The sequence below is a fragment of the Methylocaldum szegediense genome (assembly GCF_949769195.1).
Classification (GTDB): Bacteria; Pseudomonadota; Gammaproteobacteria; order Methylococcales; family Methylococcaceae; genus Methylocaldum; species Methylocaldum szegediense.
Map to the genome: position 1 here is coordinate 1,038,086 of NZ_OX458333.1, position 57,671 is coordinate 1,095,756.

Annotated in this window: 49 protein-coding genes (2 of these 49 running past the window's edge); 33 read left to right on the forward strand and 16 right to left on the reverse strand. The window is 56.2% G+C overall.

The genetic code is table 11. The features are described 5' to 3' along the window. Positions 1-1,206 carry the 3' portion of a hypothetical protein gene (locus tag QEN43_RS04400; protein ID WP_026612111.1) on the forward strand. Its footprint begins 93 nt before the window's first position, so the window shows 1,206 of its 1,299 coding nt (coding positions 94-1,299); its start codon lies beyond the left edge, outside the window; its stop codon occupies positions 1,204-1,206. A 126-nt stretch (positions 1,207-1,332) separates the two neighbouring features. On the opposite strand, the gene amrA is transcribed toward QEN43_RS04400, so the two are convergent. Together amrA and amrB are read right to left on the reverse strand one after the other, a co-directional pair. After that, complete coding sequence (gene amrA / locus QEN43_RS04405; RefSeq protein ID WP_026612112.1) at positions 1,333-1,923, reverse strand: AmmeMemoRadiSam system protein A; 591 nt, start codon at positions 1,921-1,923, stop codon at positions 1,333-1,335. Further along, positions 1,910-2,695, reverse strand: coding sequence for an AmmeMemoRadiSam system protein B (amrB, locus tag QEN43_RS04410; RefSeq protein ID WP_317963737.1), 786 nt, complete (start codon positions 2,693-2,695; stop codon positions 1,910-1,912). The genes amrA and amrB overlap by 14 nt, the downstream gene beginning before the upstream one ends. A gap of 108 nt (positions 2,696-2,803) precedes the next feature. On the opposite strand from amrB, the gene amrS reads away from it, so the two are divergent. Then, entirely contained in the window at positions 2,804-3,913 is a 1,110-nt protein-coding gene (gene amrS, locus QEN43_RS04415) for an AmmeMemoRadiSam system radical SAM enzyme (protein ID WP_026612114.1), read from the forward strand. Between the two features lie 24 nt (positions 3,914-3,937). Here the strand turns inward: amrS and nadB are convergent, their stop codons facing one another. Further along, complete coding sequence (gene nadB / locus QEN43_RS04420) at positions 3,938-5,533, reverse strand: L-aspartate oxidase (protein ID WP_026612115.1); 1,596 nt, start codon at positions 5,531-5,533, stop codon at positions 3,938-3,940. Between the two features lie 388 nt (positions 5,534-5,921). On the opposite strand from nadB, the gene rpoE reads away from it, so the two are divergent. The 13 genes from rpoE (at position 5,922) to QEN43_RS04480 (ending at position 17,025) form a co-directional block, all read left to right on the forward strand. Next, positions 5,922-6,494 (forward strand): RNA polymerase sigma factor RpoE, encoded by a 573-nt coding sequence (gene rpoE / locus QEN43_RS04425; RefSeq protein WP_026612116.1) that lies wholly within the window; start codon positions 5,922-5,924, stop codon positions 6,492-6,494. 11 nt (positions 6,495-6,505) lie between these two features. Next, positions 6,506-7,024, forward strand: coding sequence for a sigma-E factor negative regulatory protein (locus tag QEN43_RS04430; RefSeq protein WP_051332081.1), 519 nt, complete (start codon positions 6,506-6,508; stop codon positions 7,022-7,024). A gap of 49 nt (positions 7,025-7,073) precedes the next feature. Then, complete coding sequence (locus tag QEN43_RS04435; RefSeq protein WP_026612117.1) at positions 7,074-8,045, forward strand: MucB/RseB C-terminal domain-containing protein; 972 nt, start codon at positions 7,074-7,076, stop codon at positions 8,043-8,045. A 5-nt stretch (positions 8,046-8,050) separates the two neighbouring features. Continuing rightward, complete coding sequence (locus QEN43_RS21680; protein ID WP_026612118.1) at positions 8,051-8,491, forward strand: SoxR reducing system RseC family protein; 441 nt, start codon at positions 8,051-8,053, stop codon at positions 8,489-8,491. A 72-nt stretch (positions 8,492-8,563) separates the two neighbouring features. After that, positions 8,564-9,955: a DegQ family serine endoprotease gene (locus QEN43_RS04440; protein ID WP_235726747.1), complete on the forward strand. Its 1,392-nt coding sequence runs from the start codon at positions 8,564-8,566 to the stop codon at positions 9,953-9,955. 4 nt (positions 9,956-9,959) lie between these two features. Next, complete coding sequence (gene lepA / locus QEN43_RS04445; protein WP_026612120.1) at positions 9,960-11,765, forward strand: translation elongation factor 4; 1,806 nt, start codon at positions 9,960-9,962, stop codon at positions 11,763-11,765. A gap of 28 nt (positions 11,766-11,793) precedes the next feature. Then, entirely contained in the window at positions 11,794-12,567 is a 774-nt protein-coding gene (gene lepB, locus QEN43_RS04450; RefSeq protein WP_026612121.1) for a signal peptidase I, read from the forward strand. 44 nt (positions 12,568-12,611) lie between these two features. Continuing rightward, positions 12,612-12,989, forward strand: a complete 378-nt coding sequence (locus tag QEN43_RS04455) for a DUF4845 domain-containing protein (RefSeq protein WP_026612122.1) — start codon at positions 12,612-12,614, stop codon at positions 12,987-12,989. Between the two features lie 148 nt (positions 12,990-13,137). Beyond that, on the forward strand, positions 13,138-13,827 hold the full coding sequence (gene rnc, locus QEN43_RS04460) for a ribonuclease III (RefSeq protein ID WP_036270003.1): 690 nt from the start codon (positions 13,138-13,140) through the stop codon (positions 13,825-13,827). Then, positions 13,824-14,705, forward strand: coding sequence for a GTPase Era (era, locus tag QEN43_RS04465; RefSeq protein ID WP_026612124.1), 882 nt, complete (start codon positions 13,824-13,826; stop codon positions 14,703-14,705). Before rnc ends, era begins: the two co-directional genes overlap by 4 nt. After that, positions 14,695-15,450 carry a DNA repair protein RecO gene (gene recO / locus QEN43_RS04470; protein ID WP_051332083.1) on the forward strand — a complete coding sequence of 252 codons (756 nt, stop codon included), beginning with the start codon at positions 14,695-14,697 and terminating at the stop codon, positions 15,448-15,450. The genes era and recO overlap by 11 nt, the downstream gene beginning before the upstream one ends. Then, positions 15,447-16,199, forward strand: coding sequence for a pyridoxine 5'-phosphate synthase (gene pdxJ, locus QEN43_RS04475; protein WP_026612126.1), 753 nt, complete (start codon positions 15,447-15,449; stop codon positions 16,197-16,199). The genes recO and pdxJ overlap by 4 nt, the downstream gene beginning before the upstream one ends. 157 nt (positions 16,200-16,356) lie before the next feature. Next, positions 16,357-17,025 carry a hypothetical protein gene (locus QEN43_RS04480; RefSeq protein WP_026612127.1) on the forward strand — a complete coding sequence of 223 codons (669 nt, stop codon included), beginning with the start codon at positions 16,357-16,359 and terminating at the stop codon, positions 17,023-17,025. A 36-nt stretch (positions 17,026-17,061) separates the two neighbouring features. Here QEN43_RS04480 and QEN43_RS04485 read toward each other — a convergent pair whose 3' ends face one another. After that, positions 17,062-17,439 (reverse strand): hypothetical protein, encoded by a 378-nt coding sequence (locus tag QEN43_RS04485; RefSeq protein ID WP_317963738.1) that lies wholly within the window; start codon positions 17,437-17,439, stop codon positions 17,062-17,064. Between QEN43_RS04485 and QEN43_RS21685 the strand changes: the two genes are divergently transcribed. Beyond that, positions 17,350-17,676, forward strand: coding sequence for a methyltransferase family protein (locus QEN43_RS21685; RefSeq protein WP_084162409.1), 327 nt, complete (start codon positions 17,350-17,352; stop codon positions 17,674-17,676). The two genes, QEN43_RS04485 and QEN43_RS21685, sit on opposite strands and share 90 nt — an antisense overlap. Here the strand turns inward: QEN43_RS21685 and QEN43_RS04490 are convergent. Continuing rightward, positions 17,577-17,837, reverse strand: coding sequence for a hypothetical protein (locus tag QEN43_RS04490; protein ID WP_162144299.1), 261 nt, complete (start codon positions 17,835-17,837; stop codon positions 17,577-17,579). The two genes, QEN43_RS21685 and QEN43_RS04490, sit on opposite strands and share 100 nt — an antisense overlap. 152 nt (positions 17,838-17,989) lie before the next feature. Here QEN43_RS04490 and dusA point away from each other — a divergent pair, with 152 nt between their 5' ends. The 3 genes from dusA to hemH all read left to right on the forward strand — a co-directional run bounded on the left by dusA (position 17,990) and on the right by hemH (position 20,581). After that, a complete protein-coding gene (gene dusA, locus QEN43_RS04495; protein ID WP_235726718.1) occupies positions 17,990-18,925 on the forward strand; it encodes a tRNA dihydrouridine(20/20a) synthase DusA in 936 nt (311 codons plus the stop codon). Positions 18,926-18,999: 74 nt separating this feature from the next. Then, positions 19,000-19,554: a GTP cyclohydrolase I FolE gene (gene folE / locus QEN43_RS04500; RefSeq protein WP_202901203.1), complete on the forward strand. Its 555-nt coding sequence runs from the start codon at positions 19,000-19,002 to the stop codon at positions 19,552-19,554. 19 nt (positions 19,555-19,573) lie between these two features. Continuing rightward, a complete protein-coding gene (gene hemH, locus QEN43_RS04505; RefSeq protein WP_051332085.1) occupies positions 19,574-20,581 on the forward strand; it encodes a ferrochelatase in 1,008 nt (335 codons plus the stop codon). On the opposite strand, the gene QEN43_RS04510 is transcribed toward hemH, so the two are convergent. After that, complete coding sequence (locus QEN43_RS04510) at positions 20,578-21,483, reverse strand: HDOD domain-containing protein (RefSeq protein ID WP_317963739.1); 906 nt, start codon at positions 21,481-21,483, stop codon at positions 20,578-20,580. The genes hemH and QEN43_RS04510 overlap by 4 nt on opposite strands. 135 nt (positions 21,484-21,618) lie before the next feature. Between QEN43_RS04510 and QEN43_RS04515 the strand changes: the two genes are divergently transcribed. Next, complete coding sequence (locus QEN43_RS04515) at positions 21,619-23,457, forward strand: putative bifunctional diguanylate cyclase/phosphodiesterase (protein WP_026612130.1); 1,839 nt, start codon at positions 21,619-21,621, stop codon at positions 23,455-23,457. A 148-nt stretch (positions 23,458-23,605) separates the two neighbouring features. Continuing rightward, positions 23,606-25,855: a penicillin-binding protein 1B gene (gene mrcB / locus QEN43_RS04520; RefSeq protein WP_235726719.1), complete on the forward strand. Its 2,250-nt coding sequence runs from the start codon at positions 23,606-23,608 to the stop codon at positions 25,853-25,855. Between the two features lie 235 nt (positions 25,856-26,090). On the opposite strand, the gene QEN43_RS04525 is transcribed toward mrcB, so the two are convergent. The 6 genes from QEN43_RS04525 to adk form a co-directional block, all read right to left on the reverse strand. Next, positions 26,091-29,036 (reverse strand): FimV/HubP family polar landmark protein, encoded by a 2,946-nt coding sequence (locus tag QEN43_RS04525; protein ID WP_084162411.1) that lies wholly within the window; start codon positions 29,034-29,036, stop codon positions 26,091-26,093. Between the two features lie 108 nt (positions 29,037-29,144). Then, the gene (locus QEN43_RS04530) at positions 29,145-30,167 is read right to left on the reverse strand and encodes an aspartate-semialdehyde dehydrogenase (protein ID WP_317963740.1); all 1,023 of its coding nucleotides are present in this window, start codon (positions 30,165-30,167) and stop codon (positions 29,145-29,147) included. Positions 30,168-30,185: 18 nt separating this feature from the next. Continuing rightward, entirely contained in the window at positions 30,186-31,274 is a 1,089-nt protein-coding gene (gene leuB / locus QEN43_RS04535) for a 3-isopropylmalate dehydrogenase (protein ID WP_317963741.1), read from the reverse strand. 33 nt (positions 31,275-31,307) lie between these two features. Beyond that, positions 31,308-31,949 (reverse strand): 3-isopropylmalate dehydratase small subunit, encoded by a 642-nt coding sequence (gene leuD / locus QEN43_RS04540; protein WP_026612135.1) that lies wholly within the window; start codon positions 31,947-31,949, stop codon positions 31,308-31,310. Then, entirely contained in the window at positions 31,946-33,514 is a 1,569-nt protein-coding gene (gene leuC / locus QEN43_RS04545; protein WP_084162413.1) for a 3-isopropylmalate dehydratase large subunit, read from the reverse strand. The genes leuD and leuC overlap by 4 nt, the downstream gene beginning before the upstream one ends. A gap of 94 nt (positions 33,515-33,608) precedes the next feature. Further along, entirely contained in the window at positions 33,609-34,253 is a 645-nt protein-coding gene (adk, locus tag QEN43_RS04550; RefSeq protein WP_026612136.1) for an adenylate kinase, read from the reverse strand. A 209-nt stretch (positions 34,254-34,462) separates the two neighbouring features. On the opposite strand from adk, the gene QEN43_RS04555 reads away from it, so the two are divergent. Next, positions 34,463-34,834, forward strand: coding sequence for a YidH family protein (locus QEN43_RS04555; protein WP_026612137.1), 372 nt, complete (start codon positions 34,463-34,465; stop codon positions 34,832-34,834). 75 nt (positions 34,835-34,909) lie between these two features. On the opposite strand, the gene QEN43_RS04560 is transcribed toward QEN43_RS04555, so the two are convergent. The 3 genes from QEN43_RS04560 to gltB all read right to left on the reverse strand — a co-directional run bounded on the left by QEN43_RS04560 (position 34,910) and on the right by gltB (position 42,209). Beyond that, positions 34,910-35,740 (reverse strand): EcsC family protein, encoded by an 831-nt coding sequence (locus QEN43_RS04560; RefSeq protein ID WP_026612138.1) that lies wholly within the window; start codon positions 35,738-35,740, stop codon positions 34,910-34,912. A 263-nt stretch (positions 35,741-36,003) separates the two neighbouring features. Further along, complete coding sequence (locus QEN43_RS04565) at positions 36,004-37,443, reverse strand: glutamate synthase subunit beta (protein ID WP_026612139.1); 1,440 nt, start codon at positions 37,441-37,443, stop codon at positions 36,004-36,006. A 134-nt stretch (positions 37,444-37,577) separates the two neighbouring features. Then, a complete protein-coding gene (gltB, locus tag QEN43_RS04570; protein ID WP_317963742.1) occupies positions 37,578-42,209 on the reverse strand; it encodes a glutamate synthase large subunit in 4,632 nt (1,543 codons plus the stop codon). 424 nt (positions 42,210-42,633) lie between these two features. Here gltB and QEN43_RS04575 point away from each other — a divergent pair, with 424 nt between their 5' ends. The 3 genes from QEN43_RS04575 to QEN43_RS04585 all read left to right on the forward strand — a co-directional run bounded on the left by QEN43_RS04575 (position 42,634) and on the right by QEN43_RS04585 (position 46,069). Beyond that, entirely contained in the window at positions 42,634-43,851 is a 1,218-nt protein-coding gene (locus QEN43_RS04575) for a UbiH/UbiF/VisC/COQ6 family ubiquinone biosynthesis hydroxylase (protein ID WP_026612141.1), read from the forward strand. A 148-nt stretch (positions 43,852-43,999) separates the two neighbouring features. Continuing rightward, the gene (locus tag QEN43_RS04580; protein WP_036269370.1) at positions 44,000-44,404 is read left to right on the forward strand and encodes a glycine zipper family protein; all 405 of its coding nucleotides are present in this window, start codon (positions 44,000-44,002) and stop codon (positions 44,402-44,404) included. Positions 44,405-44,527: 123 nt separating this feature from the next. Further along, positions 44,528-46,069: a long-chain-fatty-acid--CoA ligase gene (locus tag QEN43_RS04585; protein WP_026612143.1), complete on the forward strand. Its 1,542-nt coding sequence runs from the start codon at positions 44,528-44,530 to the stop codon at positions 46,067-46,069. A gap of 27 nt (positions 46,070-46,096) precedes the next feature. Here the strand turns inward: QEN43_RS04585 and QEN43_RS04590 are convergent, their stop codons facing one another. Further along, positions 46,097-47,551 (reverse strand): M48 family metalloprotease, encoded by a 1,455-nt coding sequence (locus QEN43_RS04590; RefSeq protein WP_317963743.1) that lies wholly within the window; start codon positions 47,549-47,551, stop codon positions 46,097-46,099. An 86-nt stretch (positions 47,552-47,637) separates the two neighbouring features. On the opposite strand from QEN43_RS04590, the gene tusD reads away from it, so the two are divergent. The 8 genes from tusD to QEN43_RS04630 form a co-directional block, all read left to right on the forward strand. Then, positions 47,638-47,991 carry a sulfurtransferase complex subunit TusD gene (gene tusD, locus QEN43_RS04595; protein WP_317963744.1) on the forward strand — a complete coding sequence of 118 codons (354 nt, stop codon included), beginning with the start codon at positions 47,638-47,640 and terminating at the stop codon, positions 47,989-47,991. 4 nt (positions 47,992-47,995) lie between these two features. Next, complete coding sequence (tusC, locus tag QEN43_RS04600; RefSeq protein ID WP_026612146.1) at positions 47,996-48,355, forward strand: sulfurtransferase complex subunit TusC; 360 nt, start codon at positions 47,996-47,998, stop codon at positions 48,353-48,355. Beyond that, the gene (gene tusB / locus QEN43_RS04605) at positions 48,355-48,663 is read left to right on the forward strand and encodes a sulfurtransferase complex subunit TusB (RefSeq protein ID WP_026612147.1); all 309 of its coding nucleotides are present in this window, start codon (positions 48,355-48,357) and stop codon (positions 48,661-48,663) included. Before tusC ends, tusB begins: the two co-directional genes overlap by 1 nt. Positions 48,664-48,666: 3 nt before the next feature. Then, entirely contained in the window at positions 48,667-48,996 is a 330-nt protein-coding gene (locus QEN43_RS04610; RefSeq protein WP_156912932.1) for a TusE/DsrC/DsvC family sulfur relay protein, read from the forward strand. 399 nt (positions 48,997-49,395) lie between these two features. Next, positions 49,396-53,067, forward strand: coding sequence for an HAD-IC family P-type ATPase (locus tag QEN43_RS04615; protein ID WP_317963745.1), 3,672 nt, complete (start codon positions 49,396-49,398; stop codon positions 53,065-53,067). Between the two features lie 410 nt (positions 53,068-53,477). Continuing rightward, positions 53,478-55,490, forward strand: coding sequence for a cation:proton antiporter domain-containing protein (locus QEN43_RS04620; RefSeq protein WP_026612149.1), 2,013 nt, complete (start codon positions 53,478-53,480; stop codon positions 55,488-55,490). Between the two features lie 731 nt (positions 55,491-56,221). Then, positions 56,222-56,677, forward strand: coding sequence for a hypothetical protein (locus QEN43_RS04625; RefSeq protein WP_036269372.1), 456 nt, complete (start codon positions 56,222-56,224; stop codon positions 56,675-56,677). 59 nt (positions 56,678-56,736) lie between these two features. Beyond that, positions 56,737-57,671: the 5' portion of a hypothetical protein gene (locus QEN43_RS04630; RefSeq protein WP_026612151.1), read on the forward strand. 85 nt of this gene lie beyond the right edge of the window; only the first 935 of its 1,020 coding nucleotides appear in the window; the start codon lies at positions 56,737-56,739; the stop codon falls past the right edge of the window.

Here is a 57,671-nt window from a genome sequence, read left to right on the forward strand (position 1 = left end):
ATGATAGAGAATACATCGCTGCGGTCGGCGTTGCTGAATCTGGACAAACCAAGCCCGTACGTGATTTTCGCGATTCGCGGTGCTGGAAAGTCCTCTATGCGGATTGATACCGAGCGCTATCTCCGCCAATATCGAGATAAGGTGCTGGTGATCAAATATGTCGAGTTCAACGAACTGCTCAGCGAGGTCACCAAAGTCAGAAAACTTCCCGCGGAATATTCGCCGAGGAAGCCAGGGCTTGCGAAGCTGTTTCGGAGAAGAAAGGAAGAGGTGCTCATCCGGGAAAGCAAGATCACCCTCGACGACCACCTCGATTACCTTCTCAAACTTGGTATAGAGGAGCTGTATCGCTATATCACCGAAGCGCAAAAGGAGGAGATGCTCAAGGACAATCGGGAGTTCGCGGAGAAATTCATACTGCTCACGGCGCTTTATTTCGCCCCCAATGACCTTTCGAGCAAGATCTCGGCACTTCGCAAGCTCATTACAATTGCCGGTTACAAAAAGCGGAACAGCTTTTTCTCGAACAAGCAGGCGAAGTTGCTCGCCGGGGAGATTTACCGGAACATCCGTGGCATTCCGGTCTCGGTGGAGAACATGTTCAAGATCATCCAGGAAATCGGGCCGGGCCTGTTTGAGTTCCACGGTATTCCCAGGATGACCGAGAACCGGTTCACCTTGCTGAAGAGCTACATGGACCTGGTCCAGTATTTTGGCCTATCCGGTGTTTATTTACTGGTCGACCGCGTGGACGAGCCCACCAGTATCAAAGGTGATCCTGAAAAGATGCGCGAGCTTGTGACGCCTATCCTCGACGATCAGCTGTTCCAGATCGATCACCTAGGCATCATTCTGTTCCTGCCGTACGAGTTGCACGATCTCAAAAAGTATTATCGGAGCGACAGGATCAAGACCATCTCGTCCATCAATTGGTCGGCCGACAACATGATCCGGCTCATCGAGAAGCGTATGAATGTGGCGCGTAAGCCGGGAAGCGCGCCGATCAAGCTGGCAGACATTTTTGAGGAAGAGGGGGAGAGCAAGGCCCAATTCATCGTGCGCCAGCTGACACCGCGAAATGCTTTCAGATTGCTGAGCATCATCGTCGAGGAACACTGCCAGACCGTGGTGTACGGACCGAAGATTTCGACCGAAGTCTACGAATCGGCAGTGCAACGATATCTTATTGAAAAAGAGGGCTATTGATGGCGCCATTCGTCCAGGGATGGACCCGTCTGTGCTCCGACTTCCGTAACCTGTGTTCCACTCGGCGAGCGAGCGGCTTACCCGTGCGATATGGACGGATTTCGCCGAGCTTCAATTTTTGGGGATCTAGACCGAATGTTTGTCGATGGTTTCCGTGCGATAGCGATAGACCTTGATCGAGTCCGACCAATAATCTTCGGGTAAGCCGGCCTTCAATTTCAGGTGTTGTAGAAAGGTTTTGGGATCCGGCAGTGATGCCCAAACCGTCGGCAGAAAAGTTCCGCGTCGAAATCCCTCTTCCAAGATCAAGCCATCCTCGCCTACCGTCATTTGTCTTAACAGATCCTCTTCCGAGGTGAAGGATATTGGTTCCGCCGGCGTCAGCAAGGATAGACGGATGTCGAGGCGTTCAACGTCGCTTGGACTGACCGGCGGAAACCGCGGATCTCTGAACGCTGCTGCATAGGCATTGTGGACGACGTCTTCGGCCAAGACTCTAACGGCTTGCAGGGTCCCGATGCAGCCCCGCAGTTTCCCGTGCAATTCGAGCGTCACGAACGTGGCTCTCTTGACGGCGAGTTCGGGCGCCAGAGTTTCCGGTTGGATACGAAGCGGTAGGCCGTGAACCGAGCCGTGCTCGATGGATCGCCTGGCCAGGTCGAGCAATGCCCGTCGATGTGTCGGACGTAGGAAACCGATCGCGTCAGTGGAAGGCATAGCTCCCATAACCGACCACTCGATCCTTGGAACCGGCCGTATCCCCGGAATTGCGCAAATCCAGCGTCCGCGCCTTGAGTCCGGTTTGACGAGCGAAATGGAGGAGACCGTTGATCGCCATACTTCCGCAAGCTGAGTCGTGGCCGATATCTTCCGGTCGAAGCCTTTCGATCGCGAGGGACGTGGCCTGATCCATTCGCTTGGCTGTCGCGTAGTCATGATAGTGACTCAAGTCGGAGCTGATCACGGTCAGAGTTTCCGCGTCACTCCACAGCCGTTCGAGGACCGTGCCAACCTCAGATGCCGCCACGCTGCCGACGACCAACGGAACCAGCTCGAACCGGTCTAGGACCGTCTGCAAAAAAGGTAAGTGAACTTCCAGGCTGTGTTCGAGCAAGTGCGCCTCGTCGAAGCTCTTGATGAAGGGCAAGTCGAGAATTTTTTCGATGGCTCCGTAGTCTATAGGGACATTGCCTAGAGGCGTGGCATAAATATCCGCTCGACTGACTGCGATCCCATGGAAGCCGACCCGATGAGACGGGCCGATCAGAATCACGCGACGAAAAGTGTCGCGGCCCGGTCGCAAGAGGGCGTACGCGCTCGCGGCGACAGGCCCCGAATAAACGTATCCAGCGTGCGGTGCGATAATGGCTTTCGGTAGCGGCTCGCTTGTATCGGCGTCCTGCAAGAAACCCTGAACCATGGCACGAAGCTGGTCGGCGTCGCTCGGGTAGAAGAGCCCCGCTACGGCGGGTTGACGTACTTTCTTCATAGTCGACTCCTACGTAGGGCGCGATGCCATGTCATCTCGAAACCTCGTTGAGTGTTTGTCGGGAGATAGTTTACAAACGAGTACGATTTAACGAATGTAGTGCCGATCATGAACCTCAACACCGAAATGGACGAGGGTTTCCCCACGCGCTATTGGCGAGCAGTGGGTGACAGTCGGGTGGAATGTACACTGTGCCCGCGGTTTTGCAAGCTGCATGAAGGGCAGCGGGGGCTTTGTTTTGTTCGCGCCAATATGGGCGGCAAGATCGTATTGACGTCTTATGGGCGCTCGAGCGGTTTCTGCATCGATCCAATCGAGAAAAAGCCTCTCAACCATTTTCTTCCCGGCACGCCGGTTTTCTCATTCGGCACGGCAGGCTGCAATCTCGCTTGCAAGTTCTGTCAAAACTGGGACATCAGCAAATCTCGGGAAATGGACTCACTAATGGATCAGGCTTCTCCGGACGCCATCGCGCGGACCGCCAAGGAACTGGGTTGCCGCAGCGTTGCCTACACCTACAACGACCCCGTCATCTTCCATGAATATGCTGTGGATGTTGCCAAGGAATGCCGAAAGCTCGGCATCAAATCGGTCGCGGTGTCGGCAGGTTATGTATGCGCCGAACCGCGCGCGGAGTTTTATAGCGTGATGGACGCGGCTAATATCGATCTGAAAGCGTTCACGGATGAATTCTACCGTAAAATCTGCGGCGGCAGTTTGCAACCGGTGTTGGACACCCTGCAATACCTCAAACACGAGACGTCCGTGTGGTTGGAAATTACGACCCTGCTGATCCCCGGCGAGAACGATTCGGATCAGGAACTGGACAGCATGACGCAGTGGGTGGTCGATCGCTTGGGCCCCGACGTTCCCCTCCATTTCTCGGCATTCCATCCTGATTGGAAGATGATAGACAAGCCTCGCACGCCGCTGGATACCCTGATTCGTGCCCGGCGGATCGCCATAGGAAACGGTCTCAGGTATGTCTATGTTGGCAACGTCCACGATAAGGGGGCTGCAAGCACTTACTGCCATCACTGTGGACAGCTCCTGATCGGTCGTGACTGGTACGAGCTGTCGGAGTGGAACTTAACGCCCCAAGGTACCTGTAATGTATGCAACACGCCTTGCGCCGGCGTGTTCGAGGAAAAACCGGGCGAGTGGGGTAGCAAGCGCGTTCCGGTCAGGATGTATTCCCGAGCGGTTGGGCGCCGTTGACGCGCCGCAAATCTCGAGCGGGAATTAAGGACAGATTACGGTATCCCTGGGCGGTTCATTGTCGTTTGTATGGGGATAGTCCAGCGTGAAATGGAGTCCTCGGCTCTCCTTGCGCGACAGGGCCGAGCGGATGATCAAATCGGCGACGATGACTAGGTTGCGCAATTCCAGCAAATCGCTGGTGACTCTGAAATTTCCGTAATACTCGGCGATTTCCTGTTTCAACAGTTCGACACGCCGCAACGCCCGCTGCAAACGTTTGTTGGTCCTAACGATTCCCACGTAGTCCCACATGAACCGCCGGATTTCATCCCAGTTGTGAGCAACCACAACTTCCTCGTCCGAATCGGTGACCTTCGATTCGTCCCATTCGGGTAGGTCCGGCGGCGGCGGGGTCTCCGGCAGGGTCATGACGATATCCTCCGCTGCTAACTTGGCGAAAGCGAGACATTCGAGCAGAGAATTGCTGGCCATGCGGTTGGCTCCGTGCAACCCGGTGCAGGCCGTTTCTCCGATAGCATAAAGTCCCGGTACGTCGGTACGCGCACGGTGATCGGTCCGGACGCCTCCGCAGATATAGTGGGCCGCCGGGACCACCGGTATCGGTTGCGACGTCATGTCGATATTGAGTTCGAGGCACCGTGCATAGATGGTCGGGAAGTGACTCTTGATGAAGTCGGCGGGCTTGTGGCTGATGTCGAGATAAACGCAATCAACGCCCAGACGCTTCATTTCGTGGTCGATGGCGCGCGCGACGATGTCGCGGGGGGCTAATTCCTCCCTGGGATCAAATCGGTGCATGAAAGGCGAGCCGTCCGGCAGCAGGAGTTTTCCGCCTTCGCCTCGAACCGCTTCGGAAATCAAGAAGGAGCGGGCGTGGGGGTGGTAAAGGCAGGTCGGATGGAACTGAATGAATTCCATGTTGGCGATGCATGCGCCGGCCCGCCAGGCCATGGCAATGCCGTCGCCGGTGGCGATGTCCGGGTTGCTGGTGTACAGATACACCTTGCTGGCACCGCCGGTCGCGAGGGCGATGAGCCGAGCCCTGAACGTTTTTACGACATGGGCGCGGGTGTCGAGTACGTAAGCTCCCAGTACGCGGTTCCCTTCGAGGCCGATCTTTCTTGCGGTGATAAGGTCGACGGCGTTATGGAATTCGAAGATGTCAATATTAGGATGGGCCCGCACATGCTGCGCCAGCGAGGACTCGACAGCCCGCCCTGTGGCGTCAGCCGCGTGAACGACGCGGCGGTGAGTATGTCCTCCTTCCCGCGTCAGATGAAGATGCTGAGCGCCGTTTTCCGAGTTCGCTTCGGTGAACGGTACGCCTCTTTCCAGTAGCCAATCGATGCATTCCTTACCCAACGAAACGACGAGTCGCACGATATCCGGATCGCAAAGACCGGCTCCCGCATTGAGTGTATCCTGTATGTGGGATTCGATGGAATCCTCCGCGTCCAGTACCGCGGATATACCACCCTGGGCGTAAAATGTGTTGGTTTCGGTGAGAGTGGTCTTGGATAAGACGGCGACGCGTGAACGATCGGCGATGCGTAGAGCCAAGCTTAAGCCGGCAGCACCGCTGCCGATGATCAAGACATCATAAATCGGGGATGACATGAACGGAGAACAATGTAATGGTCAGGCCATCGTACTGCAAAAGTAACGCGTCCAAAACAGTCGGTGTTGAACCAACTTTCGCGACGTTGGTGTAAGACCATTCGCGACTTGCCAGTCTGAGCGGCCGCAATCGGATATTGTGGTGGATACGACGAAATACGCATTGAATGGCGCTTGCGAAACTACGATAATTCTTCCTGTAGAATCAAGCGAATGCAATTGTGCGTCAATCTTCGACAGTCTTGTCTGTCAACCCGTGTATCTAACTCTTAATGAAATTCTCTAGTAAGCCGTTTTTCTTGTCCGCTTGTCTTATTCGAATTCGAACAAAAGATCGGGTCTTTTGGTCTCGTATATGCCCTGTTAGGTAGGGAAAAGGTTTCCCGAGATGGGCGAGCAACTCGACGAGGAATTAGTCCGGAGGGTGCAGCGAGGCGATAAAACTGCATTCGACATTCTTGTTCGAAAGTACCAATATAAAATCGCCCAGCTGATCAACCGCTATATTAAAGATCCCCACGAAGCCTTGGATGTCGCTCAGGAGTCCTTCATTAAGGCCTACCGAGCATTGCCTGGCTTTCGCGGCGAAAGCGCGTTCTATACGTGGCTGTATCGAATCGCGATCAATACGGCGAAAAATCACATCGCTATGCGCGCGCGTCGGCCGTCGGAAGATGAAATCGAAATCGAGGAGGCGGAACAATTCGAATCCGCTGTACGTCTAAAGGACCAAGAAACCCCTGAGGGAGTGATGTTGAGCCAGGAACTGGCTCAGGTAATCCAGTTTGCGCTAGACGAGCTTCCCGAAGAACTCCGCACGGCGATAAGCTTGCGCGAGTTCGATGGTTTAAGTTACGACGAAATCGCCCAAGTGATGAATTGTCCGGTGGGAACCGTGCGTTCACGCATTTTCCGCGCGCGCGAAGCCATCGATAAGAAACTAAAACTTTTGCTCGGTTAGGGGGCAAGTTAATGTCGGATGATTTAAGAGAAAAGCTGTCGTTATTGTTAGATGGAGAATTGAGCAAAAGCGAGTCAATGGCGTTGATGGCTCGCATCGAGACTGATGCGGAGCTTCGCAAGCAATGGCATCGCTACCGCCTAGTGAGCGAGGTGCTGAGATCGGGAAAAGTCCCGGCCGTTGACGACGGTTTCGTCGAGCGAGTCAGGGCTGCCTTGGCCGATGAGCCGACAATTCTTGCGCCGAGATCGGACAAACGGCACTACCGTGAAAAAGCCGTTACGGCGGCAATTGCCGCTTCGCTGGCGGTGGTTGCGATTCTAGTCGGCAAGTCCGTCAGTGAGCATTCGCCGGTACACCCTCCGGAAGTATTGGCTCATATCGAGATGGTCGATTCTAGTGACGCTCACACAGCGGTCGATCCGAAGTTCCAGGATTATCTGGTAACTCATAATGAAACCGCTTATTTAGCAGGCGCTCCGGGCATGTTGCCTTATGCTCGTCTAGTGACCTACGATTCTTCTCGCTAAGTTCGGATCGATGGTTTTACTTTTTGTGCTCTCTGTGGACGGGTTCGGCATGCGCCGGATTTTGGCATGGCAAATTTGTCTGATGATGATTGCGGCCGAAGCTTTGGGCGGGACCGGCGAGCCTAGCCGAAACGATGCGGTGCGTTGGCTGATGGACATGCGGCAGGCGGTAAGCCAGCTGAATTATCGGGGAATCGTGGCATATCTTAAAGACAGCCACGTCGAGAGCTTTCAGTTATTGCATGCGTACACGGATGGCATGGAGCATGAGCGCTTGGTATCCATGAACAGTCCGTTGAGGGAGGTCGTCCGAAGCGCGGAAAAGGTATCGTGCTACTTTCCCGATACCAAAACGGTTTTTATAGAAAATAGACCGCCGAGACGTTCGGTTCTTCTGGAACTGCCAGACGATTGGAAGCAACTGTCGCGGCATTATGATTTGAAGCTTGAGGAGCAGGAGTATGTCGCGCAGCGCTTATCGCAGGTTATCAGCATTGAGCCGCGCGACGATTTTCGGTACGCTCGGCGGATTTGGGTCGATTTAGAATCCAAATTGCCGCTCAAATTCGAGTTGGTGGACGAACGTGGCCAAGTGGTTGAGCAAATGATGTTCACGTCATTGAGCGTCGAAAACTCCATTCCGCTTGCTGAACTGGATGCGTCCACCAAAGTCGATGCTTTGACGTGGCAGATCAAGCGGCGTGAAGCAATGCCGCTTGGATCGTTAAATTGGGCGCTGGGAAGCGTGCCCGATGGATTTCAGATGATTTCGTATACCCGGCTGATTCGTACACCGACCGAACATCCGGTAGAACATATCTTATTGAGTGACGGTTTCTCTTCTGTTTCAATTTATATTGATGAAATGGGGGGCGGTATCGTCAAAGGACACCACAAGAAGGTCGGTGCGATAAATGCGCATTCTCGTATGATCGATCGTTACCTGGTTACCGTGATGGGCGAAGTTCCCGTCAGAACCGTTGAGGCCATCGCCAGCGGAGTGCGTCTTCAATCGAAATAAGACCCATGATTGAGGAAGAAGCGGTCGTTTCGCATACGGAGCCAGGAAAGGTGTGGGTAGAAAAGCCTAGGAGGTCGGCCTGCGGCGGCTGTTTGCGGCAATGCGCTTCAGGCGTTGTGGATAGGTATTTCGGGGCTCCGACCATTCGGTTACAGGTGTTGTCCCCAATCGACGTTCAAGTAGGGGATCGGGTTGTGCTAGGAATTCAGGAGGATGCCTTCGTGAAAGGGTCCTTCTGTGCATACTTGATTCCTTTATTAGGCTTATTTCTCGGCGCCATATTGGGAAATATCATCGTATTCTCGCTGGCATTAGACGTCTCTAGCGATGGGGCCAGCGTAATCGGAGGCGCGATAGGCCTGAGTTTGTCCTTCATCATTTTGAGGTTCACAGGGGTACTCTCCCGCGACAAACTGAGCCCCGTGATACTCCGTAAACTTAGCTGATATCAAACCCTCTTTTAATCCATGCTTTGGTCCGTGAAGACTGGGGAGTTTCGTATGCTTAATACCAGGTGGATGGCCCTCGCGCTTTGTTTTTTTCTTATGGGGCTTTCGTCTCAGGGAGTTTTTGCTCAGCTTCCCGACTTCACCGGCTTAGTGGAAAGGAACAGCGCCGCGGTAGTAAACATCAGCACTTCGCAGAAGGTGAACGCTACCGAGCCGCAATTACCGGACGGAATCGAAATACCGGAAGGAACGCCGTTTGACGATTTCTTTCGACGGTTCTTTGGGGAAGGTGGTGGAGGCCAGCCCAGCGAAGTGAAATCATTGGGATCCGGCTTCATCGTCTCGGAAGACGGTTATGTCTTGACCAATCACCATGTCGTCAAGGATGCTGACGAGATCGTCGTGCGTCTTCAGGATCGGCGGGAATTGGTTGCGAAAGTAGTCGGATCTGACAAGCGCAGCGATATTGCATTATTGAAAATAGACGCCAACCATTTGCCGGTCGTGAAAATGGGCTCGGCAGATAAATTGAAGGTGGGCGAATGGGTGCTGGCCATCGGCTCGCCTTTCGGTTTCGATCATTCGGTGACGGCGGGGATCGTCAGTGCGAAAGGTCGGAGTCTACCAAGTGACAACTATGTGCCGTTCATCCAGACTGACGTGGCGATCAATCCAGGTAATTCTGGGGGACCTCTGTTCAATCTGGACGGCGAGGTTGTCGGGGTAAACTCACAGATTTATAGCCGCACTGGCGGCTTTATGGGTTTGTCGTTCGCGATTCCGATCGAAGTCGCCATGCAAGTGGTCGAGCAATTGAAAACGCAGGGTCGTGTGTCGCGCGGTTGGCTGGGTGTACAGGTCCAGGATGTCACGCGTGAGCTGGCGGAATCATTCGGAATGAAGAAGCCACAGGGCGCACTGGTTTCAAGAGTTTTGGAAAAGAGTCCTGCCGAGGCCGCCGGCATACAAGTGGGCGACGTCATCATCGAATTCAATGGGCAGGAAGTTAACGATTCGCCATCCCTGCCTCCAATGGTGGGTATGGCGAAGGTAGGGGAGACCGCAACCATCAAGGTCATTCGTCACGGCTCAACCCGCGAGTTGAAGGTCAAGATTGGCTCGTTGCCGGAAGATGAAGGGACAATGCTGGGGTCTGAAGAGGCTCCGGGAGCTCGAACCTTCGACCGTTTGGGGCTTAGCGTGTCCAATTTGACGGCTGAGCAGCGAGAGCAGATGGAAATTCCGCGTCATGGTGTGCTGGTGCAGGCAGTCAATCCTGGTCCGGCATACGATGCGGGTATACGTCGCGGTGACGTGATTCTTCGGATTCAGGATCAAGTCATCAAAGACGTGAACCATTTCAACGAAGTGGTAAAGAGCTTGCCTAAAGGCAAATCGATAGCGGTATTGGTGCAGCGGCGCGGTGGGTCGTCGTTCCTGGCCTTGAAACTCAAGGATTGAGGCCGTGGCCGATCAGCAGCACATTCGTAACTTTTCCATTATTGCTCATATCGATCACGGCAAGTCGACTCTCGCAGACCGTTTCATACAAATTTGCGGGGGCTTAAGCGAGCGCGAGATGCTTGATCAGGTGCTCGACTCGATGGATATCGAGCGGGAGCGCGGCATTACGATCAAGGCTCAAAGTGTAACGCTCAACTATACAGCGAAAGACGGCGAGACCTATCAGCTCAACCTGATCGATACGCCCGGCCATGTGGACTTTTCTTACGAAGTGTCGCGATCCTTGGCGGCATGCGAAGGCGCCTTGCTCGTCGTCGACGCGGCGCAGGGCGTAGAAGCGCAAAGCGTGGCGAATTGCTACACGGCGATCGAGCAGGGGCTGGAAGTCATCCCGGTGCTGAACAAGATCGATTTGCCGTCGGCCGAGCCGGAACGGGTTTGCAAGGAAATCGAGGAGATCATCGGGCTGCCGGCCGACGACGCTTTGAAAATCAGCGCCAAGACAGGCTTCGGCGTCAACGATCTTCTCGAACAGCTAGTGAACAAGGTGCCCCCACCCAAGGGGGACCCAGCAGCGCCTTTGCAAGCGCTGATCATCGACTCTTGGTTCGACAACTATCTCGGGGTCGTTTCGCTGGTACGGGTAGTCAACGGATCCATTTCCCGCAAGCAAAAGATCCTGATCATGTCGACCGGCAAGAGCTACCTGGTGGAAAAGCTGGGGGTTTTTACGCCGAAATCTCTGGATAAGGAGACACTTCAGACCGGTGAAGTGGGGTTTGTGGTGGCCGGCATCAAGGATATTTTCGGCGCACCGGTGGGCGATACGATCACGTCGGCCGATCGGCCTTGTCAATCCCCCCTGCCGGGCTTCCAACAGGTTCAACCCAGAGTATTCGCAGGGCTTTATCCGGTCGAATCCGACGATTACGAGGATCTTCGGGAAGCGCTGAACAAACTCCACCTCAACGACGCCGCGCTTCAGTACGAACCAGAAACTTCCCAGGCCTTGGGGTTCGGTTTCCGATGCGGATTCCTCGGCATGTTGCACATGGAGATCATTCAGGAGCGGCTGGAGCGGGAATATGATCTCGATCTGATTACGACGGCGCCTACAGTCGTGTACGAGGTGCTTAAGACGGACGGCTCCACAATTCAGATCGACAATCCATCCAAGCTTCCGCCGCCTAACGAGATTGTAGAAATCCGCGAGCCGATCATAGAAGCCAATATTCTGGTACCGCAGGATTATTTGGGTGCTGTGATAACGCTTTGTGTCGAAAAACGCGGTGTGCAGAAGAGAATGCAGTACATGGGCGGGCAAGTATCGCTTGGCTTCGAGTTGCCCTTGAGCGAAATCGTATTGGACTTTTTCGATCGTCTCAAATCCGTCAGTCGCGGCTTCGCGTCGTTCGATTACGAGTTCAGGCGCTTCCAGGCGGCGCCGCTGGTCAAACTGGACATCCTCATCAACGGCGAGCGCGTCGATGCTTTGTCATTGATTGTGCACCGGGATATCAGTCAAACCCGAGGGCGCGATCTTGTGGAGCGTATGAAAGATCTGATTCCCAGGCAGATGTTCGAAGTCGCCATTCAAGCCGCTATCGGCTCGAAAATTATCGCTCGTTCGACAGTGAAGGCGATGCGCAAAAACGTACTGGCCAAGTGCTATGGCGGCGATATTACCCGTAAGAAGAAACTTCTGGAAAAGCAGAAGGCTGGCAAAAAAAGGATGAAACAGGTGGGGAAGGTCGACATTCCGCAGGAGGCATTTCTGGCGGTTTTGCGGGTAAACAAAGATTCCTGATGCCGAAAACGATAAAAAGACCCAGCTTATGGATTTCGATTTTTCATTCTTTTTGGTGATGGCAACAGCCGTGACCGGGATCATCTGGGGCGGCTATGTGTTGCTGCGACGTGTTCGACCGAATGTTGCTGCAGGGAAAGAACCGGTCATCGTGGAATATGCCCGTTCGTTTTTTCCGATTGTTCTCATCGTGCTTCTGCTGCGGTCATTCTTGGTGGAGCCTTTCCGTATTCCCTCTGGTTCCATGATGCCGACCCTTCTTATTGGCGATTTCATTCTCGTCAACAAATATGCCTACGGCATTCGTCTTCCGGTTTTGAACACCAAGATCATCGAAGTAGGCAAGCCCAAACGTGGCGACATCATGGTGTTCCGCTTTCCAAAAGACCCGACGGTGGATTACATCAAGCGAGTCGTCGGTCTGCCCGGTGATCGTATCGGCTATTACAACAAGCAGCTTTACGTGAACGGCAAGCCCATCAAGCAAACCTATATTGCCGAATATCAAGGCGTCGGGCAGGGCAGCGTGATGACCGGCGCTCGTCTTTTGAGCGAGGATTTGGACGGCGTGACGCATGACATCTTGATTCGCGAGGACCAGCCATCGGTACAGGGGGAATTTACGATACCCGAAGGTCATTATTTTGTTATGGGTGATAATCGGGACAACAGCAACGACAGTCGTTACTGGGGTACCGTTCCGGAAAGCCACTTGGTCGGAAAGGCCTTTTTCATCTGGATGAGTTGGGACTGGGAGAACGGCGGCATCGCATTTGATCGTCTCGGTACTATATTGAATTAGTGGTTCAGTACCGAAATGTTTCAAAATGCCTGGAGTATCCCAATATGGTCACTTCATCCGCTCATCAGAACGGGCTGACGCTGATCGGCTTTCTGTGGGTTGCATTTCTTATCGGTTTTTTTTCCCTGCTTGTACTTAAAATCGGCCCTATCTACCTGGAACATTACAAGGTCGTATCATCGCTTGAGTCGCTCAAGAAGGAGAACGACATCGCTTCGAAATCCCGAGAGGAGATCCTGAGTCTTCTGCAGAAACGGTGGGAAATAAACATGGTCGAACGGGTAACGGCAAAAGATGTGAAGATCATTAAGAACGGATCATATCTAAAGGTTGAAATAGCGTATGACGTTGCCCAGCACCTTTTTGGAAACGTGGATGCCTTGCTTCACTTTGACGACCTTATTGAGGTTGGGGCGAAATGATAAGAAGCCTTTCCCGTGGTGCGTTAAAGGCGTTTTTGCTATCCGCCTCGAACGCGGCGGATATATGTAAATTGGTGACAGTTCCGTATGGCCATGTAGCCTGGCCGGTTGTCAGGCGATTGACTTGAATCTAGATGGTTTGGTTGAGATATTGGAACCGGAGAAAATCGCAAGAAAGCTGGGCTTGCACTTCAATAACCCAGCCTTGGTTAAGAGGGCCTTGACCCACAGGAGCGCCGAGAGCGATAACAACGAACGCCTTGAGTTCCTGGGCGATTCTGTGCTCGGATTTGTGATCGCAGAGAAGCTCTATGACAAGTTCTCTGAGGCCGACGAAGGCGTGCTCAGCCGGCTGCGCGCCACGCTCGTGAATCAGGCTTCATTGGCGGAACTGGCGCGTAAATTGAACCTGGGCGATTACCTCGTCTTGGGCTCGGGTGAGCTGAAAAGCGGCGGATATCGGCGCGATTCGATTTTATCCGACGCCTTAGAGGCTGTGATCGGCGCGCTGCTCATCGACCAAGGGATGGATGCCTGTCGGAAGTGGATATTGAAGCTTTTTGCCGAGCCGATAGACCGTCTTTCACTGCAGGATTGGAAAAAGGATCCGAAGACCCGGCTGCAGGAATTGATGCAAGCGCGAGGCGTTGAATTGCCAACCTACACACTAAAGGCGGTTAGCGGCCAGCCGCACGATCAGAGCTTTTGCGTGGAGTGCCGTGTGTCGCTGATTCCGGTTTCCTGCGAAGGCGTTGGCTCTTCACGGAAAAAGGCGGAGCAGCAAGCGGCGGAAAAGATGTTGGCCCTGCTGGCGGAAAAACTGGGGTTCAAACCGTGAAAGCAGGCTTCGTCGCCCTCGTGGGGCGTCCCAACGTGGGCAAGTCAACCCTTCTCAATTACCTGATCGGCCAAAAAATCAGCATCACATCACGTCGGCCCCAGACGACGAGACATCGCATTCGCGGGATCAAAACCACTCCGGAAGGACAGATCGTTTTCGTCGATACGCCAGGCATGCATGTCAGCCAGAAACGTGCGATGAACCGCTACCTCAACCGGGCCGCAGCCTCCGCCCTGGTTGACGTTGACGTGATCGTCTGGCTGATCGATAGGCCGGCATGGCTTCCCGAGGATGAATGGATTTTCGAGCGGATCAAGTCGGCGGGCGTTCCTGTCATTCTGGCCATCAATAAAGTCGACCGGCTTGAGGAAAAGAGCGTTCTGTTGCCTTTTTTGGAACAGGCTGCAGCTCGCTACGCGTTTGCCGATCTGGTTCCGGTATCCGCCTTGAAGGGCGTCAATCTGGACGTGCTGGAGAAAAAAATCTTAGAGCTCTTGCCGGAAGGCGACCCGATCTATCCGGAAGATCAAATCACGGATAAGCCGGAACGTTTTTTCGCTGCTGAAATCATTCGGGAGAAGTTGTTTCGTACGCTGTCAGAGGAAGTGCCGCATGCACTGACGGTGGAAATCGAACAGTTCAAAGTCGAGGGCGGGTTGACGCGCATCAATGCGGTAATTTGGGTCGAGCGCGAGGGGCAGAAAGTCATCGTCATCGGCCGTAACGGCGCAGTCCTCAAAAAGGTCGGCGAGCGGGCGCGCCGTGAACTGGAACGCATGCTCGAGTGCAAGGTGTACCTGGAACTTTGGGTCAAAGTCAGGAAAGGCTGGTCGGATGACGAGCGTGCTTTGCACAGTCTCGGTTATGTCGAATGACGAGAGCCCAGGAACTTCAGCGGAACATCATGGCCGGGTCTCGCTGCAGAATGGCTTTGTTCTTCACCGGCGCCCCTATCGAGAGTCCAGCCTTCTTCTTGACGTATTCACATTGAATTTCGGTCGCCTCCGTCTGCTGGCGAAAGGTGCGCGCAAGAATAAGAAGGGACTACATGCTTTATTGCAGCCGTTCGTTCACTTGCGCCTCTCTTGGGTTGGGGTAGGCGAGCTGCCGGTCCTGACAGCCGCGGAATCGATGGGAAGCGCCATAAATCTTAATGGACCGAAACTGTTCTGCGGATTTTACATGAACGAGCTGCTCCTAAATTTTCTCCCCTCGCGCGATCCTCATCCGGAGGTATTCCATCTCTATGGCAATACGCTTATTCAACTTGCGGCGGATGACAACATCGAGCGGATTTTACGGTTGTTCGAAGTTTCGCTGTTGTGCGAGATGGGGTACGGCATGGTTTTTGATCGTGAGGTTACGTCCGGACAGCCGATCAATCCGGAAAAAAGGTATGTCTACAGGATCGAGCAAGGTCCAGTAGAAAACGGTGAAGGCGGTTCGGATACGGTCGGCGGGGCTACATTGCTCGGGTTGGGGCAGCGAACGCTGAACGATCCCGATCAACTTCTCGAGGCGAAATATCTCATGCGGCGAGTGATCCAATATCATCTCAACGGAAAGCCGCTCAAGAGTCGCGACTTTTTCAAGCAACTCACAAAAAGCAGGCCATCATGACGACACTTCGTCCTATCTTACTCGGCGTAAATATCGATCACGTCGCCACGATCCGACAGGCTCGGCGCACCAAATATCCGGAGGTGATTCAGGCGGCCTTGCTCGCGGAGCAAGCAGGCGCCGATGGTATCACCGCTCATCTTCGCGAGGATCGCAGGCATATCCAGGACCGGGACATCAGGTTGCTGCGAGAGATGATCGAGACCCGTTTGAATCTGGAAATGGCGGTAACCGATGAAATGGTGGCCATTGCAAGAGAAGTGCGCCCCCAAGCCTGTTGCCTGGTTCCAGAACGACGCGAGGAATTGACGACGGAAGGCGGCCTCGACGTCGTGGGGAATTTCCAACGAATTCATGCCGCTTGCAAAGCATTGGGCGAAGCGGAAGTGGAGGTTTCGCTGTTCATCGATGCCGATTTTCGGCAGATCGAAGCGGCAGCGAAAACCGGAGCCCCGGTCATCGAGCTACACACGGGACACTATGCCGACGCCGTTTCCGAAAAGAATCGCAAGGACGAGCTTGACCAGTTGGCCCGCGCGGCGGAATATGCCGCCGGAGTCGGTCTTAAAGTGAATGCCGGGCATGGATTGAATTACCACAACGTAGCCGAAGTTTGCCGTATTCCTCAGATCGAGGAACTCAATATCGGGCATTCGATTGTGGCACGAGCCCTGTTCGTTGGATTAGAGCGGGCGGTAAGCGAGATGAAGCGGATCATGGAAACGGCGCGCTCGTCGATTGACCCATAGGGCTTAATCTGCCATAGTTGACAGTCTATTGACTAGGAAGACCGAACTGCTTTCTCGTACGCCTTGCTAAGGAAGGAAAAATGTCAAAGGCGTTGAGATGGTAATGAATTAAAAACAACGGTTTCGCTGGTTGGGGCGACATAGCGGAGGAGATGGGGTGTACGAAACACATCAGAGCGAGTCAACGAACGCGCGCGCGTTGCGTACCGGGACAGCGGTCCAGTACCCGGCGTTGGCTGTTCGGCACCGGATTCCGCTGATGCTTATCGTGCTCTTTGTTGCCTGTCTATGTTCTTTTGCGGTTCTCCTGTATTTGTCCAGTCGTCTCGAAACCAAAATAGCCGGTTCGAGGGAAGGGGAAGTCCGGGTCAAGGCAATCAATCAGCAGGTGGAGGCGCTGCAACAGAGGTTCGGTGCGCTGTTGGCGGATTCGGTCGAAATGCGGCTCAAAGCTCTTCAGACCAAGATCGAGAAGGGAACAGTCAGCTCGGCGGATCTCGCCGCTTTTGACCAATTGAAAAATGATTTAATGCTCTTACAGGGCTACGCAGCAGTGGGAGGTGCCGACGCGTTGGATGGCACGGCTGTTGAACATGCCCGTTTCCGGCGTTTACCCGATTCGGGAGCCGCCCGTAACCAAGAGCTTTTGGATGAAGTTTTGTACGTCAAGAACCTGCTTTACTTCTGTGCTGCCAGCTTAGCCACAACGGCCGTTCTTATTAGCGGTTATTGGTTAGGGCAGCGGAGCCGTCTGCACCGTATCGGCTCGGAAATCGCCTCGATTCCGATGCTGGCGAAGCGGCCTGGCGGCGAGTCCAACGATTGATCTTCCTCAGTTGTTTTCGTAGATAGCCACGGCTTTCTAAGGTTGTGGCATTCTTCCTCGACTTTCTCCCGGCTCTTCGCGCCATATTCTGCGATCCTGGATGATCGATTCGCTGGCTTCGTGGCGGGTTAGCACCATCGCGCTGTCGTTTGCTTCAATTGCGTGAGAGAGAAGTGAGTACTCATGACAGAACTTGGCAAGCCCTCTATAGTCGTCCGCGTTCCCACGCCGATCTGGCTTTATGGCATGATCGCCGTTGCGTTCTGGATTGGCGAAGAATTCGGGCTTTCGACCGTTGTCCAGTACTAGCCTGCCGGTGTCTTCGTGTTCTTCGCGGGGTTTCTCTGGGGTGGGTGGGCTATCCTGACGTTCCGGCGACATAGTGCCGAAATCCTTCCTTCTTCCACTGTCCATTCGGCGTTCGTCACGAGTGGCCCGTATCGCTGGTCACGCAATCCCATGTATCTCGGCGCGATTGTCATGGGCATTGGCGCAGCGTTGATCGCCGGCACGTGGCTTATGTGGCTCGTGCCTCTGGCCCTGTTCCTGCTTCAGAACTTCGTGATCATCCCTTTCGAAGAGCGCAGCATGAGACACACGTTCGGCGAAGAGTATGAGGCGTATTGCGCGCGCGTGCGGCGGTGGTTCTGAGCATCGTCCAGGCTACCTCTCGAGTCCACGCGATCCAGCGCCTCGGCGGCCCACTGGCCGAACATCCTAATCTTCTTAAAAAGCTGAACGCCGTCGCGGGCGATGCGAACTTCTGCGCGGAATGCTGTTGAACCGTCTCTTCCTTTTGTGATGGTGCCCATTTGCTCCACACCTCCTCCCACGGAGCAAAATGTAGCGAATGGCGTTCAAAATGTCAGAAAAAGCTAGCCGCCCATTCAAAACCATTCAAAAGTTTTCAGGCCAAATCAACGATATGTCGTTAAATCAAAGACATAGAATTTGCGTCGCGCCCATGATGGAATGGACAGACCGGCACTTTCGCTATTTTGTGCGATTGATTTCGCGCCGTGTGCTGCTCTATACCGAAATGGTGACGACAAGTGCGATTCTGCACGGGGATCGCGAGCGCCTGCTTGGCTATCATGCCGCTGAAAAGCCCTTGGCCTTGCAGTTAGGAGGCAGTAACCCTACGGAACTCGCCGCATGTGCGCGGATTGCAGAAGCTTATGGGTTCGATGAAATCAACCTCAATGTCGGCTGCCCGAGCGATCGGGTGCAGACCGGTCGGTTTGGTGCATGTCTGATGGCGGAACCCGAGTTGGTCGCTGAGTGTGTGGCGGCGATGGCCGGTGCCGTTTCGCTGCCGGTTACCGTCAAGACCCGAATCGGTATCGATGACAGAGACAGTTACGAAGAACTCGCACACTTCGTCGAAGTTGTCGCGTCTGGCGGCTGTCGTACCTTTATCATTCATGCCCGAAAAGCTTGGCTTAAAGGTTTGTCTCCCAAGGAGAACCGGGAAATACCGCCGCTAAGATACGACGTGGTCGAACGACTCAAGAACGACTATCCGACGTTGGAAATTATCCTGAATGGCGGTGTGGTTGATCTGGACCAGGCAGCACGACACCTCGAGCGTTTGGACGGCGTGATGATAGGCCGTGCGGCTTACCACCAGCCATACCTACTAGCGGAAGCCGATCGGCGATTTTTCGGCGATGACCGCCCCGTTCGCACGCGCCGCCAGGTGGTCGAGGCTCTGCTGCCGTACGTCGAGATGGAATTGAGGCGGGGTGTACGTCTACAGTCCATCGCTCGACACATTCTGGGTCTGTATCACGGTAGGCCGGGTGGGCGGGCGTGGCGTCGACATCTTAGTCAATACGCCACCAAGCCGAACGCGGGAACGGACGTGATTCTGGAGGCCGCTCGTTACTGTGAGGAGTGAATTTATCATTCAGCCAGAAAGACATTCCGCACCCCGCGGGATATACTTACCGGCCAACCTTGGTGATATCAGTCATGCAGAACGTAATGGAGCAACTTTTCTCTCAACTCATTCAAGCGCTCGGAGAAGATGTGACCCGAGAGGGTCTGGTCGATACCCCTCGGCGAGCGGCGGCGGCTTTTCGCTTCCTCAACAGTGGTTACAATCAGCGCTTGGAGCGTGTGCTCAACAACGCCGTCTTCGAAGCGGACACCGAGGATATGGTGATCGTGAAGGACATCGAACTGTACTCGCTGTGCGAACACCATCTCCTCCCATTTATCGGTAAATGCCATGTGGCGTATCTGCCGAAAGGCAAGGTGATCGGCCTTTCCAAGGTTGCGCGTATCGTCGAGATGTATGCCCGACGCCTTCAGATTCAGGAACGATTGACGAAACAAATCGCGGATGCCATTCAGACAGCCATCAACCCGGCAGGGGTCGCCGTGGTGATCGAGGCCAAGCATCTGTGCATGATGATGCGAGGTGTCGAGAAGCAGAACTCGGTCATGACCACCTCGTCCATGCTGGGTTTGTTCCGCAAACAAATTAGTACGCGCTCGGAATTCCTTAACCTCATCAATCGGTAATAGAGCCGGAATTTCATTTGTGGCAGATGCCGAAAAGTCCCGTCGAACAGGGGTGCTTCTCGTCAATCTAGGTACTCCCGAGGCACCAACGCCGGCTGCCATCAGACGCTATTTGCGGGAATTTCTGTGGGACCCGAGGGTCGTCGAACTACCGAGGCCCCTTTGGTGGGTGATTCTTCACGGTGTGATCCTTTGGACGCGCCCTTCGAAGTCGGCGCGGGCCTATCGTTCCATCTGGACGGACAAGGGGTCTCCGTTGCTTGTGTTAAGCATGAACCTGGCGCGGGCCGTGCAGTCGGAGCTTGCGATTCGAACGGGCGGCGAAATCATCGTGGAAATCGCGATGCGTTACGGGAAACCCGCAATTCGAGAAAAACTGGAGGCGTTGAGGAACGCTGGAGCGGATAAGCTTCTTATTTTGCCCTTGTATCCTCAGTATTCGTCGCCGAGTACAGGGACTGTGTTCGACGCTGTCGCCTCGGTGCTTAAAGATCGGCGATATATCCCGGACATCGAATTCGTCAACGAGTATCACGATCATCCAGGTTATATCCGAGCCGTGGCGAAACGAATCGACGATTTCTGGTGCGACAGCGGCAAAGCCGAGTATCTACTGTTTTCGTTTCACGGCTTGCCGGAACGAAGCCGTGCTTTGGGCGATCCTTACTACGACCAGTGTCATGCGACTGCGGCGCTGATCGCGAGCGAATTGAATCTTTCGAAGAATACCTGGCAGGTGGTTTTTCAGTCCCGTTTCGGTCCCGGTCGTTGGTTGCGTCCTTACTGTATCGATGTCCTCAGCACACTGCCGCAACAAGGTATTCGGAGCGTCGATGTTGTGTGTCCCGGATTTGCCGTGGATTGCCTCGAAACATTGGAAGAGATCGGAATAGCCAACAAGGAAATCTTCACGAAAGCGGGTGGTGAGCAGTATCGGTTGATCCCCGCATTAAACGATAGCGCCGAACACACCCGGTTTCTGGCTGATTTGATAACAGAGCGCTTGCGGTCCGAGAATGTCGATTAGTTTGGATGAATCAGCTTGAAAATCTGATCGAATTGTTGGTCTAGTTTTTGAGCGAGCTCGGCCAGCGTTGCGCCGGCAGCTAGGGAAAGTTCGAGCTTATCTGTGTCGGTTACTATCGTATCCCACGAGTCATGGCCGGCATAGCGTGAGTAGACAAAGGATTGTGCTTGAGCTACTAAGGCCGCTTCCCGACTGAAACCTATGGCGTTTTTCGGCGCATCATGATGCTCGATGGTCGCGGCGATGATTTCCGGAAGGCGCCACAATCGAGCCAGTTCCGCAACGACTTGGTAATGGTCGAATCCAATGACACGTCTTTCCCCTTGCTGAAAACTGATTTTTTCGGATCGAGCCAAGAGCGCAGCCGCGCGCGCCAACTCCGGGAGCCGGTGATAGACCACTAGTCGCCCGATTTCATGCAACAAATCGCACAAAAATAAGGTTTGCACACATCGGTCGTAGCGCTGGTAAGTCGCTAATAATCGCACGGTCAAAGCGCAGCGGACGCTCTTTGCCCAGAATTCCTTCATCGTCATCAAGCCGTTCGCAAAGTTTGAAAATTTATCGATCACCAAAGTGGTCAATACCAAAAGCTGGATTTCCTGGAGGCCGACAATATTCAGTGCCCGACGAAGGGAAGTGACTTTTCCCGGAATTCCGAAAAATGGGCTGTTGGCGATTCTTAATATCCTTGCCGAGAGACCCGGATCATTTTCGATCAGCGCGCAGGCATCACGCAGATCAGCTTCCGGATTTTCAAGCACTTCATTGAGTTTCAAGAAGAGTTCCGGCGGAGAAGCGAGTTTTACGTTACCTGTGAGGATTGAGCGAACGCTGAGGCGAGTGGTTGTGAGTTGCATGTTTTCAGCTTTCGGCGCCCACCTCAAACGATATTTTGCCACTGAACTAATTTGACTGACATGACGGGAAGTGGCATCTATAATCCATATTCAGTTCAAGGAAGATGCTAGACGTGATACGCGTTTTGATTTTCTCCTCTAAAAGTTTAACCGGGCTTCGATTTTTTACTGGGTGTTATGACGCCAACCAACCAGTTCGGCGACAAGTTGATTATTATCGGCGAGCATAACGATCGTCATTGTGCCCAGATTGAATCCATTCTGTCCGATGCCGGTTTCGCAAATTTCATGGTCGTCTCTAACGGACGAGAACTACGGGACCAACTGAAACGATTCCAGCGTACTCCGGAAGACATCGGCCTCATCATTCTCAATAGCAGCCTGCCTGAATGTCAGGTAGATGAATTTTGTCTGTCTTTTTCGTCTATAGACGAAGGAATTGGTATTCCGGCGATCGTCTTTACCGAAGAATCGACCGAATTGGATAGCGCACAGATCCGCCGCCTGAATCAACTGAGCAGGCAAGGCGTCAGCTTGATCGAGAAACCGATCCGCGGCCGTGACTTCATACCCTTGGTCAACATGAGTTTGACACTGAGAAACGAGCGCCACCTGAGACGCAGCCAGGAGGAGCAACTTTTGAATGAACTCTCCGAACGCAAGATCATGGAAGCTCGATTCAAGTATCTGGTGGCTCACGACGAGTTGACCGGCCTTGCCAATCGGCGCAGCCTGGAAAAGAGACTTCAACTCGCCATCCATCGGTGCCGAAATTTCGATCAGGAGGGCGCGTTGCTGTATTTGGATTTGGACCGGTTCAACATGATCAACGATCTCGAGGGGCATGAAACCGGAGATCGGTTGCTGGTGGAGACGGTCAGCCTGCTGCACGGCACGCTAGAGCCGGATCACATTGCTGCCCGCATCGGTGCTGATGAGTTTTGCATACTCTTGGAAAACGTCACACAGCAGGAGGCCCTGGCTATTGCCGAACGGCTTCGCCAAGCTTTGGACGGATTCCGTTTTGTCACGGGACAGGACAGCTATCACATATCGGCCAGCATAGGCGTGACGCTCCTGGAATCGCGCCGCATAGCTAGCCATCCGAGTGTGTTGATTGCGGAAGCCCATCAAGCTTGCTACGTGGCGAAAGCGAACGGGCGGAATATGGTTCAGTTGTACAACGACAAGGACACGGAGGCCTACACTCGGCGCAGCGACATACTATGGGTGCCGTTGATCCGAGAAGCTTTGATGGAAAATCGCTTTTTTCTGGTGTTTCAACCGGTCGTCAGAGTTTCGGACGGCGCTATCACGCACTACGAAGTTTTGATTCGAATGCGAGGCAAGCGCTCGGACGTGTTTGCGCCTGGGGAATTCATCCCGGTCGCGGAGCGTATGGGTTTGATTCACCACATTGATCTATGGGTGGTCGATAAAGCGATCGATTTTCTGGCTTCACTGCCTGAGAATCAATCGCATGTAAGTCTTACGATTAACCTCTCGGGCGTGGCGTTTCAGGATCAGTCCCTGTTGCCACTGATCAAGCAAAAACTCGAGATGACTTGGATTTCCGCATCCCGGGTTGCGTTCGAGATCACTGAGACGGCGACGGTCGCGAATTATCAGCAAACTCGGGAGATGATCGCGCGCATAAGAGCACTGGGGTGTCATTTCGCTTTAGATGATTTTGGTGCCGGCTTTAGTTCGTTCGATTACATCAAGAAATTCCCCGTCGATTACCTGAAAATCGACGGGCAATTCATAAAGAATCTACTTCATGACGAAACCGACCAGGTACTGGTCAAGGCCATGATCGATATTGCCCGAAAGCTCGGGAAGAAGACCATCGCTGAGTATGTCGAGAGCCCCAAGGTTCTTTCCCTTTTGAAAACGCTGGGCGTAGATTATGTTCAAGGTTATCTGATCGGGAAACCGGAACCCTATCTGCTCGATAAAACGACAATCGCGATCGACGAGATCGCAGGTTCTTCACAGTCGACCCAAGCAGCGTAGCCGAATTTGCCGTTTTGGTGTCAGGTTCACTAGCTTAGGCCCTGATGGGCATCATCATTGTTCTCCCATGCGAAACATCAGACGTGGTAAGCGGTTACGCAAGACGCGGTCATCTACTTTGTCGTTGTTGAGCAGGTCATTCCGGCGTGTGTTGGTGTATTTATCGCCTTTTGTTGTCGCCGGCGCGGTCGGCTATCTGGCATACGTAGATCATACGGTGCGCCAGCAGTTTGAAGGGAAGCGCTGGTCTTTGCCCGCGCGGGTTTACGCGAGCCCGGTGGAGTTGTTTGCGGGCTATGAATTGAGTGCGGATCGGCTCGAATGGTTGCTCGAACAACTGAAATACCGATATGACCCAAATTTGGCATCGCAGGGGACATATTTCCGAAAGGGCAACGAATATGCGCTGAAGACACGAGATTTTCGGTTCTGGGATAAGTTGGAAACCTCGCGCAATATACGGGTGCGATTTGACGGCGGGCACATCAGCTCGGTCAGCGATGCCGTAGACGCCAGGCCGTTGGCATTGGTTCGCCTAGATCCGGTTCAAATCGGCAGTTTCTACCCCGCTTTGAAGGAAGACCGTATTTTGATCAAGCTCAATCAAGCGCCAGAGGTCCTTCTTAAGGCTTTATTTTCGGTGGAAGACCGGGAGTTTTACGAACATTTCGGAATTTCCTTCCGAGGTATCGCTCGAGCAATGTGGGCCAATATTCGCGCTGGAGCGATCGTGCAAGGCGGTAGCACCCTGACGCAGCAGTTGGTGAAAAACTTCTTCCTCAGCTCAGAGCGTACCTGGTGGCGCAAGCTTAACGAGTTGGTCATGGCTTTGGTGCTGGAAGCGCGGTACTCCAAGGATGAAATCCTTGAAGCCTATCTGAATGAAATCTATCTCGGTCAAGATGGGGCCCGAGCGATACACGGTTTCGGTTTGGCGAGTCGCTATTATTTCAGCCGCTCGCTGGAAGAGCTGGAACTCCACCATGTCGCTCTGCTGGTGTCCCTGGTACGGGGACCTTCGTATTACGATCCGTTCCGATGGCCGGAAAAGGCGCGGAAGCGCAGGGATCTAGTATTGGACGAGATGGTCAAACAGGGACAGCTTTCGGCGAGTGAGGCTGCGGCAGCGAAGGCCAAGCCGCTAGATGTGGTGAAGAATCCGCACCAAGCCATCAGCCGTTATCCCGCGTTCCTGGATTTGGTCAAGCGACAGTTGCAGAACGAATATCGTCCCGAGGACCTGACCTCCGAAGGGCTTCAGCTGTTTACGACTCTCGATATCTTTGCGCAGCATTATCTCGAGTCTGCCGTTGAGACTACGCTGGCAAAACTCGACAAGCAGACTCGGTCGACGCAATTGGAAGTCGCCGTGGTCATGACTCGCCGGGCTACGGGAGAAGTCGCCGCATTGATGGGATCAAGAGATCCGCAAAATGCAGGGTTTAATCGCGCGTTGGATGCGGAACGTCAGATTGGTTCGCTATACAAGCCGGTCGTTTATTTGACGGCGTTAGAGGAATCGCAACGTTATACGCTGGTTTCGCCCCTGCAAGACGTGGAGGTCCGTCTCAAGAACCCCGGGAGTCGACCATGGGCGCCGAAGAATTACGATCATCGGGAGCACGGTATCATTCCTTTGCATAAAGCCCTGGCGCATTCCTACAATTTGGCGACAGTCAATTTGGGAATGGAAGTGGGCGTTGCCCGTACGGCAGAAACGCTTAGACGGTTGGGCGTTGAAAAGCCGGTGGAGTTGGTGCCGTCGCTATTACTGGGCACGGCTGCGCTTACGCCGTTTGAAGTTGCCCAGATGTACCAAACGTTAGCCAGCGATGGCTTTGTGGTTCCTCTGCGGGCTATTCACGCGGTGGTTTCGCAAGAAGGAAAGACCCTGCAGCGCTACGGCATTAGAGTTAAGCAATCGATCGATTCGGCGGCCGTCTACCTCGTCGCTACCAACCTGCAAGAGGTGATGCGTGAAGGTACCGGGAAGCTTGCTTATTCCTATTTGCCCCGAAATTTCGATATGGCGGGGAAAACCGGAACGACCAATGATCTCAGGGATAGTTGGTTTGCTGGTTTCGCCGGCGATTACTTGGGTGTCGTGTGGGTTGGTAGGGACGACAATAAACCGGCAAAGCTCACCGGGGCTCAGGGAGCACTGCCGATCTGGGCATCTGTCATGCAAAAGGTGAGCAGGGAGCCGCTTGAATTAGAACCGCCCGAGAACATCGAATTCGTTTGGATTGACACTGCGACCGGACTGCGATCGGAGGAAAGTTGCCCAAGCGCGATCCGTTATCCTTTTATCGTCGGTTCTGCACCGGTAGCGGTCTCGCCGTGTGGTCGCCCGTCGATTCCGGCTGGCGGAGAATCGTGGGGTCGACCATTGTTCTAGATCGTTTCAATCGCGCTCGTAGGTCAAAATAGGCCTGGCGGCAATTGCTGCCGCCTTCGGTTCGGGTGAATGGATGCATGTTTAGTTGTAGATCGGCAATCCTGTGCTGATCAACCGGTTACCCCAGCTGCACCATCGGGAAAGGTGGCTTCGGCGCTCCCGAAGACACCGTTTGCGATTGGAAGAAACGTCTGCGTTACTCGCGAGTGTACGTACAAGTACGTAGGAAAACGCTCTAGGTTCTGCGGAGATGGGTGATGACGGATTTCGGCGTCGATGGCGCTTCTTGCAGGTTCAACTTATCCATCAGTGCGCTTGCCTCTGCTTTCTGTTGTTCGTTGCCCATCTCCAAAACGTCCATGAGCATATCCAGCGCCGATTGTTTATCATCCATATCCGCATAAGCCTTGGCCAAATCCAGTTTGGTTTCCATCGGGTCCATGTCAGTGAGCGGGGCGAAGTCATCGCTCTCTTCTTCCACAAGGCTTCCGATGTCATCCGTATCAAAAGTCTCCCCATCGCCTGGTATGGATGATGCCAGGTCGAATCCGAGCTCGGATGTTTCTAAGTTTGAGACGGACTCAGAGCCTTGGTTCGACGCTTGATCTTGCTGAGCATCGTTTCTGGCCAGCTCACGTAGGATATCATCGATAGATGGGTCCGTTTCGCCCTGGATCTGGCTTTCCGCGCGGAAGTTTGACCGGTCTGCATTAAAAGGAATCAGATTGTCGAGCTTCGGCAGTTCATTGCCAGTTTCCAAAACTTCAGCGTCAGCCTTGGAAGCTTCAGCATCTAAGGAAACGAAATCAAAATCCAACATTTCATTGTTGGAGGCGGTTACGACGTCGCCCGACTCCGTCTTATTCTCGTGCGTTGCCGTTGCGGCTAAGTCCGGCACGGTATCGTCCGTGGCATTTCCGGATGCCTGCGAGTAGTGCTGGCCTTGGGAATCGGTCTCCAACTTGCCGGTATCGAACTCGATCAAATTCTCGAGATCCGAGTGTTCCTCTTTAGCGTGACTGGTGCCAACGACAGGCTCTTCTTGTAATTCGATAGTGTCCAAATCGACAACGGATTGTTTGTCGAGTGACGTGGGAGGTACGTCGGAGCTGTTCACATCGATTTGGAAGTCCAAGGAAACATGCTTTTCCTCGGCGGACTTAGATGTCTCCGTTACCTCGTCGTCGAAACGCTTCAAATCCTCGATCAACTCGTCGGTGAGGTCGATAGCGCCAAGCACCTCGCTCGGGTTTGAACCGAAGACCGGAACCGGGCTCGTGGACGACGAACCAGCAAAGAGCGGACTGCCGGGACATAGCTCCCGCCCCATCTCCACCACGTTTTCCCAGAAGCTCGCATTGCTGTCCTTGCCTTGTGCTTTCAGCTCTTCCGCAAAACGCTCGAAAGCTTCGCGATTTTCGGTGGCGTAGTGGATTTCCAGGAGTTTCAGCTTGCATTCGTCCCGATCGGGATACTGCTCAATGGCGTTGCGGATTAAATCCTCGGCCTGCTTGTAACGGCCGTATGCCAAATAGACATCGGCTTCGGCAATTGGATCGATCTCGTCCGTTTCAGCGCCCAAAGCATCGAAATCACTGGGTGTAAACTCGCTCAGGAAAGACGTTTTCGCAGTGGCGGTGGAATCCGAAACCGTGGAGTCAAATTGTTTCAGTGTTTTCGATTTTTGTAGGTTTTCCTTTTCGGCCGCGATCAAAATACTTTCGGTTTCTTCGATCATGGCCGCTCGGCGGCGAGCGAGCAGCCAAGGTATGACTCCCAACAGCATCAGACCGGCCGCGCCACCGACAGCATAGGCGGGCTGTTCAAACAGCTCGTCCCAGATGCTGGTTTCCATAACCTGCGGAGCCGGGGTCGGCTTCGGAGGAGCAAGCTTCGGTTCTTCCGGCGTAATATCTGAGGACGGAGGCGGTTGAACCGCTTTCTCGGTGTCGTCCGTTGTTAGGGCAGGCTGTGTCTGAGCGTCGGTCGGGCTGGACGGTTCTGCCTTCTGTTCAGGTGTCGACTGAGCGCTTAATTGTTCGGGACTCGGGACATCTTTTCCGGTCGGCTCGGTCAGGGGCTGTTGTTCTTGCGATTGCTGCAGCAGAGCGATTTGTTCATCCTTGAGCGTGATCAGGCGATGCATCTCGTTCAGCTGCTGCTCGAGAGCTGACAGGCGGGAACGAAGTTCCTCGTTTTCTTGTTTGAGAGTTTCCGCGATTTCAAGCGCGATTTCGCCTTTGGATTTTCCGGTTCCGCCCGCAGTCCCAACCACGGCTTCTTCGTCCTTGGTCTTGTGGTCGGATGGGGCGAGGAGTTTGAGTTGGGCCTGAGTTGGACTCGTGGTGCTACCGTCAGCGTTCAGTTTTTGCTGTTTGCTGCTGCGGCTTGCGAGCTTTCCGGTTCTGCTGTCGTTCCACCGGGCAAGCTCTGCGCGCGCTTCAGAGCTAGTGACTTGCAGAATAAATTCGCGATCAGGAATTTTCAGGATTTCCCCCGCTTTCAGAGTATCCGGCGTGTCCCCGTAAAATGCTTGCGGATTATTTCTGTAGAGGGCAATGACCATTTGTTCGTGTGTAACGTCCGGGTCACGATTCACGAGTTTGGCGATCTCCCATAGCGTGGAATCTTTCTTGACCGGTCCATATTCGGACCCGCTGACCGAGCTTTCCGGCGCCGCGGACGCGGTCCGAGCCGTAGCACGAAGTGTGGTATTGCCGCGCGACGTATTTGTCTCGGCGGGTTGCCAGTGACGGTCCATCGGTTGCTCATAGACCGATGGCACATCAGCGTCGGCGAGCGCGTGGTCGGAAAAGGTAGCCGGCGGGTCCAGTAGCACGGTATATTCGCGAATCACGCGCCCGCGAGGCCAGTTAACCTCCACCAAGAAACTCACGAACGGCTCGCGCATGACATCGTTGGAACTGACTTCGATAGCGTAGCTGCCGTCGGGTTTCTGTACGGCGTTGAAGCGCAGCTTGGTAAGAAAATAGTGCCTCTCCAGTCCCGCTTTGGCGAAAGCTTCCGGCGAGGCTAGCGTGACCTTGACGTCCGCTAAGGAGTCGTCGCCGGAAAGCACCAACGGAATTTCGGCACTGAGGGTTTGATTCAATGTGGAGCGTAGCCTGATGTCGCCGATACCGAGCGCGCTTGTGCCCATTGGGGCCAACAGACTCATCATCGCCAAGGTTGTTGATAGCTTACGCACGTATTGCCGCTCCTTTATCCAATCGTTCCCGCGATTTGTGGTATAGCGGGACTTGCCTAGATTGCTGAAGGAAAGCTTAGACTAGATGAACGTTTTTACCAGCACCTCGGCGATCTGGATGCTGTTGAGCGCCGCGCCTTTACGCACGTTGTCGGCCACCACCCACAGGTTCAAACCACGCGGGTGGGAAATGTCTTCGCGGATCCGTCCGACGAAAACCGCATCGTGTCCGGCTGCCTCGGTTACCGCGGTCGGATAGCCGCCGGGCTTGCGTTCGTCGATCACCGTCACCCCGGGAGCGCGGCTGAGCAGGTCCCGCGCTTGTTCGGCGGTGATTTTTTCCCGGGTTTCGATATGAACCGCTTCCGAATGGCCGTAAAACACGGGTACTCGCACGGTGGTCGGATTCACCTGAATGCTGTCGTCGCCCATGATCTTGCGAGTTTCCCAGACCATCTTCATTTCTTCCTTGGTGTAGCCGTTATCCATGAAGATGTCGATCTGGGGCAGGGCGTTGAACGCGATTTGTTTCGGATAGACTTCGGGCTTGATAGGTTTGCCATTGAGCAATAGGGCGGTCTGATGGCTGAGTTCCTCTATCGCCTTTTTTCCGGTTCCGGAGACCGCTTGATAGGTGCAGACGTTGATGCGTTCGATACCCACGGCGTCGTAAATCGGTTTCAATGCGACCAACATTTGAATCGTGGAACAGTTCGGATTGGCGATGATGCGCCGCGTCTTGTACTGCGCGATGGCATCCGGATTGACTTCCGGGACCACCAGAGGGATATCAGCCTCGTACCGGAAACAGGACGTGTTGTCCACCACCACACACCCTGCTGCGGCCGCCTTAGGCGCGTAGATAGCGGAAACCGACGCGCCCGCCGAAAACAGGCCGATCTGCGCTTTGGAAAAATCGAACTCGGCCACGTCCTGGACGGTGAGATAGCTACCTTTGAATTCCACCCGCTCGCCGGCGGACCGGGAACTGGCCAAAGCGTACACTTCGCCGACCGGGAAGTTGCGTTCTTCAAGGATGGACAGCATGGTCTCGCCCACGGCACCGGTGGCCCCTAATACTGCAACGTTGTAAGATCTACTCATGGGAAAACTCGTTCGGAATCATCGGTTCAACGATCGTAAGGCCGATACGATGGCATCGCCCATTTCGGCGGTTCCGACCTTCTTCATACCTTCCGAATAAATGTCGGCGGTCCGATAACCTGCATCCAAGGCGGCGATCACCGCCTTTTCGATCCGTTCCGCGGAGGCGGCGTCGTCAAAACTGTACCGCAGCATCATCGCCAGAGAGAGCACCGTTGCGATCGGATTGGCAATGCCTTTGCCGGCGATGTCCGGCGCCGAGCCGTGAATGGGTTCGTACATGCCCTTGCTGTTTTTGTCTAGCGAGGCCGAGGGCAGCATGCCGATTGAACCGGTCAGCATGGCGGCGCAATCCGAAAGGATGTCGCCGAACATATTGTCGGTCAGCATCACGTCGAATTGCTTGGGTGCCCGCACCAGTTGCATCGAGGCATTGTCGACGTACATGTGGCTGAGTTGAACGTCCGGGTATTCGCGACCCACCTCGGTCACAACCTCGCGCCAGAGTTCCGTGCACTCCAGCACGTTGGCCTTGTCGACGGAGCACACGCGTTTATTCCGTTTTTGTGCGATCTGGAACGCGATGTGGGCTATGCGTCGGATTTCCGACTCGCTATAAATTAAGGTGTTGAAACCTTCCCGCTCGCCTTTTTCGTTGACGCGGCGTCCCCTCGGCTTGCCGAAGTAGATGCCGCCGGTCAGTTCCCGGATGATCATGATGTCCAGGCCCGAGACGACTTCGGGTTTCAGCGTCGAGGCCGCGACCAATTGCGGATAGAGAACGGCCGGGCGGAGGTTCGCGAACAGTTCCAATTCCGCTCGTAGCCCCAAGAGGCCGCGTTCCGGTCGTACCGAATAATCCAACGGTTCCCATTTCGGACCGCCGACCGCGCCCAGAAGCACGGCGTCGGCTTCCTTTGCCAATTTCAGGGTTTCCTCCGGAAACGGCGTGCCTTTGGCATCGTATGCGGCGCCGCCGATCAGAGCTTCTTCCGTTTCGACGTCGAGTCCGAATTCTCGTCTTAAGCAGTCGAGAATTTTTGACGCCTCGGCGACGATTTCCGGTCCGATACCGTCGCCGGGTAGTACTGCGATCTTCTTGGTCATGCGATTGCTGATGCTTTCGTGGATTCTATGGACTTAGGCATATTCCGGGAACAACCAGGGTGCGGTTTCGCGGCGGCGCTTTTCGTAAGCCCGGGTCTTATCCGCATGCTCGAGGGTCAGGGCGATGTCGTCCAAGCCGTGGAGCAGGCGGTGTTTCCGCGACGGATCGATCTCGAAGTGGATCTTTTCGCCGTATGGTGTGGTGATGGTCTGCGTTTCCAAATCGACGCTGAGATCGAAGCCGGGACCCGCTTGATCGAAAAGCCGATCGACGACCTTGGCATCCAGTACGATGGGCAAGATGCCGTTCTTGAAGCAGTTATTGTAGAAAATGTCGGCAAAGCTCGGCGCGATGATGACGCGGAAGCCGTAATCTTCGAGGGCCCAGGGCGCATGTTCGCGCGACGAGCCGCAGCCGAAGTTTTCGCGGGTCAAGAGGATACGCGCGCCGTAGTAGCACGGTTGGTTAAGCACGAAATCCGGATTCAACGGTCTTTGCGAGCAATCCATGTCGGGCTCGCCGCGATCGAGGTAGCGCCATTCGTCGAACAGATAGGGGCCGAAACCCGTGCGGCGGATGGATTTTAAGAACTGTTTGGGAATGATCGCGTCGGTATCGACATTTGCGCGGTCCAGAGGCACGACCCTGGACGTAACACGACGAAACGGTTTCATTGCTCGGATTTCCTCTTGCGTGAGTTACGCACGGGCTGATTTCGAGACGAAGAAGCGGGTTCTGGCTTTTTCGAAGACGCTGCGGCTGATCGAGTTTTCGACGTGGCGGTCTTCGCGGGCGCTGTTGGGGCCGACGCTTTTCGGGGCCCGGCGGGTGTTGCTGGTAGTTGGCGTATGTCGACGAAATGACCGTGGATGGCAGCTGCCGCCGCCATGGCAGGGCTCACGAGATGAGTACGGCCGCCGTAGCCCTGACGTCCCTCGAAATTGCGGTTCGAGGTGGAAGCACAACGTTCGCCCGGCTCGAGACGATCGGCATTCATCGCGAGACACATCGAGCATCCAGGCTCGCGCCATTCGAACCCGGCCTCCTTGAATATCCTGTCCAAGCCTTCCTGTTCAGCCTGGCGTTTCACCAGTCCCGATCCCGGAACGACCAAAGCCTGCTTGATGGTGCTCGCGAGCTTACGGCCTTTGACCACTTCGGCGGCGGCGCGCAAATCTTCGATGCGGGCATTGGTGCATGAACCGATGAAGACTTTGTCGACCTGGATGTCGGTGATTGAGATGCCCGGCTTCAAATCCATGTATTGCAAGGCACGCTTCATGCCCTCGCGTTTTACCGGGTCTTTTTCCGCGGTTGGGTCGGGAATTCTGGCGTCAATGGACAGAACCATTTCGGGCGAGGTGCCCCAGGTGACTTGAGGTTTGATCTCCGCAGCATCGATCTCGACCACCTTGTCGAATACGGCGCCGTCATCGCTGTGGAGGTGCCGCCAGGCCGCTACGGCCTTGTCCCACAAATCCCCTTTCGGCGCATAAGGCTTGTCCTTCAGATAATCGAACGTCACCTCGTCCACGGCGACGAGTCCGGCACGGGCACCAGCCTCGATCGCCATGTTGCAGATGGTCATCCGGCCTTCCATGGACAGACCTCGAATCGCAGATCCCGCGAATTCGATGGTATATCCGGTGCCGCCGGCCGTGCCGATCTTGCCGATGACGGCCAAAATGATGTCTTTGGCGGTGACGCCTGGGCCGAGCTGTCCTTCCACCTTGACCAGCATGTTCTTGGCTTTTTTCTGCACCAAGCATTGGGTGGCGAGCACATGTTCGACTTCGGAGGTTCCGATGCCGAAGGCGAGGGCGCCGAAAGCGCCATGCGTCGAGGTATGCGAGTCGCCGCAGACGATGGTCATGCCGGGTAGGGTTGCGCCTTGTTCGGGACCGATCACGTGAACGATGCCTTGCCGCTCATCGTTCATGCCGAATTCGGTGATGCCGAAATCCGCGCAGTTTCGGTCCAAGGTCTCGACCTGGAGCCGTGAAATGGGATCGGCTATGCCGTGTTCACGTCCGGCCGTCGGTACGTTGTGGTCGGCCGTCGCGAGATTAGCCGTAACGCGCCAGGGCTTGCGACCCGCGAGTTTCAAGCCCTCGAAAGCTTGCGGCGAAGTGACTTCGTGAATCAGGTGGCGATCGATGTAAATGAGGGTCGATCCGTCCGGCTCGGTGTGAACCACGTGATCGTCCCATAATTTGTCATAAAGGGTTTTGGCGGCCATGAGTTCTTGTAGTTGGCGAGGTTTACGCAGGGAAGGCGGTGATTCTCCAAAATGAACGGGAACGGCTTTCCACCAAGGTCATGGTTCGGTGGATTCATTCCAACAGTGAAAAAATCTTGTCGCGAATGGCCTCGACACTGCCGACGCCGTCAATGCTGGAAAACCGGACGGCTCCCTGTTCGGCTTTCTGTTTGTAATAGCTTACCAGCGGCTTGGTTTGTTCGTGATAAACCTGGAGGCGCTTGCGTACGGTTTCTTCTTTATCATCATCCCTCTGAATCAAGGGTTCGCCGGTGATATCATCTACTCCCTCCACTTTAGGAGGATTGAAAATTACGTGATAAGTGCGTCCGGATGCAGGATGTACCCGTCGGCCGCTCATGCGCTTGACGATCTCCTCGTCGTCTACCACGATTTCAATGACATGATCGATGGCGATACCCATCGCGTCCAGTCCTTCCGCCTGAGCGATGGTGCGCGGAAATCCGTCGAACAAGAAACCGTTTTTACAGTCGTCCTGTGCGAGGCGTTCCTTGATCAGCCCGAGGATGATGTCATCCGAAACTAAGCCGCCGGAATCCATAACCTTTTTCGCCTCGAGGCCCAAAGGCGTGCCTTCTCGCACGGCAGCACGCAACATGTCGCCGGTCGAGATCTGCGGAATGTGGAATTTTTCCATTATGGCTTTGGCTTGAGTGCCTTTTCCGGACCCGGGGCTGCCGAGAAGGATCACGCGCATGTCATGGACTCCGTGGTTAATTGAACTCGCAATTCTGTCACAAATATACCGGGGATGTCACACGGGGTATCGCTCGCGTGGGTTCGTCATGATCTCCGAGGTCCACACCTGGCGACTATCGTTGGCCGAAGCGATTCTAACTGTCCATCGGGCTGGGCTGCAGCCGTAAGAGCTGATCCGTTCGACCGGATTATCGTTAGACTATTGAAATGTCGGAGCTCAACGATCCACGCGTCTTTTTTGCGGCCGAACGCACACTCTTGGCTTGGAACCGGACCAGTTTGGCTTGGATGGCATTCGGGTTCGTGATCGAGCGTTTCGGTTTGTTTGCGCATTTGGTTTTTTCGAGCCCCGGCGAGCCTTTGGAAAAGGGAATTTCTTTTTGGCTCGGCATCGCTTTTGTGCTCTGCGGAGTCGTCATCGCGATGCTGTCCGCGCTTCAGTATCGCAAGGTGCTGAAAACGCTAAAGCCGGTCGAAATTCCGCACGGTTATCGTGCCGGTCTCGGGATGCTAGCGAATCTGGTCGTCGTCGTGCTCGGTATGACGCTGATCGCTTATTTGTTCGTCGGGGAGTTCTAAGAAGGCGGGCGATACGTGACCGTGGGACTCGAATACCGGATCGGTCCGCGTTGACGTGGATTTCACGCGGCCCACTTACCAACCTTCCAGAGGGCTGAACCCCTTTATCGACTTCACTTCCTCTTTTTGAATTCGCTTGTATTCCTTCCGCACGACTTCCGGGTGGTAAGTTCGTTCCAAACGGCGTAGGGTGAAATGGCCGCGCGCCACATCCTGAAAGTGCTGCATGAATACGAGGTTCAGAAGGCCGCCGGAGATCGCCCCCGCTACCGGTACGAGCTGTAGGGCGATCTCATCAGAAACCACCGTGCCGAAACGAGCAGAAATGCCTCGAATCAGTTCCACGCCGGCCGGGAGATTGATCTGGGAAGCCCCGCTGTAATGAGGCACACGGGAGAAATGGAAGGCTAGGGTCGATCGTAGTCCATAGTAGCCGGTATCGGTCGCGTCGTCGTCTTTGGAGCGACCGCCCAAGGCGAACACCTCCACGCAAGCGAGGCGTGCGTCCAGGGTATTCAAATCTTCGCCTTCGCTGCGAGCGATGTCGGCGATCGAGCGTAGCATCAGTAGGGTTACCAGCGGCAACTCGGCTAACAACGCCACAGGGCCGAAAAATCCGCCGACCGCTCCGGCGGTGAACGCGGCAAGCTTGTGGTAACGATCGCTTGCACCGGAAACGGGGCGCGTATCCAGAGTCCTTAATGCTATATTCATGGCCAGGCGAATACTGAATTCGGCGGCTTGATTGACACGCTGATGCCAGCTCGTCGGCAGCAGTTTCAGCGTTTGTTCGATTGGTGTTCCGATTACGTTGCTCAAGCGAGCGGCGATGGATGGATGTTCCAAATGCTGATAGGCCCGGTACAGTTGTTCCATTTCCTCGGGCGTGAGCGATGACTTTGCCATGAGGTGCTCCATGGTTTGAGGTTTGTGCGGGCGTCGTGCCGGTCGGAATCCGCCAGTTCCCGTCGGCGGACTGTTGTGAGGGGAGGCTAAATCGAGGAATTTGACGATTACTTGGACGAACCCGTTTCGGGCACGGTTCCGTCCGGTCAGGTTTTTACGACCCGGGCACAGCGGCCGAGGGCATTCCGAGCCCGAGCCGTTCTGCGGCGAAAAGCGGTTTGCCAGCTCAAGCAAAGCATGAGCTGGCAGCCGGGCGAATTGTGCTACCGGGGGAGATCCGAGTGTCCCATCAGGTACTCGTCGACGGCCCGGGCGCACTGGCGGCCTTCGCGTATCGCCCACACGACGAGAGATTGGCCGCGGCGCATGTCGCCGGCCGCGAAAACCTTATCCAAAGAACTGCGGTAGTCCACGGTATTGGCTTTGACGTTGCCGCGTTCATCTAGGGCTACCCCGAGGTCTTGGAGCATGCCTTCGTGTACCGGATGCACGAAGCCCATGGCCAGGAGGACCAGATCGGCCTGCAGAGTGAACTCGCTGCCGGGAATTTCGTTCATGACCCAGCGTCCACCTTCCTGTTTCCAATCGAGCTTGACGCAGCGGATATGGGTAACCCGCCCATTTTCCCCTTCGATTGACTTCGTGGCGACGCTCCAAAGACGTTCGCAGCCTTCTTCGTGCGAACTGGACGTGCGTAGTTTGTTGGGCCAGTTGGGCCAAGTGACCTCCTTTCTCTCCTTTTCCGGAGGCTTGGGTAGGATTTCCAACTGGGTGATGGACTTCGCACCATGCCGGGCCGAAGTGCCGATGCAGTCCGCACCGGTATCGCCACCGCCGATGACGACGACATGCTTGTCCGTTGCCCAAATACTGGTTTCCTCCGGAAGGATGTCGCCCGCCACGCGGCGGTTCTGCTGGGGCAGAAACTCCATCGCGAAATGCACACCCTTCAGCTCGCGACCCGGCACGTTCAGGTCACGCGGCTTTTCCGAACCGCCGGCCAATACGACGGCATCATAATTGTCGAGCAGGTTCTGGACTGGGATGTCCCGACCGACATAGCTGTTGGGTCGAAATACCACGCCTTCCGCCTGCATTTGGGCAATACGTCGGTCGATCAGGTGCTTTTCCATTTTGAAATCGGGGATGCCGTAGCGCAGCAGTCCGCCGATGCGGTCGGCCTTTTCGAAAACCACGACGCTATGGCCGACGCGGGCCAGTTGTTGCGCGCAGGCAAGACCCGCAGGGCCCGAGCCCACCACCGCCACCTTTTTGCCGGTGCGGCGTCGGGGAATCTGCGGTTTGACCCAACCGGCCTCCCAAGCCTTGTCGATGATCGCGCACTCGATGGTTTTTATCGTGACTGGCTCGTCGGTCAGGTTCAACGTGCATGCCGCTTCGCACGGAGCAGGACAAACACGGCCGGTGAATTCGGGAAAGTTATTGGTGCTGTGCAGTACGTCGACAGCCTCGCGCCACGATCCTTGATAGACCAGGTCGTTCCAGTCCGGAATGATGTTGTTGACCGGGCAGCCCTGATGACAATAGGGAATACCGCAATCCATGCAGCGCGCCCCTTGGCGGCTGACTTCTTCGTCAGTTAGCGGGACGACGAACTCCTGATAGTTTTGGAGACGGTCGGCCACCAGCTTGTAACGCCTGTCCTGACGTGCGATTTCCATGAATCCCGTAGGTTTGCCCATTCTGCTTCTACCTCGTTGCTGTGCTTTGTTGCACGAGAAATCTCTTAACTTCGGTTTTTGCTCGCCGAAGTGATTTCCATTTTTCGGTCGTGAATTCCGGTCGGCGAGGGGCGCGTATGGTGCGCCCCGAACGGTTAGTGGTGAACTTCGGTCTGCGTTTTTGCCTTCTGCATCTTTTCGAGTGCGCGACGGTAGTCGACTGGCATGACTTTGACGAACCGCTGCACGTAGGTAGACCAATTGTCCAGAATCTGCTTCGCTCGTCCGCTGCCGGTATAGCGGCGGTGCTTTTCGATGAGGGTGCGCAGACGCTGAACGTCGTGGCGGGTCATGTCATGCATGATGTCTACCATTCCGTGGGTTTCCAGATCGCCGCCCTGGTGTTCCAGGTTTTCCAAGGCGATGTCCTCGGCCAGGATCGGTTCCAGCTCGACCATGGCCAGGTTGCAGCGCCGCTCGAAATCGCCGGTCTCGTCGAGCACATAGGCCACGCCACCCGACATGCCAGCGGCGAAATTGCGGCCGGTCGAGCCTAGAACCACGACCACGCCGCCGGTCATGTACTCACAACCGTGATCGCCGACGCCTTCGACGACCGCGATAGCTCCGGAGTTCCGCACCGCGAAGCGTTCGCCCGCGACGCCACGGAAATAACATTCGCCGCTGATGGCGCCATATAGCACGGTGTTGCCGACGATGATGTTTTCTTCGGGCACGATTGGGGATTCTGGCGACGGATAGATTGTGATGCGGCCGCCCGACAGTCCCTTGCCCACGTAGTCATTCGCATCCCCCTCAAGTTCCAGTGTGACACCGGCGGCGAGGAAAGCTCCAAAGCTCTGTCCGGCCGTACCTTTCATACGAATGTAGATGGTGTCTTCGGGCAGACCGGCATGGCCGTACCGCTTGGCCACTTCGCCAGACAGCATTGCGCCGACGGTACGGTTGTAATTGCGGACGCCCATTTCGATACGGACGGGCTTGCGCTCGTCGAGAGCCGGGCGTGCCAACTCGATCAGCTTGTGATCCAGTGCTTTCTCCAAGCCATGGTCCTGCTTCTCGCAGTTGTAGATGGCGACATCAGGACCCACTTCTGGACGGTAGAGAATTCTGGACAGGTCCACCTTGGAGGCTTTCCAGTGCGCGATGGCTTTGCGCATGTCGAGCTTGTCGGTGCGCCCGACCATGTCGTTGAAACGGCGGAAGCCCAGCTTGGCCATCAGCCGACGTACTTCCTCGGCAACGAAGAAGAAGTAGTTGACGACATGCTCCGGCTGGCCGGTGAAGCGCTTGCGGAGTTCAGGGTCCTGGGTCGCGACGCCCACGGGGCAAGTGTTCAGATGGCACTTGCGCATCATGATGCACCCTTCGACGATCAGCGGGGCCGTGGCGAAACCGAACTCGTCCGCGCCCAAGAGCGCAGCGATCACGACGTCACGCCCGGTGCGCATGCCGCCATCCGCCTGCACGCAGATACGCCCGCGAAGCTTGTTCAAGACCAGGGTCTGGTGGGTTTCGGCCAGGCCGATTTCCCAGGGCAGTCCGGCGTGCTTGATCGAGGTGATCGGGCTCGCGCCGGTGCCGCCGTCGTAACCGGCGATGGTGACATGGTCGGCATGCGCCTTGGCGACGCCCGCTGCGATCGTTCCGACCCCCACTTCGGACACCAGTTTCACGCTGATGCGCGCGCTCGGATTGACGTTTTTGAGGTCGTGAATGAGCTGCGCCAAATCCTCGATCGAATAGATGTCATGGTGCGGCGGCGGCGAGATCAAGCCTACCCCTGGCGTCGAGTGGCGGACCTTGGCGATGATGGCATCGACCTTGTGGCCGGGCAGCTGACCGCCTTCGCCGGGCTTGGCGCCCTGACAGATCTTGATTTGCAGGTCATCGGCGTTGACCAGGTATTCGGTGGTCACACCGAAACGGCCGGACGCCACCTGCTTGATGGCCGAACGCATGGAATCGCCGTTGGGCAGCGGTTTGAAGCGGTCGGGCAATTCGCCGCCTTCACCGGTATTCGATTTGCCGCCGATACGGTTCATGGCGATGGCCAGTGTCGTGTGGGCTTCGTAGGAGATCGAACCGAACGACATGGCGCCGGTGGCAAAACGCTTGACGATTTCCGACGCGGGTTCGACTTCGTCCAACGGCACGGATTCCCGCTCGTCGAACTTGAAATCCATCAAGCCGCGCAGTGTGAGCAAACGCTCGTTCTGCTCGTTGATCGAGCGGGTGTACTCCAGATAGGTTTCCCAACTATTGGTGCGTGTCGCATGCTGCAGCTTGGAGATGGTCTCCGGCGTCCAAACGTGGTCTTCGCCGCGGACACGGTAGGCATATTCGCCGCCCACATCGAGGGCATTTCGGTACAACGGGGCGTCGCTGAAAGCTAGACGATGTCGGCGTACGGTTTCCTCGGCGATTTCTGCAAGTCCAGCGCCGCCGATGGTACATGCGGTGCCGGTGAAATATTCATTCAGGAATTCATCACTCAGACCGACCGCGTTGAAAATTTGAGCGCCACAATATGACTGATAGGTGGATATGCCCATCTTGGACATGATCTTGAGCAAGGCTTTCCCTATAGCCTTGATGTAGCGCTTGTGCACTTCCTCCTCGGACAGCGGTTCCGGAAGTTTCGTGCGCAGGTCTGACAGCGTGTCGAAGGCCAGATACGGGTTGATGGCTTCGGCGCCATAACCCGCCAGCAGCGCGATATGATGCACCTCGCGCGCTTCCCCGGTTTCCACAACCAGGCCGACCTTGGTGCGAAGACCTTTTCGGGTCAGGTGATAATGGACCGCAGAGGTGGCCAGTAGGGCAGGTATCGCGATGTGCTCCGCGTCGATTTCGCGATCGGACAGCACCAGGATGTTATTGCCCTCATGCACCGCCTGTTCGGCCCGCGCGCACAAGCTTTTCAGGGCCGGCTCCATGCCGCTGGCGCCGGTGTCCGCCGGATAGCAGAAGCTTATGGTCTTGGTCTTGAATGCACCGCCGGTGCGGGCTTCGATGCGGCGGATCTTCTCCAAATCCTGATTGGTCAGAATCGGCTGCTGCACTTCCAGCCGTTTGTGGCTGCCGCCCGTGTCAAGAGCCAGCAAATTCGGCCGCGGACCGATATGGGACACCAGCGACATGACCAATTCTTCGCGAATGGGGTCGATGGCCGGGTTGGTGACCTGGGCGAAGCCTTGCTTGAAGTAATCGTAAAGCAGGCGCGGACGATTGGAGAGTACCGCGAGTGCCGCATCGGTGCCCATGGAACCGACCGGCTCCTGGCCGCTAATGGCCATGGGCGTCAGGAAGAACTTAATATCTTCCTGCGTGTAGCCGAACGCCTGTTGCCGATCGAGCAAGGTCTCCGGATCGGGCGGCATAGCGGCAACTTCGGGCGGTAGCTTCTCTAGCTGAATCTGGGTCTCGTTGAGCCACTGCCGATACGGCTTCCGGGTGGCTAATTCCAGTTTGATTTCGTTATCGTCGATGATACGGCCCTGTTCGAGATCGATCAGGAACATCTTGCCGGGCTGCAAGCGCCATTTCTTGACGATCTTGTGCTCCGGGATATCCAAAACGCCCATCTCGGAGGCCATGATGACATAATCGTCGTCGGTGATCAGATATCTCGCCGGACGCAGCCCGTTGCGGTCGAGCGTAGCGCCGATCTGCCGCCCATCGGTAAAGGCTACGGCGGCCGGACCGTCCCAAGGTTCCATCAGGGCGGAGTGATATTCGTAAAAGGCGCGACGGTCTTCGCACATGAGAGGATTGCCTGCCCACGCTTCCGGAATCAGCAGCATCATGGCGTGGACCAGCGAATAGCCGCCCATGACTAGGAGCTCGAGCGCGTTATCAAAACTGGCCGAATCGGACTTTCCGTCCGCGATCAGCGGCCAAATCTTGTCGAGATCCTCGCCCAAGATTTCGGACGACATCGAATGGCGCCGGGCAGCCATCCAGTTCACGTTGCCGCGTAAGGTGTTGATTTCGCCATTGTGGGCGATCATCCGGAACGGGTGGGCCAGGTCCCAGGTCGGGAAGGTATTGGTGGAGAATCGCTGATGGACCAGGGCGAGCGCCGACACCAGCCTCTCGTCGTTGAGGTCGCGATAGAACACACCGACTTGGTCTGCCAGCAGCATGCCTTTATAGACCAAGGTGCGGGACGAGAAGGAAGGAATGTAGAACATCTTGCCTTCGGCAAGGTTCAATCCCCGAATTTTTTTGTCGATCTGTTTGCGGATGACGAATAGCTTGCGTTCGAAGGCGTCTTGATCTTTGCAGCTTTCCGCCCTTCCGACGAAGACTTGGCGGATAACGGGTTCGATTGCCTTGACCGATTCGCTGAGCGTCGAATTGTCTACCGGCACATCACGCCACCCGATAACGGTCTGACCTTCAGCGCGGATGAATTCCTCGACGACCCTTTCACAAATCGCGCGGTACTCAGGATTTTGTGGCAGAAACAGCATGCCGACGCCGTAGTAGCCATAGTCCGGCAGAGTAATCCCGCGTGCAGCGCATTCTTCGCGGAGGAATGCATCCGGTGTTTGAATGAGAATGCCGGCACCGTCGCCCGCCAACGGGTCGGCACCTACCGCTCCGCGGTGAGTTAGATTCTTGAGGATTTCCAGTCCGTTGCGGACAATGCTATGGCTCTTATGACCCTTAATGTGAGCGATGAAACCTACGCCGCAAGCGTCATGTTCATTGCGCGGGTCATATAGACCTTGCTTGGCGGGTATGGTGCTGAAACTCATGTTGTACCTCTGTTAGGGGTATGGTCCATCTTTAGCGCGTTCGTGGTTTTTCTAGTGAAACGTTGCGCCCCTAGTGGTGGGGCGCCGCGACAACCACGAACCCATGGCGGATCGCAGTTGGGTCGGAAATACCCGAGATGGTGGACGTGGGCGCGCCCCTTTCGCCAAAGGGCGGAAAACTTTAAAGAATCCGGCTCTGCATTTCAAGTCCCTCTTGTGCACTTAAGTGTTTATCATGGATTCCGTGAATACGGGGTTCAATAGAGAATGATCTGTACGAGTAGCGTAATTCTTTGCCCTGAGCGCGGTGCGAAGAAAACTGCTATTGTTTGTCGATTGGGTTGCCTACTTGCCTTGTTACCTCAAAATCAAAGACCGTTTTGCAACCACGGTCGAGCATGCGTCCTGAGCATGGAGAATTGGAATGATCGAAAAATATGACGTCATTGTTGTGGGCGGTGGCATGGTCGGTGCCGCATTGGGATGCGGCCTGGGCGGAAGCCGCCTGCGAGTGGCCGTGATCGAGGATACGCCGCCGCCGGCTTTTGCGCCCGAACAGCCCCACGATCTTCGCGTGTCCGCCATTAGCGTCGCATCGGCTAGCATCCTAAAGACCGTGGGCGCTTGGAGAGGCATCGCGTCGCGTCGATTTTGCCCTTTCCGCAGAATGCGCGTCTGGGAAGAGGCGGGCGAAGTCGAGTTTCGCAGCGAGGACGTCGACGAGCCGGTGCTCGGTTATATCGTCGAGAACCGGGTGATACAGCTGGCCTTGCTCGATAGACTGGTTGAGTTTCCCAACGTCGATTTCTTTTGTCCTGCCAAGACCCGGATGATCGACTACGACCCGCTAGGCTCGACCATCGAATTGAATGACGGCCGTACGTTGTCGTCCCACTTACTCGTCGCTGCGGACGGCGGCTATTCCAGAGTACGGCAGGTAGCCGGGATGGGGGTTAGCGGTTGGGATTACGAACAGCACGCCCTCGTGCTGACGGTGGAGACCGCATACGGCCAGCAGGATATTACCTGGCAACGCTTCACGCCCAAGGGGCCCCAGGCTTTCTTGCCGCTCGATGGGCCTCATGCCTCTTTGGTCTGGTACGAGGCGCCTGAGGAGGTCAAGCGCTTGAAGGCACTGCCGGACGAGGCTCTTCTCGCGGAACTGATCTCGGCGTTCCCGCCCGTTCTGGGTGAGATCAAGCGCATCGAGGCGAAAGGCAGTTTCCCGCTCAAGCGCCAGCATGCCTTGAGCTACAGCAAGGAAGGCGTGGCTTTGATCGGCGATGCGGCCCACATGATCCATCCGCTGGCCGGACAGGGCGTCAACATCGGGCTCCTGGACGCTGCGGCCTTGGCGGAGGTGCTGGTCGACGCCTACAGGAACCATCGAGATATCGGTTCGGCGAGCGTGCTACGTACCTACGAAAATATGCGTCGTAGCAACAATTTGATCATGATGACGACCATGGACTTGTTTTACCGCGTTTTCGGCACGGCGAACCGTCCGTTGCGATTCATCCGCAATCTAGGCTTGGGTTTGGCAGAGCGGGTGACACCGGCCAAAAAGTTGGTCATGCGATACGCAATGGGTTTGGGCGGAGGATTGCCGAACTTGGCGCGCGGCCAAGCTATTCTGGGGTGAGTACGGGATCACGCTGGAGTTGCAAGATACGTATTTCTTCATATTGAGCGGTGTGAGTTTGCTATAGTAAGCGCGGTGGTATTTCAGTGCGTAGTCTCTGATATTTACCAAGACAACCATTAACCTCCCTAAGCAAGTGAAATGACTTATGGTTAGAAAGCAATTGGTTAAAAAGCAATCAGTATTTCTTTGCACCGTGCTGGCTTTGAGTGGTTGCGCAACTTACACCGGATGGACGCCGGTGGTGGACACCTACAACAATCCAAATGCGTACCGTCTTCAGCAGGATTTGGAAGAGTGCAAGATGCTCGCCCGCGAGGCGGCTAGTACCGGAACGGAAGCGCTCAAAGGTGGCGCGGCGGGTGCTCTGCTGGGTGCCGCGACCGGGGCTGCAGTCGGGGCCGTGGCCGGCAATCCAGGCGGCGGCGCGGCGATTGGCGCGGCCGCAGGCGGGCTTGGCGGTGCAGGCTACAGCGGTGTGTCCGGTGACGATCTATACAAGCGGGCTTATATCAACTGCCTCCGGAATCGCGGACATAAAGTCATCAATTAATAAGCGAGCGATCCGTCCGCAAAGACAGAATCCCGCCGTTGCACTTCGAGGTCCGGCGGGATTGTTTTTTCTGCGTTCTTCGCCCTGTTCGGGGACGAGAATCGACGAGAAGGTGTCAGTAGGATGTCGACATTGATCCATGCTCTTCGGGAAAGTGCCCGTCTCTATCCCGATAGGCCGGCGGTATTCCAGGGTTGCGAGGTGATCGACCATGCGACCATGGGCGATCGTTCGGATCGGGTTGCGGCGGGTTTGGCGGCGCGAGGCGTAGTCAAAGGGGACCGGATTGCGCTTTATTGTCCCAACTCGGCGGAGTTCGCCATCGCCTATACCGGCATCGTGAAGGCCGGGGCCGTGGTCGTTCCGATCAATCTGCTGCTGAATACGGAAGAAATCAGCTTCATTCTCGACGACTCGGGCGCCAAGGGCTTGATCTTTCATCAGGCTTTTTCGCAGCAGGCGGAAACGGTCCTTCGCACCGCGAGTCGAGTTGAGTTCTCGGTATCCATAGGCGCCGCCGTCTCTGGCGCTGAGCCGTTTGAGACTTTGCTGAATTCGAACGGGCCGATCCCCGATGTCGATTGCGACCCGCAAGAGGATCTCGTTGTCATTCTTTACACCTCGGGCACTACCGGCCGCCCCAAAGGGGCGATGTTGACCCACAGCAATTTGGTGGCCAACACGCGGAGCGTGCGTGAAGCCATGCATTGGCGTCCGGGTCGGGACATCGTGCTGCTGGTGCTGCCGATGTTTCATGCATTCGCGGCCACGGTCGGCATGCTCACGCCTTTGACGAACGGCTGTGCCTTCGTCCCGCTGCCGCGGTTCGAGCCGGAAAAGGTCGCCGAGGCGATCCATACCTACCAGGCCACGATTTTCCTGGGCGTCCCCAGCATGTATTCGGTACTGCTGCGGCTCAAGGATGACCGGGTACGCCTCTTTTCCTCGTTACGCTATTGCGTCTCGGGTGGTGCCGCGCTTCCGGTCGAGGTGCTGAAGCGATTCGACGAAAAGTTCGGTATCCGGATCTACGAAGGCGACGGGCCGACCGAATGTTCGCCGGTCACGTGCGTGAATCCGATAGGCGGTCTTATCAAGCCGGGGACCGTGGGGTTGCCGGTACCGGGAGTGGAAATGAAAATCCTCGATGAGGACGGACGCGAACTGCCGTGCGGCCAGGTCGGCGAGATCGCTGTACGCGGCGCGAATGTAATGAAGGGCTATTGGAAGCAACCGGAAGCGACCCGAGAAGTATTCCGTGGTGAATGGTTTCTCACCGGCGATTTGGGGATGCGGGACGAGGATGGCTATTTCAGCATCGTCGATCGGAAAAAGGATTTGATCATCGTCAACGGCATGAACGTGTATCCACGGATGGTCGAGGAGGTGCTGTATCGCTTTCCGTCGATTCGGGAAGCCGCGGTCGTCGGGGAGCCGCACGATACGCACGGCGAGACTCCGGTTGCCTATATCGCACTCGATCCATCGAAGCCCACCACAGAGGCCGAAGTCCGCGCCTTTTGCCGGGAACATTTAGGGCGGCATCAGATTCCCCGTAAGATCGTCATTCTGGCGGAGTTGCCAAAAAATGCCGCGGGCAAGATCCTCAAGCGCCAGCTTCGGAAGCACGGTGAAATCGAGCGCGGCGTTCGGGATCTCGACTAGGCTCCTGCAGCCGCATTTCTTGCAGTTTCACTGCTTTCTGCGTTCTTCCTCTTCGGCGAGCAGCTGTTTCAAGCGTTCGTCGATGACGGAATTGAGATAGAAATCGTTGCCGGCTGCTTTTTGGGCGAGTCGTAGCTGCAATATGGCGGCACGGTTTTGTCCCGAGGCGTAATAGGATTCGGCCACGTAGCGGTGCGACTCGGCATCGTTGCCGAGTTGGCTGTAGGCTCTCGCCAGCAGCGTATAGACTTCGGGCGTGGGCGGATGGCGGCGGGTGTAATTCTGGAGCAGCTTGCGCGCTTCTTTCGCCTTACCGGTAGTCAGCAGGACACGAACATAGTTGAGTGTCAAGGCCCGGTTTTCGGGAAAGCGCTGCAACGCGGCCTCGTAAAGCTCTATCGCACGGGCGTAATTCTTGGTTTCCAGTTCGGCGCTGGCCAGTGCATTGGGGAAGTGGGATTGATCTGGGTATACCTCCATGAGCCGCTGGAGGACCGGTTTGGCTTCCGCGGGACGAGCATTCGCGATTAGGGCTAGGGCCAATCCGTAGGCGGAAACGTCCTGTTGCAGCTTAGTGCCTTGGCCGCTCACGGCTTTGAAATAATTCAGCGCGTCGTGCGGACGGGCGGCGGTCTGTACTCGCAGTTTGGCGCGAACAAGCTGATAGGCGAAAGAATCCGGATATTGCCGGTAAGGAAACTGTTCCGCGCGTCCGCGGGTATCGGAGATACGGGAAACCGTCACCGGGTGAGTCATCAGGAATTCGGGCAATTCGCGGCCGACAAAGCGGGTGGATTGCTGCAGTCTTTCGAAAAACGTCGGCATGGCGCGCGGGTCGAAGTCGGATTTCGATAAAATTTGCATCCCGACGCGGTCGGCTTCGGCCTCGTTGTCGCGGGTGAAATTGATTTGATACTGAACATTCGCAGCCTGGGCAGCCATCAAGGCGGCTTGCCCCAACTGCGCGGATTTGGCGCCTAAAAGAACCGCGGCCAGCATCGCGGCGGCGGTGGGTAATGCCAGCCGTCCGGCGGCCTGAAACGTTTGGTAAAGATGCCGTTGCGTAACGTGCGCAATTTCGTGGGCTAGTACCGAGGCGAGTTCGCTTTCGGCTTCGGAGGTCAGAATCAGTCCGGAGTTGACGCCGATGTACCCGCCCGGCCCTGCGAACGCATTGATCGTAGGATCGTTGACCACGAAGAAATGAAACGGCTGTGCCGGGTTGTCGCTGGCACCGACCAATTTCTGCCCTATGGACTGAATGTAATCGTTGACTTCCGGGTCCTGGCTGATTTCGAGCTGTGAGTGCAGTTTGCGGTAAAAAGCTTCGCCCAATTCTTTTTCTTGCTGCGGCGTCATCAACGTTCCTGTCGGGTCGCCGATTTCGGGCAACTCGAGATTGAGTTGTGCGTAGGCGGGTTGCAGCGCCCATGAGCCGTAACAGAGAATCAACAGTGAGGCGACCAGTTTGTCGAATTTCATGATGTTTGAGGGTCGTATGCGGGAGCCGCGAGTGAGTCTGTGATGCGTGGATACGCGATGAACCGTTTTGAGAGAATGTCGCTGCGATGAAATATGCGATTCAGGTCAACGCCGGGCCGTTTTCGGCGCAAGCGGCGCACACCGCTTATCAGTTTATCAAAGCGGCGTTGGGCAAAGGTCACGAAATCGTGAGTGTATTCTTTTACCACGACGGCGCTTATAACGCTCTTAGGTCTGGTTCGTCCGCGGAGGTTCACGATTCGGCACCGCGTTGGTCCGATCTCGCTGATCAATACCGGATCGACCTAGTGTTGTGCGTCTCCGCCGCAGAGCGGCGCGGCCTGGCGACATTCGGTACTGACGGTTTTCGGGTCGGCGGTTTGGGGCAATGGATTGACGCCTGCCTGAAAGCCGACCGGGTCTTGGTTTTCGGTCCTTGAATCGGTGCAAAAGAAATTCTTGTTTGTCATGCGATCTGCCACCCGAGGCGGTGTCAGAATCCGGGAATCCTTGGACATGGTCATGACCGCCGCTGCGTTCGATCAAGCCGTGCGGCTTCTGATACTGGACGACGGTGTTTTCCTGCTCAAGAGGGGGCAACGACCCGAAGCGAGCAAGTTGGCTCCCGTAGCACCGTTGTTTGAAGCTTTGGCGCTGTACGATGTAGAGGACGTGTGGGTGGAGCGCGAGTCTTTAGAGGCTAGGGGGCTGACCGAGGAAGATCTGGTCATCCCGGTGGGTGTCGTGGAAAGAGCCGACATCGCCCGTTTGTCAGCGGAACATGACATCGTGGTCTCGTGCTGATGGCGGTTCTGCACCTCATCAGCCGTTCGCCTCAGGAGAGCCGTACCTTGGAAGCGTGTCTCGCTCGCGCCGGCGAGGGCGATGCGGTGCTGCTGATCGAAAACGCGGTCTATGCAGCCTTAAAGAGCGGCGATTGCGAAGCCGTCATAGCCGCGGCCGCGGGAAAGATCAGGGTTTATGCCTTGGGTCCGGACCTCGTTGCGCGCGGCGTGGAAACCTCTGAGGTCGCCGAGACCATCGGCATCATCGATTACGACGGGTTCGTCGACTTGACTATTGATTATCACCCTATCCAGTCCTGGTTTTGAGCCATGATCGAAGTGGACGGAAAAATTCTGGAAACGACCGAGGGCGGATTTTTGACCGACGCGAACGCCTGGGACGAGCGTGTTGCCGCCGTTCTGGCATCGGGCGTATCTATCGAATTGACCGCCGCGCACTGGGAAATCGTGCGCTTCATCCGGGATTACTATTTCAGATTCCGCCATCTTCCGAACACTCGCATGTTCGTTAAGGCGGTGGAGAAAGAATTCGGAGCAGAAAAAGGCAATTCCCGCTATCTGCATAGGCTATTTCCGGAGAGCCCTCTGAAATATGCCTGCTTGATCGCCGGGTTGCCGAAGCCGCCGGGGTGTATTTAGGAGCGAGACGCACGGCGTCTGAGGTTTGCGGCATTAAGAACCTATCCGAATAGGCTTTAAGTCACGCAGTTGCCGGCATCTTTGCCGATAGCCCCAAGCGGCTTGTCGCCGACAGGGCTAGATTTTCCTCAGGTGCAATTCACCGCTGGCTGACGACACTCAGCCGTGAACATCTGTCTCGATACGATTGGCCCATCGCCAACACCATCGACCAATTCTCTAAATCGCTGACGTCCACTTTTTCGAGCCTAGCTTACGCAGTAAGGTGTCTGTAAGCTCCACATGTTTTCATGCCATGTTTTGTGACGACAAATGATGTTCCGTTGCATGCCGGATTCATGGCCTCATCGAGGCTGATTTTCGGTTGAGACGTGCGCGAATCGCTGACTTGGGGAACAGATGTCTAACGATGATTACCGCGAAAAGCAGACGATCGATTGGCACAGTCACGATGCGGACGAGGTTATCGAACGGCTCCGTTCGGATCGTCAACGTGGGTTGTCCTCTCAGGAGGCGTGGCAACGGCTGAAGCGTTTCGGTCGCAACCGTCTTCCGCCGCCGCGTAGGCGCCCTGGTTGGCTACGCTTCCTCCTCCAGTTCCACAACGTCCTGATTTACGTGATGCTGGTCGCCGGCGCGACCACGGCGATGTTGGGCGATTGGGTCGACACGGCTGTTCTCTTGAGTGCCGTTTTCGTTAACGCCATCATCGGTTTCATTCAGGAAGGCAAGGCGGAAAGAGCCCTGGACGCGATCCGCGGCATGCTGTCGCTGCGCACGATTGTAATCCGCGATGCCGAACGCATCGAAATCCGGGCCGAGGATCTGGTGCCCGGCGATATCGTGGCGCTCACCTCCGGCGACAAAGTGCCCGCCGATCTGCGGCTGATCGCGACCAAAGGGTTGCGTGTGAACGAAGCCATCCTGACCGGCGAATCCGAGGCCGTGGAAAAGACGGTGGCTCCCGTGCCTGTCGATGCATCTCTGGGCGATCGCACGTGCATGCTTTATTCGGGCACGCTAGTGGTTTCCGGGCAGGCGACGGCGGTGACGGTCGCAACCGGCGTTCACACCGAATTGGGCCGAATCAGCGCGATGTTGGAGCGCGTGCAGTCGGTGACGACGCCTTTGCTGCGCCAGATTGCAAGGTTCGGCCATTGGCTCGCGCTGGCGATCGTTTTTATGTCCGTGGCCACCTATGCCATCGGTGTGTTGTGGCACGGGCATCCGCCCGCAGAGATGTTCATCATGGCCGTGGCACTGGCAGCCTCAGCTATACCGGAAGGGCTGCCGGCCATCATGACCATCACGCTCGCACTCGGCGTTAGGCGCATGGCTCACCGCAACGCCATCATCCGGCATTTGCCGGCGGTGGAAACGTTGGGTTCGGTCACCGTCATTTGTTCCGACAAGACCGGTACCCTGACCCGGAACGAGATGACGGTGCAGCGGGTGATCGCTGCCGACCACATCTTCGAGGTGAGCGGTGTGGGCTATGCGCCGGACGGCGGCATTCATCTGGGCGGGGAGGCGGTGCCGCCCGATCAATATCCCGAGCTGGCCGAGATTGCCCGTGCCGCCGTGCTTTGCAATGACGCGCAGCTGCGTAAATCGGCCGACGAGACCTGGCAGGTGGCGGGCGATCCGACCGAGGGTGCGCTGCTGGCATTCGCCATGAAGGTCGGCATCGACCCGAAGTGGGAGCGGGATTCTTTACCGCGTACCGATGCCATTCCATTCGAGTCCGAACATCGGCTCATGGCCACGCTCAACCACGATCACGAAGGACGGGGAACCGTTTACGTCAAGGGCGCGCCTGAACGGGTCTTTGAGATGTGCGATCGCCAGGGCTGCTTACAGGAGGCGCTGCTGGATCTGGAGTATTGGCGCCGTGCTGCCGCGGATGCTGCCGCGGATGGACTGCGGCTCCTCGCGATCGCAGCAAAGCCCGCCGAGGAAGCGCAATGCGAGGTTCAGTTTTCGGATTTGAAGAACGGTTTCCGGTTGCTTGCGCTAGTCGGCATCATTGACCCGCCGCGAGACGAAGCGGTGGCGGCCGTGGAAGCGTGCAAAACTGCGGGCATCCGGGTGAAGATGATCACTGGCGACCACGTCGATACGGCGCGCGCCATCGGCGCGCAGCTCGGGATCGGCCGCAATCGGCCGGCGTTGACCGGAGCCGAGATCGAGAGCATGGATGACGCGCAATTGCGCGATGCGGTACTGGATGTCGATGTGTTCGCGCGAGCCAGCCCAGAGCACAAGCTGCGCTTGGTGCAGGCACTGCAGGCAGCGGGACAGGTGGTCGCGATGACCGGGGATGGGGTGAACGACGCGCCCGCGCTGAAGCGCGCGGACGTCGGCGTGGCGATGGGATTGAAGGGTACCGAGGCGGCCAAGGAAGCGGCGGATATGGTGCTGGCCGACGACAATTTCGCTACGATCGGCAACGCCGTTCGCGAAGGACGGGGCATCTACGACAACATCCGGAAATTCGTTCTGTTCATGCTGCCGACCAACGGCGGCGAGGCGTTGGTGGTGATCGCCGCAATATTGTTTGAGCTGGCACTCCCGCTGACACCGGCTCAGGTGCTCTGGATCAATATGGTAACCTCGAGCACTTTGGGGCTTGCCTTAGCCTTCGAGCGTCCCGAGCACGACATCATGCGCCGCCCGCCGCGCGACCCTAAGGAATCGCTGCTTTCGTGGTTCTTCGGCTGGCGAATTCTGATGGTCTCCGTACTCATGATGGCGGGCTCACTGGGTCTGTTCCTTTGGGAGTTGGATCGCGGCTCCAGCCTGGAAACCGCGCGAACTATGGCGGTCAGCGCGGTCGTGGCGGCGGAGATGTTCTACCTGATCAACAGTCGCTATATTTTTAAATCCGTCCTCTCGCTCGAAGGGCTGTTCGGCAATCGCTATGTGCTGATCGCGATCGCGGCCTGTGCGGGGCTGCAGTTCGCCTACACGCATACCCGGCCGTTGCAGGTACTATTCGGTTCGACCGATCTGTCGCCGGAAGAATGGTTGAAGGTGATGCTGGCCGGTATGTTCGTGTTCAGCGTCGCCGAAATGGAAAAAGCGGTGATCCGCCTCTCCAGGCATATACGCCGAAAGCTTCGCGCCGGAACAAAAACGGAATCCCGACACCTACACAAAGAGGAGGGCCATTTGAGAACACCGAAAACTGTATTGGCGGCAACCGACTTCTCGGATGACGCCACAAATGCTGCCTGCCGGGCGGCCATGCTGGCTGCGGAACAGGGGGGACGGCTGGAACTGCTACATGTGGTGAGCGGAACTTCGCCGGCGGTTGTGCGCGAAATGCTCCTTACGCACGACGGAGCCGAAGAGAAGCTGATCAACGATGCGCAACAGAGGTTGGACGCGGCGAAGTTGAAGATCACCGCGAAGACCCACGTGGCCGCGTTTTCAAGAGTCGCGATCGGATCCGTGCCGGAAGAGATCCTGTCGGCCTCCGAGCAGGCGGATTTGCTGGTTTTGGGCGCGCACGGCCTAAGCCCTTGGCGTGATTTCTTGCTCGGCACAACGGCAGACCGCTTGCTCAGAACGTGCAAAAGGCCGGTCCTCGTGGTTAAGCGTCGGCCGGACGCACCTTATCGGCGCGTCCTGGTTCCGGTCGATTTTTCTCCCCACTCCGTCGCCGCCTTGAAGATGGCGATGCGGATCGCACCTGACGCCGACATCATGGTTGTCCATGGTTCCGCCGTGGCTTTCGAAGGCGTGCTTCAGGACGCGGGGGTCGTCGAGGACGATATCGACAACTATCGTGCTCAGTCACAACGCCAAGCGCTGAGCGGTCTCAACTCGCTGATCGACGAGGTCTCTGACGGCTCGCACCGGATTTTTCGAGTTGTCGAGCACGAGAATGCCGCTCGTCTGATCCTGGCCAAGGAAGAATCGTTCAAAGCGGACCTGATCGTTATCGGCAAACACGGGAAAACGATCGTCGAGGAGATGCTCCTGGGCAGCGTGACGCGTCGCATCCTGTCCGATTCGAAATCCGATGTGCTGATCGTGCACGAAAGTTCCGTGGTCAAAGACCCTTAGGCGACACACCGACCGAGGGACGGTTCTTTCGACGCAGTGGCGCGATTATTAACCCGGCCAATACGTATCGACCGGGTTTATCCGGGGTAGGGATGCCCCGGCGCGGCAACAAGCCGCGTGAGCCCATGCTGGGCAGGTACCGGGCCTGATTAATAATTCCTCGCCACTCACTATGTATATTCGCCGCGAAACAAAAACGCCCGGAATGTTTCTGCGATTGGCCAACACGTTTATGTTATGGTGAAAGTTATTTGCTCGCGGCCGCGCCGCCAAAGCGGCGGCGACCCATTTGCGTTCGCCGGTGGCCTCAGCGTTCGACCGCCGGCGATTGAGGAGAGGGATCTCGATCGGCGCTGAAAAATACATACCGCATCGACGGATTCTATCAGCATCATGATGTCAAATACCGTATGCATAATTTGGGATTACTAGAAAATATTGCCGTTACGCTCACCGTAGCTTTTATTGGGGGGCTCATCGTTCAACGGATCGGCCTGCCATCCATCGTGGGGTATTTGCTCGCGGGCGTGGCCATCGGTCCGTTCACGCCGGGGTATCTGGCCGATTCTCACACCATCAACCAATTGGCGGAATTGGGCGTCATCTTCCTAATGTACGGCGTGGGGCTACATTTTTCCTTCGCCGATCTGTGGAAAGTGCGTGACGTCGCAATTGTGGGCACATTGGGGCAGATGTTGACCATGCTGGCACTGGGTTATGGCCTGAGTCAGTATTGGGGCTGGACGCCCAAGTCCGGCTTGGTCTTGGGGCTGGTGCTGTCGATCGCCAGCACTATCGTGATGCTCCGAGGATTCATGGACAAAGGCTGGCTCAATACGCCGGACGGCCAGGTCGCGGTCGGCTGGCGCGTCATGGAGGACATCGCCACGGTCCTTATGATTATGATCCTGCCCAATTTGGCCGACACCGGAAAGCCCATGGAATGGCAGTCGCTTGGGCTCGCTCTGCTTTCGGCCTTGGGCTTTCTCGTGGTGATGCTGTTCGTAGGCAAACGTTTTATTCCCTGGCTGCTGCTGCGGGTGGCCCATACCCGTTCGCGCGAGCTGTTCATCCTGGCGGTCCTGGCCTGCTCCTTGGGTATCGCCCTGGGCGCCGCGCAATTGTTCGGGGTTTCGTTGGCGCTGGGGGCTTTCGTCGCGGGAGCCGTGGTGAGCGAATCGCCGCTCAGCCACCGCGTCGCATCCGATCTGTTGCCGTTCCGGGAAGCCTTTTCCGTGCTGTTCTTCGTGTCCGTCGGCATGATGCTCGATCCGACCTTCCTGGTGGAACATATCGAACCGGTACTGATTCTGACCGCTCTGGTTGTCATCGGAAAGTTCATCGTCTCGGGGGTCTGGGTATTGCCTTTCCCGCGCCCCGCGAGTACCGCGCTGGTGGTTGCGGCCGGCTCCTGCCAAATCGGCGAATTCTCCTTCATTCTGGATCAGACCGGCCTGAGTCTCGGCATTCTGGATGAGAGCCAACACGCGTTGATATTGGCCGCCGCTCTTCTGTCCATTGTCGTGAATCCGTTCATGCTGCACAGCGTCGATCCGCTGCAACGCAGCCTGCGCGGGGTTCAGCCGCTGTGGCGATGGTTGAACCGGCATGGTTCGACGCATACGCCCGCGGAGGAGTCGATTTCGGATCACGTTGTGGTGGTCGGTTACGGCCGGGTGGGCTCGCATATCGTCGATGTTATGGGCGAACTGGGAATTCCGTATCTGGTCATCGATTTCCGTATTAGTCGGATCGAGAAATTAGCTAAACGGGGGGTTCCCACACTTTTAGGCGATACGGCCAATTCGGATATCCTCAGCCATGCGGCGTTGCACCGGGCTCGTTTGCTCGTGGTCACTCTGCCTGAAGAAGCGGCTACCGAATTGACGGTCGCGGCAGCCCGCGACATTGCCCCGAATCTTCCGATCATCGCTCGCGCCGCGACCCGGGCAGGCGTCAAACGACTGTCGGAATTGGGCGCGCAATTGGTGATCCATCCAGAATTGGAAGGCGGCTTGCAGGTGCTGAGGCACACGCTATTGCAACTGGGTTTTCCGCTGCACGAAGTCCGGCGTTACGCGGATACGGTGCGACGCGAAAACTACGAGGCCTTGGTCAAATCGCAGGGCGAGCACGCCTTGCTCCGCGATCTGCTCGACGCCTCCGAGCTGATCGATATCGCCTGGAGAAAAGTGCCCGAGGGGAGTCCCCTGGCCGGCAAACTGCTGGGCGAAGCCGCCTTGCGAACCCGGACCGGCGCGACACTGGTGGCGATCAAGCGCAAGAACGAACTGATGGTCAACCCGTCGACCCAGACCGTGTTTCTTCCGGGAGACCGGATCGGTTTGCTCGGAAATCCGGAGCAGTTGGAGGCTGTGGAGCGTTTGTTGGCCCCGCAGCCACAGGAGTCTGATGCGGCGTGAAAGCATCCGGGTAACGCTGCTATCTACCGGAAATAATCAGAGTGGTTTTCGGTTTAGCTCGAGGATGTCAAGGTCGACTCTCGGGCTAGACCTGCGGCGACGCAAGTGACAAAGGCGCTACCGTTTGCAGGAATTTGTACGGCGATGGAGGTGATTTCTCCTCTTCCTAGACCTCCCCTGTCCAGGTGAGGAGAAATCGAGACGCGCTAATGACAAAAGCGGTCCCATGTCGGGCGGGATTGCCAGAGCGTTTCATCGCTGATGTACACGTGAAATCGCCGGTTTGAGCTGGGGGTGGCAGAAAGCCCGTCCGTGCGCCACTGTCGGTGCCCGCGGTTCCTCGGGTGCCCCTTCGGGCGATTCCAGCTACAGCCGACGATGCTAGGGTGTGCCATACGGGACTATTCAGCATTGCCGGACATCTGATTAGAAAATGCTCTAAATGGAATCACGCTTCGCGCTGCCGAATCTTCGTGGAGCGAGGGCTTATTCAGGCGGGCTTTTTATAAAGCACCAGGGTCGTCCTCCGTTTGGCTGGGTCGACGTGTGGTTGAAGGGCGCGGACTCACCCATGACGGCGGAACAATAAGCCGACCCGTGTAATCTACCAGCTTGTGGGGACCTGAAAATTCTTTGATGCAAGGCGCTTCTGCTTTGACCCATTTCAGGGAAGCGGGGCCCTTCGTCAGATGTTCTTCATTCAAGGACGCGATCGTCGGTCAGGAGGACCTATGAGAACCCAAATGCTTTGTTTGGTGTCCGCGGCGGTGACTGTATTTTCGACCGCGGCGAACGGCTGGAACAACGGTCCGAACAACGATCATCAGCTCCCCGAGTCGCTAGAGCGGAAGGTCCGCAATCTTCAAACCGAACTCGAGGCAGAAGGCTATCAGGTCGCGCGGGGAGCCTGGAATCTGTTCACGATCGAGGACTGCAAGTTCGCGATCGAGACTGTCGGGAGCTGTCTCGGGAATAACCCGGCGGCGCCTTATCTCATCCCTTCCGTTCCGCTCTGGCCGGACGAGTTCGTAGACGAGAACATGAGGGATCTGCTCGGCCCGGCGCCGGGCGACACCTTGTGGACGTACCGCCTCGACGAGCGGGAGGCACTGGTTGTACTGGCGCAGCTACCGCCGCCCGGAAGGTATTTCGGGATGCAGACCTACATTTCCTCGCGAGAAGGCTAGATCAAGGCCAGATCGACACCACGGATGAAATCTACCAGTCCGTAGCCGATGATGCTTTCATGCAGAGCATTCTCTTCATGATGTCGCCGAACCCGTCCCGTATGCTGGTATTCTCGAGCATCGGCAACAGCAACAACAACGTGGTCATTGAGCGGCAATCCGGAGCAGCGTTCGATCAGCAGCGTTTCTTCGTTATCACGCCGGACGAGGTGATGGCGCGGGAGGTGGCCGAAGCGTTACTGCGGGCGGGTGTCCAAAATCGCGATCAAGTGTTCATCGAGCCCGTGTCGGCGGATGTCGCGCGGCTTGGTCTTGGTTCCGGGGCGGATGATCTGATGATCCTCGTTCGGTATGCGCTGTCGGAAGATGAGGAAGCCGGTAATCGGTGGCGTCAGCAGCTCCAGCTCGCCGTGCTCCGGGTGAGGGACGCGAACACGGCGCGTCGGGTCGAACCTTATCCCAAACCTGCCTACGATGAGCGGACCGCTCGTTCCGAACTCGGACTCGAAGCTGACGTTAAGGACCTGGTCGATTCGGTCAAACAATATTGGGGGCAACCCGCTGCCAAGGACAGACCGTTCGAAAGTCTGCTGCTCACGGTGGACCTTATCGGCCAGCACTGCCTCGAACGTCCCATGAACTGTCTTGGTGATACCCAGGATGCCGATTACCAAATCAGCCCGGCGGAGAACCTCGACTCGGGTGAAGTCCTCGCCGTTGTGGGTACCCTCGGCACGGCTACCGGCAACGCTACGTACACTAGCCTGGCGCCCAACCGGATTCCGATTATGGTGGGCGTCACCAACGTCTCGGGCCTGGGTCTCGAGGGCAGCGCGTCGGCTTTCTCAAAGACGGTTGGCAACACCGACAAGCTCTACGTGTACTATTTCGCACGCGACTGCGGGAACCTTCCGAATTGCCGAGAAATCACCGAGGAGATGGTCCCCCGAGGGGAGGACATCAAAATTGTTCAGCGGAACTATGTTGCACCGGG

Excerpts from the sequence above, each read along its gene's own strand:
- amrA (WP_026612112.1), bottom strand. The coding sequence starts at position 1,923 with ATGCCTTCCACTGACGCGATCGGTTTCCTACGTCCGACACATCGACGG.
- amrB (WP_317963737.1), bottom strand. The coding sequence starts at position 2,695 with ATGAAGAAAGTACGTCAACCCGCCGTAGCGGGGCTCTTCTACCCGAGC.
- amrS (WP_026612114.1), top strand. The coding sequence starts at position 2,804 with ATGAACCTCAACACCGAAATGGACGAGGGTTTCCCCACGCGCTATTGG.
- nadB (WP_026612115.1), bottom strand. The coding sequence starts at position 5,533 with ATGTCATCCCCGATTTATGATGTCTTGATCATCGGCAGCGGTGCTGCC.
- rpoE (WP_026612116.1), top strand. The coding sequence starts at position 5,922 with ATGGGCGAGCAACTCGACGAGGAATTAGTCCGGAGGGTGCAGCGAGGC.
- QEN43_RS04430 (WP_051332081.1), top strand. The coding sequence starts at position 6,506 with ATGTCGGATGATTTAAGAGAAAAGCTGTCGTTATTGTTAGATGGAGAA.
- QEN43_RS04435 (WP_026612117.1), top strand. The coding sequence starts at position 7,074 with ATGCGCCGGATTTTGGCATGGCAAATTTGTCTGATGATGATTGCGGCC.
- QEN43_RS21680 (WP_026612118.1), top strand. The coding sequence starts at position 8,051 with ATGATTGAGGAAGAAGCGGTCGTTTCGCATACGGAGCCAGGAAAGGTG.
- QEN43_RS04440 (WP_235726747.1), top strand. The coding sequence starts at position 8,564 with ATGGCCCTCGCGCTTTGTTTTTTTCTTATGGGGCTTTCGTCTCAGGGA.
- lepB (WP_026612121.1), top strand. The coding sequence starts at position 11,794 with ATGGATTTCGATTTTTCATTCTTTTTGGTGATGGCAACAGCCGTGACC.
- QEN43_RS04455 (WP_026612122.1), top strand. The coding sequence starts at position 12,612 with ATGGTCACTTCATCCGCTCATCAGAACGGGCTGACGCTGATCGGCTTT.
- recO (WP_051332083.1), top strand. The coding sequence starts at position 14,695 with ATGTCGAATGACGAGAGCCCAGGAACTTCAGCGGAACATCATGGCCGG.
- pdxJ (WP_026612126.1), top strand. The coding sequence starts at position 15,447 with ATGACGACACTTCGTCCTATCTTACTCGGCGTAAATATCGATCACGTC.
- QEN43_RS04485 (WP_317963738.1), bottom strand. The coding sequence starts at position 17,439 with ATGGACAGTGGAAGAAGGAAGGATTTCGGCACTATGTCGCCGGAACGT.
- QEN43_RS04490 (WP_162144299.1), bottom strand. The coding sequence starts at position 17,837 with ATGGGCACCATCACAAAAGGAAGAGACGGTTCAACAGCATTCCGCGCA.
- dusA (WP_235726718.1), top strand. The coding sequence starts at position 17,990 with ATGATGGAATGGACAGACCGGCACTTTCGCTATTTTGTGCGATTGATT.
- folE (WP_202901203.1), top strand. The coding sequence starts at position 19,000 with ATGCAGAACGTAATGGAGCAACTTTTCTCTCAACTCATTCAAGCGCTC.
- QEN43_RS04515 (WP_026612130.1), top strand. The coding sequence starts at position 21,619 with ATGACGCCAACCAACCAGTTCGGCGACAAGTTGATTATTATCGGCGAG.
- QEN43_RS04525 (WP_084162411.1), bottom strand. The coding sequence starts at position 29,036 with ATGATGAGTCTGTTGGCCCCAATGGGCACAAGCGCGCTCGGTATCGGC.
- QEN43_RS04530 (WP_317963740.1), bottom strand. The coding sequence starts at position 30,167 with ATGAGTAGATCTTACAACGTTGCAGTATTAGGGGCCACCGGTGCCGTG.
- leuB (WP_317963741.1), bottom strand. The coding sequence starts at position 31,274 with ATGACCAAGAAGATCGCAGTACTACCCGGCGACGGTATCGGACCGGAA.
- leuD (WP_026612135.1), bottom strand. The coding sequence starts at position 31,949 with ATGAAACCGTTTCGTCGTGTTACGTCCAGGGTCGTGCCTCTGGACCGC.
- leuC (WP_084162413.1), bottom strand. The coding sequence starts at position 33,514 with ATGGCCGCCAAAACCCTTTATGACAAATTATGGGACGATCACGTGGTT.
- adk (WP_026612136.1), bottom strand. The coding sequence starts at position 34,253 with ATGCGCGTGATCCTTCTCGGCAGCCCCGGGTCCGGAAAAGGCACTCAA.
- QEN43_RS04555 (WP_026612137.1), top strand. The coding sequence starts at position 34,463 with ATGTCGGAGCTCAACGATCCACGCGTCTTTTTTGCGGCCGAACGCACA.
- QEN43_RS04560 (WP_026612138.1), bottom strand. The coding sequence starts at position 35,740 with ATGGCAAAGTCATCGCTCACGCCCGAGGAAATGGAACAACTGTACCGG.
- QEN43_RS04565 (WP_026612139.1), bottom strand. The coding sequence starts at position 37,443 with ATGGGCAAACCTACGGGATTCATGGAAATCGCACGTCAGGACAGGCGT.
- gltB (WP_317963742.1), bottom strand. The coding sequence starts at position 42,209 with ATGAGTTTCAGCACCATACCCGCCAAGCAAGGTCTATATGACCCGCGC.
- QEN43_RS04575 (WP_026612141.1), top strand. The coding sequence starts at position 42,634 with ATGATCGAAAAATATGACGTCATTGTTGTGGGCGGTGGCATGGTCGGT.
- QEN43_RS04580 (WP_036269370.1), top strand. The coding sequence starts at position 44,000 with ATGGTTAGAAAGCAATTGGTTAAAAAGCAATCAGTATTTCTTTGCACC.
- QEN43_RS04585 (WP_026612143.1), top strand. The coding sequence starts at position 44,528 with ATGTCGACATTGATCCATGCTCTTCGGGAAAGTGCCCGTCTCTATCCC.
- QEN43_RS04590 (WP_317963743.1), bottom strand. The coding sequence starts at position 47,551 with ATGAAATTCGACAAACTGGTCGCCTCACTGTTGATTCTCTGTTACGGC.
- tusD (WP_317963744.1), top strand. The coding sequence starts at position 47,638 with ATGAAATATGCGATTCAGGTCAACGCCGGGCCGTTTTCGGCGCAAGCG.
- tusB (WP_026612147.1), top strand. The coding sequence starts at position 48,355 with ATGGCGGTTCTGCACCTCATCAGCCGTTCGCCTCAGGAGAGCCGTACC.
- QEN43_RS04610 (WP_156912932.1), top strand. The coding sequence starts at position 48,667 with ATGATCGAAGTGGACGGAAAAATTCTGGAAACGACCGAGGGCGGATTT.
- QEN43_RS04615 (WP_317963745.1), top strand. The coding sequence starts at position 49,396 with ATGTCTAACGATGATTACCGCGAAAAGCAGACGATCGATTGGCACAGT.
- QEN43_RS04620 (WP_026612149.1), top strand. The coding sequence starts at position 53,478 with ATGCATAATTTGGGATTACTAGAAAATATTGCCGTTACGCTCACCGTA.
- QEN43_RS04625 (WP_036269372.1), top strand. The coding sequence starts at position 56,222 with ATGAGAACCCAAATGCTTTGTTTGGTGTCCGCGGCGGTGACTGTATTT.